Below are 55907 nucleotides of genomic sequence, written 5' to 3'. Positions count from 1 at the left end.
GGTACAAGGCGCCCTTGCCGTTCGCCGGGGCGCTCGACGAGAGCAGCCAGCGCCCGTAGGCGGGGACCGCGCCCTGGATGCTGCTCTGTCCCGAGTAGAACGCCTCCTTCGGCACGAGCTTCTTTCCGCCGGCCAGGCGTCCCGTCGCCGGGTCGAGCCCCCAGCGGTAGAGGCGTCCGGTGGGCTTGCCGGAGACGTACTCGCCCGAGACCAGGCTGGGCGGCGAGGTGGCCCGATCCAGGGCGGTGAACGAGAAGATCGGGCTGCAGGCCGAGACGTGCTGGTAGGTGCCGATCTGCGGGATGACGTATTTGTACTTGTGCGCGCGGTAAGCGCCCGCGCTCGAGCTGTAGCCGATGGTGTCGGCGTCCGTGGCAACCTGCAGGATGCGCGACATGTCGAAGACGCGGAAGCCCTGCGAGGTCTGCGCGACATACAGGTAGTTCCCGTACCAGGCGATCCCGCCGGCGTGGGACACCACGGCCTTGAAGTCCGCGCGTGTGCCGTTCATGTACGGATCGACCAGGAGCGCGAAGCGGTACTTCTTCGTCGCGACGTCCACGAAGGCGAGTCTCACGCCCTTGTCGGGCGACGCGCCGTCGTAATACCAGCTGGCCAACACCACGGACTTGCCGCCGATGGGAGCCGCGGCGGAGTCGCCGCTGCCGCTGATGCCCTGCGGGATCCAGTAGCTCACGTTCATGTCGCCGGAGTCCCAACGCATGCCGCGATGCACGCTCGAGAGCCCGGGCACCGACGACACCGCCGCGCCCTTTCGGTTCGCGTCGCCGAGGACGTAGGAGACGGAACGCTTCGGCAGCGCTGCTGCGAGCTTGGTGATGATCGCGTCCTTGGCCGCCCAGGTGTCGGCGTCGGTCATGGGGAACGCGCAGGTGTCGATGGGCGTCAGGCCACCGCCCACGGCCACGCCGGTCGGCGACGGGCAGGTCGTGACGACGCAGTCGGCGACGCAGGACGCGCAGCTCTCCCCCGCCTCGCAAGCGCCGTTGCCGCAGGTCGGCAGGCAGGCCCCGCAGTCGCCCGCGCAGCTCGAGCAGGTCTCGTCCCCGTTGCACGCGCCGTCGCCGCAGCTCGGCGGGCAGGCACCGCAGTCACCGGGGCAGCTCGAGCAGGCCTCGCTCCCGTTGCACGCGCCATCGCCGCAGCCGGGCGGACAGACGCCGCAATCCTGGGCGCAGCTCGAGCAGCTCTCGCCCGTCGAGCATACGGTGTCACCGCAGCCGGGGAGGTCCGAGTCGAACACGCCGGCGTCGCCGGCCGAACCGGCCGCGCCGCCGGACCCGGAGCCCGCGTCCCCGCCGGAGCCGAGAGAACCGGCCTCACCCGCCAAGCCTCCGGCGCCCGCTCCGGCGCCCGAGGCGTCTTGCCCCGTGGTCCCGCCCGAGGGCAGTGATGCCCGGGGATCGTAGCCGCCGTCATCCGAGCACGCGGGCAGCGCGAGCAGTCCGAGCAGGTACGCGGCGCCCGCGCCGCGAGGAAGCGAAAATCCCATCGTCGCGGAGTCTACACCGTCGCGGGCTCCAGAGCGTGGCGCTCAGTGACCGCCGGCGCTCAGGTGCAGTAACCGAACCCCGCGCCGTCCCCCAGCTGGCACGCGCCGGAACAGCAGTCCGTCGCCTTCAAGCAGAGCGAGTTGGTCTTCGCGCAGCACTTTCCGCCCTGACACGTCGGCGCTCCGAGCAGCGAAGGGCAGCACTCCTGGTCCGCGGCGCACGCCGTGCCCAGCGCCTTGCAGCAGATGCCGCCGGCGCCGCACGTCGCGCCGGCGTCGCAGCAGGGAGCCCCCGCGAACGGGCAGGTCTGGCCCGAGGCGATGCAGCACTTGCCACTGCCGCAGGAGCCGGAACAGCAATCGACGTTACCGGAGCAGGTCGCCCCCGGGGGGTCGCAGCACTTGCCGTTGACGCAGGACCCGGTGCAGCAATTGGCCCCGGAGCAGGCCGCCCCGGTCGGTTGGCAGCACTTCCCGTTCGTGCACGGCGCGCCACCGCAGCAGTCGGCCTGCGTCGTGCACGAGCCGAAGGTCGGCGCGCAGCACTTACCGTTGGTGCAGGACAGGCCCGAGCAGCAGCCCGAGCCGGGGCAGCTTGCGCCCACGGGCCGGCAGCAATTCCCGTTGGTGCAAGGCTCGCCGTTGCAGCAGTCGCCGGTGACGTTGCACGAGCCTTGGGTGGGAGAGCAGCACTTGCCACTCGAGCACGAGAGCGTCGAGCAGCAGCCGCCGGAGGGACACGCTTGGCCGAACGACCAGCAACACTTGCCGTTGTTGCAGGGCACGCCGTCGCAGCATTCGGACGCGCTCGAACAGCTGCCGGTCAGGTTCACGCAAGCGATGCAGGTGCCGCTCGAGCAGCGGCCCGAACAACAGTCGCTGGCGAGCAAGCAGCTCGCGCCGTCGTTCGCGCAGGTTCGGCACTGCCACTTGTAGCAGGTCAGAGCCGGCTTTTTGCAGCACCCGCTGCTGTTGGTACAGCTGCCCCACTCCGCAGCGCAGGTCCCACACGTTCCGTTCGAGCACGTCTCGCTGCAGCACTCGCTGTACGCCTTGCAGGCCTGTCCCCCCATCGCGCAGAGCGGCGACGCATCCAGCGCGTCGTCGACGACGTCAGCCGTCGCGTCGCTCGCGGCGGCGTCGCCGCCGGTTCCGCTCTCCGGCCCCGCGTCTGCGCCCGCGCCGCCGCTCGATGTGGCGCCGGCGCCGGACGCGCCACCCAAGGGGGCGTCCGCCCCTGCGTAGCCACCGGAGGAGGCGTCGTTGCCCGCGCTGCCGCCTTGGGAAGCGTCGTTGCCGGCAGCCCCGCTCGAGCCAGCTGCACCGCTGCCCGCGGTCCCGCCGCCGGCGCTGCCCCCGGTGGATGCTCCGCCGCTGCCTCCGCTCGTACCTCCGCCCGCGTCATCGTCGGGGCCGCACGCTCCGGCGAGTTGGAGCAACGTCACGCCGATCAACGCCGCGCACACCCTTCGAGCCCCACCCATGACCGCAGGCTATCACGCGGCCGTGGAACAGTGGGCTCGCGTCAGGTGTTCCCAATTGGATCACTCACCCGCTCGGGCGGCGGCCAGCTCGACTGGACGGTAGGAACCTGGGCTGCCGCTCAGCTGGCCTTCGCGCTCGGGCGCGCGTGCTCCGCGCGGAGCTTCGCCAGGCGGTCGCCGAGGGACCGGGTCACCTTCGGCCCGTGGCCGGAGCACAGGGCCTTCACCGGTGGCTCTTCGCCGAGGAAGCTCAGCGTCGCCCGATGGCAGGCCTCCACGTCCTCGCTGAACACGGCGACGGCGAGCATCAGGCGGGTGTGAAAGCGCTGCACCGGCAGCCCGCTCAGCAGCGCGTCTCCGGTGAACAGCGTGCCGCTCGGCTGGTGCAGGAGCAGCGACGAGCCGCGGGTGTGACCGCCGACGTGGATCACGCGGAAGCCCCAGCGCCAGTCGCCTTCGTCGTACACCTCGTCCACGGGCGTCTTGGCGGGGAAGGCGTCTTCGATCCGGCACAAGGTGTCGTGGAACGGGTCGTAGCCGCGCCCCGCGAGCCGCGGTCGCGCGTCCTCGCCCTGAAGAGTGACGGCGTCGGCGTGGTGGCAGATGACCGGCGCCCGGTACTCGTCGCGGAGCCAGGCGGCGTTGCCCGCGTGATCGGAGTGCCGGTGGGTGAGCAGCACGGCGGTCAGATCCCCGCGCCCCACGCCCGCTCGCTTCAGGCTCAGCGCGAGGGCCGGCCGCTCCAGCACGTAGCCCGTGTCGATCAGGAAGCGCCGCCCTTCGCCGTCCGTGAGCAGCCAGGCGTTGGCCACGCGTGGCAGGACGCAATCGACGCGCGTCAACGCAAGAGCTCGCCCGCCAGCGCGCGCTTCACGAAGCGCCCGCCGCCCCGCGTGCGCTGCTTGCCCTTCTCGACGATGACTCGGCCGCGGGAGAGCACCGTGTCCGGGTAGCCCTGCACCTCGAAGCCCTCGTAGGCGCTGTAGTCCACCTTCATGTGGTGTGTCTCGGGGTCGTTCGCGCTGATGGTGACCTTCCTGCCCGGGTCGAACACCACGATGTCCGCGTCGCTGCCCACGGCCACGGTGCCCTTCTTCGGGAACATGCCGAAGGTGCGCGCCGCCGCCGTCGAGCTGATCTCGACGAAGCGGTTCAGGTCGTAGTGGCCCTTCAAGACGCCCTGGTAGAGCAGCGTCATGCGGTTCTCGACGCCCGGCGCGCCATTCGGGATCTTGGTGAAGCTCTCGCGCCCGAGCTCCTTCTGCCCCTTGAAGCAGAACGGGCAGTGGTCGGTGGCGACCAGCGCCAGGTGTCCCATGCGCAGGCCCTGCCAGAGCACGTCCTGGTTCCACTTCTCGCGCAAGGCCGGCGTCATCACCCACTTGGCGCCTTCGAAGTTGGGCTTCTCGTAGTAGCTGTAGTCGAGGAACAGGTACTGCGGGCAGGTCTCGGCCTGCACGTCCACGCCGCGCATGCGCCCGAGCTTCACCTGCTCCAGCGCGTCGGCGCAGGAGAGGTGCACGATGTGGAGCGGCACGTTCGCGACCTCGGCGATGGCGATGGCGCGGTGTACGCCTTCTGCCTCCATGCGCGTGGGCCGAGTCAGAGAGTGGTACTTCGGCTCGAGCTTGCCGTCCTTGACCGCGGCCTTGATGATCTCGTCGATGACGATGCCGTTCTCGGCGTGCATACAGATGCGGGTCTTGTTCTCGCCGGCCTGACGGAACGTGCGGTAGAGCGTGCCATCGTCCACGTACAAGACGCCCGGGTAGGCCATGAACAGCTTGTACGAGGTGACGCCGGCGTCAGCGAGCCTCTGCATCTCCGGCAGCCGCTCGTCGGGCATGTCCGTCACGATCATGTGGAAGCCGTAGTCCACGGTCGCCTTGCCCTCGGCCTTGGCGTGCCAGGCGTCGAGGCCCTTCAACGTGCTCTCCCCCTTGCTCTGGATGGCAAAGTCCACCAGGCAGGTGGTGCCGCCGAAGGCCGCCGCGATGGTGCCGCTCTCGAAGTCGTCAGCGCTGGTGGTGCCGCCGAAGGGCATGTCCAGGTGGGTGTGCGGATCGATACCGCCGGGGATCACCAGCTTGCCCTTGGCGTCGATCACCTCGTCGGCTTTGACCGCTAGGTCCTTGCCGATGGTGTGCACCTTCTCGCCCTCGATGAAGACGTCCGCGACGTAGTCGTCGGCGGAGGTCACGACACGCCCACCCTTGATGAGAATGCTCATGGCTCTTGCTCCAAAGTCGAGATGTTAGATCGAATCAGTCTGCGCCGGCGTCGCTGGCGTCACTGCCGGCGTCCGTGGTGGAGCCGGCTGCGCCGCCGGTGCTGCCGCCGCTGCCGGCTGCGCCGCCGGTGCTGCCGCCGCTGCCCGCCATGCCGCCGCTGCCGGCCATGCCGCCGGTGCCGCCGCTACCGGTGGGCGCGCAGGCGCGGATCACGGGCGCGCTCGGCGCGTTGATCAGCGAGACCTGCGCGCACACGGCGCCGCCGCTGCACGTCCCGTCCTTGGCACAGAACGGCTCACAGCTCCCCGTGGGGCTGCCCTGCTGTCCGGGGAAGCACATCAGCCCCTCGTTGCACTGCGCCACGCCGACCGTGTTTTGGCAGGGCGAGCCCTGCGGCTTGTCGGTGGTCGCGGCGATGCAGTCGTAGCTGCCGCTCGTGCTGATGACCCAGCACGTCTTCCCGGCTCCGCAGCTGAGCGGATCGCTGGCGCACGACGAGGACGTGCCGCCACCGTCCGACTCGTCACTGCTGCACGCGGACAGCCCCGTTAGGACGGCGACGACCAGGAATGATGCTCGAATGCGCATGCCCGAAACGCTCGCACGAGCGGGTAGAGCCCGCAACCGTCACTCCACGTGGTAGGTGGTGCGAAGCCATGAGGAAGGGCTGGACGGCGACCGACGTATCAAAGCCGATGCGCGCCCTGGCGCTCGGACTCTTCGCTCTCGGGTGCAGCTCGGCGCCGCCGCCTGCCCGCGCGCCGAAGCCGACCACCGTGTCGGTCGCGCCGCCGGAGAAGTCGCCGGATCCCGAGCCTCCGCCCCCGACGGGCCCGGTGGTCCTGGACGTCGAGGGCGAGCGTGCGCGCTGGCTCGATCCACCGACGCCGGTCCAGGGTCGCAAGCAGTACGTCTACGACTCGCTCCTGGCCGCCGGGGACCGCGCCTCGGTCGCGAAGAGCTCGGTGGGCGAGCACTTCGGGTTCGACGAGGCGGGCGGCGTGGTGGGGCCTCTCGAGCTGCCGGCGGGGACGAAGCGCGTGCTGTTCGGCCCCGGCGACAGCCTGCTCGTGGTGACGAACGACGGCCGCTTGCTCGCGGCTCCGAGCGTCCACGCGGCGAAGAGCGCGCAGGCGTTCGAAGCGCGCACGGCGCCCGCGGGCGCAGTGGTGTGGGATTCGGCCGGCGACTACCTGGTCGCCAGCGACGGCAAGCAGGTTCACCTGTCGCGGGACGGGGGCAAGAGCTGGACCGTCACCAAGAGCGCGGCGTGGGGCACGCTCCGCACCGTGCTCGTGCGCTTCGACGGGGTGATGGCGGTCCAGGGCGGACCCGCGAAGACGCCGCTCACCTTCCTGTCACGCGACGACGGTAAGAGCTGGCAGCGCTCGGCGTTCCAGCCGGAGCGCATCAGCCGGAGCGGCGCCTTCATCTGGTCGGACGTCTGGAATTGCACGGCCGTGCTCAGCGAGAACGGCAGCACCTGGTCGAAGGGGGGCGACGAGCTCTGGCGCTTTCGAAGCGCACGGTCCTGGACCGCGAGCCTGTCCACCGGGACGACGCCAGAGGGCTTCGTCGTCGGGGCGCATCGCACGCTCTCCGATCCGCCGCCGCCCAAGGTGCCGGGAGCCAAGGACCGCCGCACCGGCCGCGGCTGCCCGAAGCCGGCTGCGCTCTCCAAGGTCAAGACGGCGGGGATCCTCGGCGTGCTCAGCTCGGGCGACTCGAGCATGTTCGCCAGGCTGGAGGAGGGGGGCACCGGGTTCGGCGCCATCGGAGGACTGAGCGGCGCCGGCCTGGGCGGCATCGGCTACTCGGGTCGCGGTCCGACCGATCCGACCCCGGGCTCGTGTCGCGGCGCGGGCTGCCTGCGCCCGCCGCTCTCGGAGCCCACCAAGACCCGCACGCGCTTCGAGCTCTACCGCGACGGGCGCTGCGCGGCGGGCAGCACCGGGAAGACTTGCAGCGGTGCGTTCGAGCGCTTGCCCCATGTGGCCATCCTGGACGACTCCACGGGCAAGCGGCGCGTGGCGGAGCTGCCCGCCGGCTGCCGGCCGATGAGCATCGTCAGCGCGGCCGGTCTCGGCATCCTGATCTGCTCGACCTCGGGGGGGGTGAAGCTCTACTCCGCCGACTCGAGCGGTAGCTTCAGAGATGAGGGGACTTTGTCCGATTCGACGATGACGACCTGGCCGTTCTCGGTGGGCACCGACGGTACGCTCTTGTTCCACGAGGCGTGCGCCGAGAAGAAGCCGTGCCGTGCGCTGGTGCGCCGCCCGGTGTCGCCCGGCGAGTCGGGCGCCTGGCGAGAGCTGAAGCTCGGCGGCGCCGCCGGCTATCGCGTGCTGTCGCGCGGGCGTGCGCTCGGGGTGCTGGCCAACGACAAAGCGCTGGACTTCGTGCTCAGCGAGCCCGGCAAGTCGGAGGCAGTGCTGGTGCGTGGCATCGCGCTGGAGGGGGACTTGATGGACGTCCGCCTGGACGACAAGGGGCGGATCATCGTGCGTGAGCGGCGTGACCAGGCCCAGTCCCAGACCTTCGTCGTGGGCGTGGACGGCAAGCGCCACGGGCTCTGACGCTCGGGGTGGCGGGGCCCCTTCCGCCCGCGCTACGCTCCCGCCCATGCCAAGTCGCTTCGTCTTCGACCGCGCCCCCGCGCGCATCTATTGGGAGACCACCCGAGCCTGCGACCTGGCCTGTCGCCATTGCCGCGCCGAGGCGGCGCCGATGGCGGACCCCCGCGAGCTCTCGACCGAGCAGGGCAAGAAGCTCCTCGGACAGCTCGCCAGCTTCGGGGAGCCGCTGCCCCACGTGGTGCTGACCGGTGGCGATCCGCTCAAGCGCGACGATCTGTTCGAGCTGATCGCCCACGCGAAGTCCCTGGGGCTCGACGTCTCGGTCTCGCCGAGCGGCACCCCGCTGCTCACCGCGGACGCCATCGCCCAGCTCAAACGAGCCGGAGTCGAGGCCATCTCGCTCAGCATCGACGGGGCCACCGCGCAGCACCACGACGACATCCGCCAGGTACCAGGCTGCTTCGAGCGCACGCTGGAGGCGGCGCGTGCCGCGTGCAGCGTGGACCTGATGTTCCAGGTCAACACGCTCGTGGCCAAGGAGACGCTCGGCGATCTCGAGGCCATCTACCCGCTGGCGAAGTCCATCGGCGCGGCGCGCTGGAGCCTGTTCTTCCTGGTCACAGTCGGCCGCGGCACGGTCCTGAACCCGATCTCGGCGGACGAGTGCGAGACCTTGTTCCAGTGGCTGGCGGAGCTACCGCGGGGCCCGGGGCTGCCCATCGTCACCACCACGGAGGCGCCGCACTACCGGCGCATCCTGCTCGAGAAGGTCAAGAGCCGGCCCGCCGGCGCGGGGGGCCACCCCGGCAAGCACCCCCACGGCGGGGAGGGACCGGTCCCCGGCCTGGGCATCCGCGACGGCAACGGCATCATGTTCATCTCGAACGTGGGCGACGTCTCGCCCTCCGGCTTCCTGCCGCTGGTCGCCGGCAACGTGAAGACCGAGAGCCCGGTGGAGATCTACCGGAGCTCGCAGATGTTCGTGGCGCTCCGGCGCACGGAGTCGTTCGAAGGACGCTGCGGCTACTGCGAGTTCCGCGGGCCCTGCGGCGGCTCGCGCTCCCGAGCCCTGGCGGCGACGGGCAACATGCTGGCCGAGGATCCGCTGTGCGCGTACCAGCCGCGGGTGGGCGCGGCCCTCTCCGCGGAGTGAGCGCTCGATCCCTCGTTGAACCCGCGCGTGGGGTGTGCTTCCGTCCGATCTAATGCGGACGTCAACTCTCCTGCGCCGTCGCTACATCTGGGTCTTCCTCGCCGTGGCCAGCAGCTTCAGCGGGTGCTCCTGCGAGGGCTGCAGCGACGACCGAGTCCGACTCCAGCAGCACCGGCGGCGGCTCCGGCTCAGGCGGCTCCTCCGGCTCAGGCGGCAGCGGCGGTACGTCTGCGGGCGGCAGCGGCGGCAGCGGCGGCGCGTCTGGCGGCGGCGGGACCTCCGGCAGCGCCGGTAGCGCGGGCGCGGCGGGCGCGGCGGGTGCTGCGGGCGCGGCGGGCGCCGCGGGTGCGGCCGGCGGTGACGCTGGTGGCGATGCCAGCGACTCCGGAACCGATGCGAGCGATGCGAGCGCCGACTCGGGCGCCTGCGGTCCGAACTTGATCGTCAACGCCGGCTTCGAGACGCTCGCGACCGCCGAGGTGGGACAGCTCGGAGAGGGCATCGTCCCGGCTCCGTGGATCCCGGTGGCGCTCACGCCCGACACCTACTCGACCGACGGTCAGTTCGGGCTCGACCCGACCGTGTTCGGAAACTTCACCGGAGTGACGCCGCACACCGGCGTGCGCTGGGCTGCCGCATGGGGTGCGGCGGACGAGCGCTTCGGGCAGGTCCTCGCTGCGCCGCTCACCGCCGGGAAGAAGTACGTCCTCTCGCTCTACCTCCACATGGCGGTTCGCGCGGACCTTGCCATCGACAGCACCTACGCCGTCGGGTTGGCGGTCCAGAGCGCGCCGACCAGCGACGTGGTCGAGGTGGGGACCTTCGCCAACGTCACCACCGGTGGCTCCTGGCAGGCGCGCTCGATCACGTTCACCGCGCCGACGGACGCGGCGAATCGCAAGCTGCTCGTGTTCCGATCGGTGACCGGCTACGCCGGCATGGACGACGTTTCGCTCACCGAGTGTCCGTGACCCCCAGAGCGCCGGGGTGCTAGATTCCCCGGCCGTGGGCCAGGCGAGCACGTCGAGCGGGCGGCGCTGGGGCGCGGCGCTCGCGGCCGTGTTCGCCTTTCACTTCGCGCTCCTGACCTGGTTCGCGCCGCCGCGCGTGCTCTTCTCGAAGGAGCCGGTGGTCGTCGTGGACTACGCGCTCCACGCCTACCAGGTGGACCGTGCGCTCAGCGCGTTCCGCGCTTCGGGGCAGCTCTGGGGGTGGGACCCGCTGGTCCTGGCCGGGCAGCCCGCGGGAGTGGCCGAGGATCTGACCAGCAAGGGCACCGAGCTGTTCGTGATCGCGCTGCGCGCGCTGGGTGTGCACGCCGGGCTCGGCTTCAACCTGTTCATCGCGCTGGTGATGTCGCTGGTGCCCTTCGCCGGCTACGCCTGCGCGCGGCTGTTCGGCCTCGACCGACCGGCGTCGGTGGTCAGCGTGCTCTTGTGGGTGCTGCTCTGGTACTTCGACTCGCTGCTGCACTGGACCTGGTGGATCGGCATGATCTCCTGGTCCTTCGCCGCGTACGGCGTGGTGCTGTTCGTGGCGCTGCTCCACCGCGCGCTGGAAGAGCGCAAGATCGGCTGGTTCGTGGGCTTGATCGCGCTGGCCCCGGTCCTGGCCATCGTCCACCCGTTCTCCGGCATCGCGCTCCTGGTGCCGGGCGCGGCGCTCTACCTTCGGGCGCGGACGTCGCTGGGCGCGAAGGAGCACGCGCTCATCTGGCTGGCGGTTCTGGCCGGAGCGGCGACCGCGCTGATCTGGATCTTCCCCGCGTACCGCTTCAAGCACTACGTGGACACCGCGGACTCGTACTTCAACGCGCGGCTCGAGTACCTGCTCTACGATCTCTTCGATCTGCTCAAGAACTCGGATCACACCGGGGCGCCGATCCGGACGGTGGTCCGCACGCTGTGCTTTGCCGCTGGAGGCTACGCGCTCTGGCGCTGGCGCAAGGAAGGGGACCGGCGCGCGCTGCCGCTCGGGGCGCTCGTCCTCTGGGGCGTGGGCTACGCGTACCTCGCCGCCTACACGAACGCGGGGCGGCAGACCCAGCCGTACCGCCAGATCGCGCCGGCCATGCTGGCCGCTGCCATCCCCGCCGCGGCGCTGCTCCGCGAGCTCTTGGCGCCGGAGGCGCTCCGACGCCTGGACCGATCGGCGAAGCTCTTGCTCGCGCTCGCGCTCGTGCTGATCGTGCCGCGCTTCGTGCGCACCGTGCTGTTCTTCCTGCCCGGGCTTCTGCCCATCCAGCCGAACGCGGAGGTGGTGTTGAGCGAGCCGAAGCCCTTCAGCGCGCGGCTCTCCCACGCCAGCCCGGAGTCCCAGGAGCTGCGCGCGTGGCTGATGGAACACGCCGAGGGCCGCGGCCGGATCGTGGTGCGCGGCGTCTACCCGACGCACTGGGTGCTGGCGGAGTACCTGGCGGCTTCGACCCGGCTGCCCATCGTGGGCGGGCTGGAGCACCGCAACGTGCACCACGCCGACGCCCACCTGTTCCGGCGCGCCCGCGCCGGGAATCCGCCGGGGGAGGAGCTCCAGCGCTACTTCGACGACTACGCCATCGGCTGGGTGGTGCTGGCCGGCGAGTACGGGGCGCTCGACTACCGGCAGGACTACCTGGAGCTGGTCGCCACGGTGGCCGAGCACCGCGTGTACCGCGTACGCAAGGAGCCGAGCTACTTCCTGCGCGGCAGCGGTCGGGTCACGGAGCAGGTCATGAACCGCGTGAACGTGGAGGGCGCGAGCGGCGACGAGGTGGTGCTGCGCTTCCACTGGTTCGAGCCGCTGGCTTGCCGCCCGGACTGCAGCATCGAGCGCTTCCCGATCCCCGGCGACCGGGTCGGCTTCATCCGCGTGCCGAAGCCCCCGCCGAGCTTCGAAATCTACACGAAGTACTGACTACTTCTTCAGCACCGAGTCCAGGACCTTCTTGGCGACGGCGGGCTTGCCTTCGATCACCACCCAGACCGCCACGTCGGCCTTCTCGTCCAGGTACACCGCGCCGAGCTTCTCGTGCATCGCGGCCTGGTCTTTGGGACCCATCATGCTGCCGGAGGAGCCGGAGGGATTGGCAGCGCGCCGCACCATCTCGAAGGTACCCTTGTCGTTGCCCTTGAGCAGGCCGAACTCGACGCTCTCGTACTTGCCCACCGTGCCGTGGTTGATCTCCACGTTCTCCGGAGCCCAGCCGGCCTTCTGCAACGCGGCGACGAGCGCCTTCGGATCGATCTCGCTGATGCTCACGCCGCCGATGGTGGCCTCGCTCTTGGGCAGCTCAGGGGCCGCCGGCGGAGGCGGAGTCTCCTCCTTCTTGGGCTCTTCGGCCTTGGGTTCCTCCTTGGGCTCGACGGCGGGCTTCGGCTCCTCCTTCGGCTCCGGCGGCGTCGGGTTCTCCGGCGGGGGCGTCGTGCCTCCGCAGGCGACGAGCAAGGAACACACGGAGAGGACGATGACTGCTTTCGAGCGTGCCATGCCGCTTCCCTAGCGCCGCTCGCTGCCCGGGGGAAGCGCACCCGTCGCCGGCGGGGTTTCTCGCGCCAGGCTCAGGCAGCAGCGGACAGGGCCAGCGCAGCCTCGAGCTTCTCCCGGTCGCGCGGCGCGAGGGCGGGTTCCACGCCGGCGAGGATGGCCGCAAAGACCTCGGGCGGCGCGCCGGCGCGGATACCGCTCAGCATGCGCGCCCGTTCCGCGGGGCTCATCGCCGGCAGCATCCAGCGCATGAAGCTCATCATCTTGTCGGGAGCGATGGAGCCGACCAGGGCATGCTCGATTTCCAGGATCTCCTGGTCCGTGTAGCAGGCCCAGAGCACGGCGTTGTGCTCGGTCTCCTCCCGCAGCATGTGCTCCAGGTTCTCCGCCACGAAGTAGCCCATCTCCGCGTAGAGCCGGTGACAGGCGCGAGCGCGGCTCGCCTCGTCGGCGCGCTCCACGGCGCGGGCCAAGCTCTCGAGTCGCTCGAGCGCGCGCTCGTGCGCGACGTGCTCCTCGTCGGCGCGCCCCGCCGAACCGGGGCGACGCGCCTCCATGGCTGCGTGGATGAACGCGTTCTCGTGGGTCAAGTGGGACAGGCACAGGCCGAGCAGCAGGCGCAGCTCGCCCAGGACCTCCGCGACGTCGCGCGGGTCGCCCGCATCCAGGCGCCCCAGCTCGAGGAGCACGTGGCTCATCAGGGAGCGCAGCCCCTTGTGGGCCAGGCGGTAGATGTCGTGGCGTTCGACGGGGTTCACAGCGGCGATACTCTCGGTGATCTGGCTCATCTCGACTCTCCTTCGGGCCATCGGCCTCGCGAGAATCACCGTAGCCAGCGCCAGAAACCGGCGTTCCTAAATGCTCCCTGGGAAGATCCTAAGAGCTTCCTATCGCCAGAGCGCCAGCCAGGCCGTTCCGACGGCGGTCGTTGCCAGAGCAATCGGCGCTCCGAGCCGGAGGTATGGCCAGAAGCCGAGACCGCCGATGGACCGCGAGCGCTCGGCGACGATGATGTTGGCGACGGAGCCCAGCAAGGTCAGGTTGCCGGCGAAGGTCGAGGCCATCGCGAGCAGCATCCAACCTCCTCGGGGGTCGGAGAGCGCCGCAACCTGCTCGCGCACCACCAGGATGAACGGGACGTTCGAGACCACGTTCGACCCGATCAGGAAGATCGCGGCTAGACGCGGGGTCCCACCGTCGCCGGAGAGCGGATAGCGGGCGAAGAGGGCGTCCGTCAGCCCGCTCTGGGTCAGGCCCTTCACCACGATGAAGAGCCCTGCGAAGAACAGCAGCACCGTCCACTCGATCTTGGGCCAGACCTCGTCGGCATCGCGGCGGTGCAAGAGCAAGAGCAGCGTGAACCCGGCGACCGCGCTCCAGGCCAGGTCGAAGCCCGCGAGGTACATCAGCGTCGTCAGCGCGATCACGACCAGCGTGGTGACGACGGAGCGACTCAGGAGCCTGGGGCCGGGTGAGCTCGGCTCCAGCTCGCCCTCGAGGTCGCGACGGTGGACCAGGGCCACGACTGCGTGGTTGATGGCGAGCCCCGCGAGCGCCACCGGCACCATCAGTGCGGCGTATTCGCGGTAGGCGAGGCCGCCCAGGCTGGCGCACAGCATGTTCTGCGGGTTGCCCACCAAGGTGGCGACGCTGCCCGTGTTGGCCGCCGTCGCGAGCCCGACCAGAAACGGAACTGGCGGCAGGCGGTGCGCCCGGATCAACGAGACCACGATGGGCGCGCCGAGCACGCAAACGGCGTCGTTGGTGAGGAACGCCGCCGCGACGCCAGAGCCCCAGATCACCAGCGCGAGCAAGCGCCGGCGCGTGCGCACGCGCGCTGCCACGAAGGCCTCCACGCGGCGCGGGAAGTCGTCGAGCTCGAGGAAGGCTCCCATCCCCATCATGCCGAACAGGAGCACGATGGTGTTGCCGTCGATGCTTGCCAGGGCCTCGCTCGGGCCGAGCACTCCGAGCACGACGCACGCAGTTGCCCCGAGCAGCGCCGCGCCGGGACGGCCCAAGGGGAGCACGCCGAGCCGGCGGAACGACACGAGCACGTAGGTGAGGGCGAAGATGACGGCGCCGAGCACCGCTCACTCCTGGCGGCGCAGGCTCGCGCGAGCCGACACGCCGCCGCCCGTGTAGCGCCACTCCAGCAGTCCCGACGCGTCGATCCGCATCTCGATGGCGCCACCGTCGATGCAGCGGTCGCGTCCCTCGGTCAGCTGCTCTCGGGCGCGGAGCACGTCTCCTGCGCCGTCCTCGCAGGTCCAGTCGGCGGCGCAGGCGATGGTCGGGTACTCCACCGTCGCGCAGGGCCCAGCGCGCGTCCCGCGGATGGTGACCCGCATCTGCCAGCTCGAGCCGTCGTCCTGCACACCGACGCCCTGCCAGCGACCGACGAAGGACTCGGGCTCCGGAGTCCGCGAGTCGCCGTCCGTGGCGATGGTCGCCGTCGGGGCCGGCACGACGACGGAAGTCGGGGGCTGCGGCCGGGGCGCGGGGGCCGGCGAGCAGCCGAGGGCAACGAGCGCCAGGCAGGCGAGGGTGCGGCTCATGCGGCTGCCGAGCATGATATCTCCAGAGGGGGCATGGGCGCTTCTTACCAGTCCGCTGTCTCGCTGGTGCGCCTGCTGGTGCGGGCGTTCTTCCGGCGCGTGGAGGTCAGCGGGCTCGAGAACGTGCCGGCCACGGGCGGCGGGCTGATCGTCGCCTGGCACCCGAACGGCCTGGTGGATCCGGGGCTGATCCTGGCGCACTGCCCGCGCCAGGTGGTGTTCGGCGCCCGCCACGGCCTGTTCCTAGTCCCCGTGCTGGGCTGGGTGATGCGCGGAGTGGGCGCCGTGCCGATCTACCGCGCGGCGGACGCGAAGCCTGGCGCCGGCGATCGCCGCGCCAAAAACGAGCAGAGCCTCGGCGCGCTGGCCGAGGCCATCGCGAGCGGGGCGTTCGCGGCGCTCTTCCCAGAGGGCGTGAGTCACGACGCGCCGCGCATGATGGAGCTCAAGACCGGCGCCGCCCGGCTCTACTACCAGGCGCGCGCCGCGGCGCCGGACGCCAGGCCCGTGATCATCCCGGTCGGTCTCCACTACGACGACAAGCGGGCGTTCCGCTCCTACGCGCTGCTCGAGTTCCACCCGCCGCTCGTTCTGCCCGCCGAGCTCGACGTGGTGCCCGACGCCGACGAGCCCGCCGAGCGGGCGCGCGAGCGCGCGGCCCGGCTCACCGACGAGCTCGAGGCGCGGCTCGAGGACATCGTGCACCCGACCGAGAGCTGGGAGCTCCACTTCCTGATGCACCGCGCGCGGAAGCTGGTTCGCGCGGAGCGCGCCCGCCGGGCGGACGCCGATCCTGGGAGGCCCGACATGCAGGAGAAGGTGCTCGGGTTCGGTCGAATCTGGGCTGGCTACACGGCGCGCCTCCGCTCGCATCCGGAGGAGGTCGAGCGGGTGCGCGCGCGCCTCGCGCGCTACGACGAGACGCTGCGCGCCCTGGCGCTCGAAGACCACGAGCTGGACCTGGATCCGCGCCTGATGTCGCCCTGGCTGGGGTTCCTGTTGTTCCTTCAGCTCGCGACGGTGTACCTGGTGCTGCCTCCCATCCTGATCGTGGGCTACCTGGTGAACCTGCCGGTGGCGTTGCTCCTGATCGCGGTCTCGAAGCTCGCGTCCCGCGCTTACAAGGACGAAGCCACCGTCAAGCTGCTGCTCGGCGCGGTGATGTTCCCGCTGACCTGGATCGCCGTCGGGATCCTCGCGGCGCGCGGCAACGTCTGGCTGCGCGCGGCCCTGCCCGGCGTGCCGGATGTGCCCGTCCTCGCCGGCGTGGTGATGGCGCTGCTCGCGGCGATCGGCGGCGCGGCGGGCATGCGCTACCTGCGCGTGGCGCGGGAGACCGCGCGCGCGGTGCGCGTGCGGCTGCTCCGCCGCTGGCGCCGGCGCGAGGTCGAGCGGCTGCGCGCCGAGCGCGGTGCGCTGTTCGAAGCCATCATGGTCTTCGCCGTCGGCCTCGAGCTGCCCGGCCGCGTCGCGGCGGACGGTCGCATCGTGCGCTGATTCAGCCGTTGACGATCGAGACGAAGCGGATCGCCGACGGTCCGTCGTCACTCTTCTTCTTGCTCATGGTCAAGGTCACGCGGTGGCCGTCCTTCCACTTCCAGGTGGCCTCCGCGCTCGCGCTGCCGTCGTCCAGGCACTTCACGAACGTCTCGTTCTTGCAGGTGTCGGGCACGGTGATCGCGTCCACGGTCGGCGCGCCGTGTTTGGCGACGAGCGCCGCCTTCATCTCCTCGAAGCGCGCGCTCCAAGCCGCGTGATCCGGGGTTTCGACGACGACGGCGACGCCCACGGCGCACAGCTTCTCGTCGCAGAAGCTCAGCACCGGCTTGCCGGGGATCGCTGCACCGTCCACGGGGCGGCTGCAGGTGTAGGTCGCGCCGCGTTTGCCCCAGGTGCCGCGTTTGGTGCACTTGAGCATGGTGGCGTTCTTGTCCTGGCCGAACTTGTAGCCGAGCCCTTCCTCGGGTGGCGGCGACGTCGGCTCCGGCGGCGGCGGCGGCGGCTCGGGCTTCGGCTCTTCCTTCGGCTCCGGTTCGACCCACTTCTCTTCCTGGCCCGGCGGCGCGGGAGCGGTGAAGTCGTCCACGCTGCTCTGTTTCTGCTGCGGGGCTTTGCGATAGCAGGCGGGCAGGACCATCAGGATCGCGGAAATTGCGAGGATCGCGCGGCGCATTCTGGAGCCCTGTTTATCACATCGGGCTGCCGGGTCGGCCGACGCTTGCTAGGCTCCGAGCCCGATGTCGTCATTCCGGAGCGCGTGGAGCGGCGTGGCGCTGCTCGCCCTCGCTTGCAGCGCCCGCGATCTGTCGCAGTACGACAGTGAGCCCGCCGGCGGAGGCGGGTTCGTCGCGGCCGGCGGTTCCGCCGGAGCGGGAGCCGACGGGGGCGCCGGCGGCAGCGGGGCGACCGGAGGCAGCGCGGGGAGTGGCGCGACGGGCGGTGGCGGCGGGGCGACCGGCGGCAGCGGAGGCGCGACCGGCGGCAGCGGAGGCGCGACCGGCGGCAGCGGAGGCGCGACGGGCGGTGGCGGCGGGGCGACCGGCGGCGGAGGAGGCGCGACCGGCGGCAGCGGAGGCGCAACCGGAGGCAGCGGCGGGGCGACCGGCGGCAGCGGAGGCGCAACCGGCGGCAGCGGAGGCGCGACCGGCGGCGGAGGAGGCGCGACCGGGGGGGCCGGTGGGGCGACCGGCGGCAGCGGCGGGGCAACCGGCGGGACCGGCGGATGCACGTCCGACGGTCAGTGCACCACCACCTCCGCACCCAAGTGCAAGCTCTCCACCCATCAGTGCGTGCAGTGCCTCGGCGACGGCGACTGCCCTTCGACCAAGCCGAAGTGCGAGGACAACAACACCTGCGGGTGATCAGCCGCGTCGCTGCATCCGGAAGCTGAAGTCGCGGCCGTGGCCTCCGACCGTGGCCAGGTGGATCCAGAGCATGGCGACGTTCTCGAGCATCCCGGCGTTGCGCAGCGGACCGGCGTCCACGGGGTGGAAGCCCGCGCGCGTCGCGATCTCGCTCAGCGTCTTCTTCGCCTCGAGGTCGTCGCTGGCGAAGAACACATCCGCGGGCGCGCCGCCGAGGTTCGGGTCGGCGTGGAACTCCGCGCCGAAGGTGTTGAAGCCCTTGACCACCCGCGCGCCCGGCGCGGCGGCGGCGATGGCGGCGGCGAGCGAGCCCTCGGGCGGCGGCGCCCACACCGGGCCTTCGGTCCAGGTCAGCGGGTTGTTGCAGTCCACGACGATCTTGCCTGCGAGCTCCTTGGCCAACGAGCGCGCGACCTCCACGCTGACCTTGCCTGGGACGGCGAGGAACACCACGTCGCCGCTGGCAGCAGCCTGCTCGATGCTGGCGGTCGAAGCGTCCTTGGCGGAGCGCGCGAGCACGTCCTGCGCCTTCTTCGGATCCCGCACCCCGAACCGCACGGGGTACCCCGCGTTCGACAGGCGCGCCCCCAGGTTACCTCCCACGTTACCGACGCCGATGACGCTGATCTGCATGAGGCAGTGCTACCCGCGCTCGAGCCAGCTGCCAAGCCGCGACGTCGCGGGAAGGTGCTCAGGGCACAGCCCGCTGGCTGAGACCAAGAGGTTCGGGCCTCCGGAGTCCAAGCTCCATGTTCCGTTGGTGCCTCGGCTCACTGGCGCTCCTCCTGGTGTGGCTGACGCCGCGGGTCGGCAGCGCCTGCTCCTGCGGTGACCGCGGGTCGCCGACCGAGGCACGCGACGGGGCGGCGCAGGTGTTTCGTGGCAAGGTCGTCGCCGTGCGCGAGGCGTGGGGCAACGCGCTGCCGTACTCGTTCCGGCGCCGGCTCCCGCTCGGGCTTCGGCCCAATGACGGTCTGCTCGTGGACTTCGAGGTGGCGCGCGTCTGGAAGGGCCCCCTCGACGCCCGGCGTCGCATCCTCACCGGCTACGGCGGTGGTGACTGTGGCCTCGGCGCCAGCGTGGGAGACGACTGGCTGATCTACGCCCACGGAGACGGCGGCGTGGCGTACGCCAACATCTGCTCGCGCAGCACCCGAACCCCGCACGCTTCGCGCGATCTCGCCGAGCTCGGCGCCGGCGCCGAGCCGGAGCCGCGGCGTGCTCCGCTCGCGCTGCTCCTGCCGCTCGGGGTGCTCGCGCTCGGGCTGGGCCTGGCTGGTTACGCGTTCGTGCGGCGCAGGGACGAGCCGTCAGTGGTCTGCTAGGCTGGCCTGGTGGTGGAAACTCAGTGGCTCTCGCCAGAGACGGAGCGTGCGCTCGCGCAAGCCGCTGAGATGTGGCCGGGAGTCGAGCTGCTCATGCTGTTCGGCTCAGCGGCCAAGGGCCGGCTCGGCCCGGAGTCCGATGTGGACGTCTACGTCCGGCTGACGCCTGGACACTCGGCTGAACGAGTGCACGAGCAGCGCTTCAGAGAGAGCGCGGAGCGCGCCTGCCGCCGCGAGATCGATCTCGTCATCGAAACTCCATCGACGTCGGTGATTCTCAGGAGAGAGGTCGCCTCGCGCGGACGCCCGTTGTTCGAGCGGTCGCCTTCCGCAGCGATCACCTTTCGCGTGGAAGCCGTTCGCGCCTACGCGGATCTCGAACCTCAGCTGAGGAAGATTGGCGCGGCGATCCGTGCCAGGGCACTTCGAGACGGCGCGCTCGCCATCGAGCGCGTTCGGACCCGAGGAGCGAGTCGTGGTCGATGAGCACCTGATCGAGCAGCGCCTCGCGGCCATCGCCGATCGGCTCGAGCGCATCCGGCAGGCACTGCCGCCCGACCGGGCGGGCTTCCTCGCTGACCGAACGGCGCAGGAGGTCGTCGCTTTCAACTTGTTCTTGGCATTTCAAGAAGCGTTGGACCTTGCTGCACACATCATCGCCGACCGCGCCCTCGAGCTTCCGACGACCGCGCGGGAGCACTTCGAAGTCCTGTCGCGCGCTGGACTCCTCTCGCCGGAGGTGGCGGCGTCCATGGGCGCGTGCGCCGGTCTTCGGAACCTCATTGCTCACGCCTACGGCTCCCTCGATCTTGGTCGCCTGTACGATGAGCTGCCCTTCGGTCGAGACGCGCTGATGGCGTTCTCTGCGGAGCTCACCGCACCAGGGTTGGAGCCATGAGAACCTGGCTCTGCGCGGGCCTCATGGGTCTGCAGATTGCCTGCGGGCGCGAGCAGGTCGCGCCCGTCGAGCCGGCGACGCCGCCGGCGACGCCGGCGCCCGAGCCCACTCCCGTTCCCACCGTCGCCGCGACGGTCCCGAGCGCTGCGCCGGCAGACCCGTGCCAGGAGATCCGCGATCGATTCAACGCCGAGCTCGCCAAGCGCACCGACCAATGCAAGACCGCCTCGGACTGCGCGTGCCACGGCGCCGAAGGCGGCGGCTGCGGCGGAGTGACGGACAGCGCCACCGCCAAGCGTCTGGCGCCGATTTCCAAGGAGTTCCACGACTCGAAGTGCCGCTACACCGTGCAGTGCGCGGCCTGGGCCTGCGAGCCCAAGTGTCAGAACGGGCGCTGCACGCGCTGAAGCTCAGTCGGCGCCAGCGTCCGCGCCGTCCGGTACGCAGCACCACATGCTGCACGCGCCGCAGCCTGCGCAGGGCTGCGGGCAGTCGGCCTCGCCGGCGGAGTGGAAGCCCAGGTCGCACCCGCCGGCGCACTGGCAGTCCCCGCCGAGCTGAGCGCAGGACACCACGCTGCCGCCGGACCCGCCGCCGGCGCCGGAGCTTGCCCCGCTGCCGCTCGAGCCGCCGCTCCCGGCTGCGGCCCCCGTGCCGGAGCTCCCGCCGCCGCCGCCGGAGCCGGTCTCGTCGTCGGAGCTCGAGCAGGCGAAGGTCAACGTCGCGCCGGCCAGCGCGAGGGCGAGCAGGGTCACGCTACGAAGGTGTCGCATTCCGACAGTGTACCTAGAACGGGCTCTTGCAGCTCGACATGGCCGCGTCGCACTGGCTCGCCGCGAACTTGTAGGCCTCGAGCGGCGTACCGTTCGGAGGCTGGGTGACGTTGGCCTCCAGGATCGCGCCCTTCGCGTAGCCCGACGCGGCCTTCAAGCTCTCGAAGGTGAGGTCTGCGGCGATCATACTGCTGCAACCGGCGGGCAGCGTCAGGTGCACGTTCCAGAGCATCGCGGAGAAGAGCCAGCTGCCCTTGCCGGAGCACGGCCAGAGGGGGCCGTTCGCCGGCAGGTCCGCGCCGTCGAGCACGTCGGCGCTGAAGTCGGCGTTGAAGCGCACCCAGGAGTAGTGGTTCATCCCCCCGGACCAGCCGACGAGCCAGATCCCCTCCAGGGCTCCGGGCTGCATGATGTCCTTGGGACCGCAGCCCAAGTACTTGCCGCCACCGCAGGCGCAGTCGCAGTCCGGTGTGCAGGGCTCGACTCCGCAGGGACAGAAGCACGCCTCGGAGAACACCTGGCAGCTCGCGTTCGCGCTCTTGCAGTCGCAGTAGGCGAGACCGAGGCACTCTGCGCTGCCGCCGCTGCCGCCACCGCTGCCACCGACCACGCCGCCGCCGCTGCCGCCCGGGGCGCCGCCGCTGCCTCCGACCGTCCCGCCTCCGCCACCGGAACCGCCGCTGGCGCCGGTGCCCGCGTCCGCGCCTCCGCCGCCCGATGACGGGGTCGGGTCGCTGTCCGTGGACCCGCCGCACGCCGTCAGTGCCAGAAGCACGCCGATTTTGAAGAGAGCTCTCATGCCGCCACCTGGTGAGTGCCTATCCCTCGAAGCACGGCCTGTCCAATCAGGGCAACCGCTCGAGCAGCTTCAGCACCCCGAGCTTCACCGGCGAGCGGTGGTGCGAGGCGCCCTCGCGGGTCAGCACCTCCTCGCGGTGCGCGACGTACCAGTCGTAGCTGTCGGCGATCATCTCGGCGTTGCTGAACTTCGGCTTCCAGCCCAGCGCGTCCTGGGTGCTCTGGATGTCGAAGTACATCTCGCGGCCGTACATCAGCGAGTGGTAGTCGCCGAGCGGCGAGACGCCCAGCTTGCTGGTGACCTTCATCGCCACCACCGTCGGCCGGAAAGGCAGCGAGCGCACCGGGCTCCGGCTGCCGGCGTGGGCGACCAGGCCCTCGAGCAGCTCGCGCATGGTGCCGAAGCGATCCGTGCCGCAGAGGAGCACGTCGCTCTGCTTGCGCTGGTCGGCGAGCAAGCAGGCGGCGGCGAGGTCGTCTGCGTGTACGAACTGGTAGCGGTTGTGACCCTGGCCGAGCAGGTAGACGGGGCGGCTCCTCCGCACCCACTCGAACAGGATCTGGAAGATGCCGAGGCGCCCGTGGCCCAGGATGGTGCGCGGGCGCACGATGCTGACGGAGAGCCCCTTGTCGATCACGGTCTTGGCGTAGGTCTCGCCCTCGAGCTTGGCCGCGCCGTAGGCCTCCCGGGGGCGGGGCGGCGTCGCGAGGGTGACGGGGTTTTGGTCGGGCACGCCGTAGACCGCGCTGGACGAGACCAAGACGACCTTGCGCACGCCGGCGCGCAGCGCCTCGTCCAGGACCAGGCGCGTGCCGTCCACGTTCACCGACCAGAACTCGTGGCGGTTCTTGGCCAGGGGCACCTGCGCCACGTTGTGGTGCACGACCTCCACGCCCTCGAGCGCGCGGCGCACGGCGTCGCGATCGCGCACGTCGCCGCGCACGAGCTCGACGTGCGCCGGGCGGTCCTCGTTGTCCACCAGGTCGAACACGCGCACCGAGTCGCCGCGCTCGAGCAAGCGCTGCACGACCACCTCGCCGAAATAACCCGAGCCTCCCGTGACCAGTGTTCTCATAGCTTTTGCCCGTTCTCGATCATCCAGTGAATCGAGCGCCGCATGCCCTCCGGGAGGTCGACCTTCGGGTCGTAGCCCAGCTCTTCTTCCGCCTTCTTCACCGAGCAAGCGATGGTCTTGTTCATCTCGGAGAGCACGTGGATCTTCTGGTGGTAGAGCCCGAGCCCTTGCAGGAGCTTGTCCACCAGCCACGCCACCTGGCTCATGATGCCGGGCAGGCGCATGCGTTTGTGCGCGACCTTCACGCCGAAGTCCTGCTCCATGACGCGCTCCACCGTGTCCATGATCTCGTTCATGGTGTAGGGGCGCCGATCGGCGATCCAGTAGGTGCCGCCCGCGGCGCGCTCGACGCGCTCGCACAGGTGCAGGCCCTGGCAGATGTTGTCGATGTAGGCCATGGAGCGGCGGTTCTCGCCGCCGCCCACGATGGGACCCTTGCCGTCGCGGATCATCTCGAAGAACAGGCTCTGCCGCGGCGGCTGGCCCGGGCCGTAGAACCACGGCGGTCGGATGATCACCGTCTCGAGCTTCTTGTTCTTGCCGGCCGCGTTGACCAGCTGCTCGGCCAGCATCTTGCTCTTGCCGTAGCCCATGTAGGGTGCGTACGGGCTCTGCTCGTCGAACACGTGATCGGGGCGCGGGTTCACGCCGATGGGCGAGTTCGACGAGACGTGGACCAACCGGCGCGCACCGGCCGCCTCTGCTTCTTCGACCATGCGGCGCGTGCCCTCGACGTTCACGGCGGTGAACTGCTTCACGCCCGCGGTCGGGTGAATGATGCCGGCGGAGTGGAAGACGGTCGCGCCCTTCGCGTCCTCGAACAGCTTCTTCACGGAGGCAGGGTCGGTCAGGTCGCCCTCGACGATCTGGACGCGATCCGAGAGCTTCGCCAGGGACTTCGTGTCGCTGCCGGGCAGGCACAAGCAGCGCACCCGGCGCTCGCCCAGGGGCTGTTCCAGGCCTGGAACTTCGGACATTCCGGTGACCAGGGTTTCGACCAGGCGGGTGCCGAGCCAGCCCGGTGCACCGGTGACGATGGCGAGAGGAGCAGAAGCGGTCATTGGAGGCGTTCGATGAGGTGGAGGGCGTTGCGGCGAGCGAAGGCCATGACGCTACCTTGCGGGTTCACGCCTGGCGAGTCCGGCAAGATGCTGGCGTCGTTGACGTACAGGTTCTCGTAGCGGCGGACCTTGCCGAAGGAGTCGGCGGCGCAGCGATCCGTGCGTTCGCCCACGGGGCACGACGAGAAGGCGTGGACCGTGGTCAAGCTCAGGTTGGCCTTGGGCAGGGGCTCGTCGAGCCAGCGGATGGCCTCGCCCTCGTCGCGGAGGGAGGGCATACCGCGCACCGACGGCAGCACCTCTTCCGCCCCGGCGGCGAGCAAGAGCGTGCAGAGGCGCGCGAAGCCGCGGGAGAGGTTGCGCAGATCTTCGGGACCGACGTCGTAGTGGATGAGCGTGGCGCCGTCCCCCAGCACCGACGGCCGGACCCAGCCGCGGCCTGCGCCGCGCACCGCCACGTAGTACGACGCCATGCTGCGGTAGCGCGCCATGCGATCGTTGGTCTCGGGCCAGTTGTCGCTGAGCCCCATCGCCAGGTGCCCCGGGGTGAAGAAGGCCCCGCCCAGCGAGACGTCCGGCCAGAACTCCTTGACCTGGAGCAGCGGAAGGACGCTCTCGTGGGCGTTCACCGTCTCCGGGAAGCGCGCGGCGACCTTGAGCATGGGGTGAACGCGCAGCGTCTCGCCGACGTGGAACTTCACGCCGCTTCGGCGCAGGAGCGCGGGCGTCTCCGTGGGGCCGGCGCAGACGACGACGTGGTCGGCGTCGATGCGCGCGAGCACGCGGCGGCCCGGCTCGACCTCGACCTCCGCCAACACGCCGATGCAGCGATGGCGCTCGAACAAGAGCTGGTGCACGCGGCAGCGGGTGACCAGGCGCGCGCCGTGCTCCTTGGCCGCGGGCCAGAGCGCGCGGCTCATGCCCTGTTTGGCGCCGGTGGGGCAGCCGGAGGCGCAGGCGTTGGTGCTCTTGCAGCCCGGCGCGGCGCGCGGCACCTCCTGGAAGGCCCAGCCCATGGCCTCGATGCCCTTGGCGAACAGGCTCGTGCTCTTCGGCCACTCGCGGCCATACGGGCCGATGCCCAGGCGCTCTTCCGCCCACTCGAAATGCGGCGCCATCTCCTCGGCGCTCGCGTGCTGAAGATCGAACTGCGCGTGCCAGCGCAGCAGTACCTCGCGCGGCGTGCGGTGCCAGAATCCGCTGTTGATCTCGGTGCTGCCGCCGAGGCACGCGCCCTCGACGTAGCCCAGAGGCACCTGACCCAGGATGGGCGTCATGCCGCGGCGCCGGTAGAGCGTGCGCATCGCCTCCGTGGAGCCCTTGCCGTAGTCGGCGTCCGGGTGCTCGCCGCCCTCCTCGAGCACGGCGACGTCGCGGCCCGCCCGGGCGAGCTCCAGCGCCGTCACCGCGCCGCCGGCGCCGGAGCCGATCACCAGGATCTCGGTGCGCTCGCGCACGGCCTCAGCCATGGGCCTCCTCCGGGGTCGCCGTCGCGACCGGCAGGTGACGCCGCTCCTCCGGGCTCAGCGTGGCCAGGCCCGCGGGGTGCTCGTAGAAGGCCAGGAGCACGGTGCTGCGCGGTGCGCGGAAGAGCTGGCGCAAGGGGGCGATGCTGCCGAACGCCCAGCCCGCGACGGCGGCGCGTCGCTTCTCCAGGCCGAGCCCGCAGAACGAGCGCAGGTAGCGCACCCGGACCCAGAAGCGGAACACGCTCATGCCGATGGCGTAGAGCGTGCGCACGCGGGTCGGCAGCGCCGCGATCTGCCCCGCCAGGAAGCGCGCCGAGTCGCGCACGACCTCCGCAGAGCCGGGGACCGGCAAGATCGCTTCGGTGAGCGCAATGTCGAACTCGGAGGGCTCGGCATCCTCGGCGCGCCGCTCGAGCTGCGCGATCACGCGCATGGGGACGCCGCCGATGGGCTCGATCTTGGCCGAGCCGCGCGCGGCTCGGGCCAGGGCCGCAGTCGCCCCGACCTCGACGCCGTACCAGAGCATGGCGCCGGCGCCCCACAGCGTGGCCGGTGCGTAGAACGCGATGTGCACCAGCACCGCGTACGCGAGCGCCACCTCGGCGCCGACGCCCTGGGCCATCAGCGCCTGCGAGCAGAAGAAATGGAACGGGCCGACGAAGCCCGGGGTCGAGGGCACCAGGATGCCGAGGTTCGTCACGCTCATGGCGATGACGGCGGTACCGAAGTCGAGCCTGAGCCCGAGCGCCGGCAATATGGCTACGAACATCGCCGACTCGCAGATCCAGACGACGACGCTGAGCACGCCGATGATCAGCGCATCCAGCGGGTGGCGCAGGCTGGCGGCACCGTTCACCACGCTCGTGGTCGAGCTCACGGCCAGGTCATGGGCCCGCCGGCCCAGAGGCTGCGAGAAGCGCGACGCCAGTGAGCCGAGCGCGGTCGGAAACAGCACCGCCAGCATCAGGCCCGCGAGGGCGAGGCCGAAGACCAGCGCGCCGACCTGCGCGAGCTCGGCGATCCACCCGGCGGTGTGGGTGGCCCAGGTGCCGCCGATGAGCAGGAACAGGATGGCCACGCCGTCCACCAGGCGCTCGATGAACGTCACCGTCAGCGCTTGCGTCAGCGGGATGCCCGTGCGCTCCGCCAGCATGCCCGCGCGCACCAGCTCGCCGAGCCGGGCCGGCAAGACGTTGTTGCTGGCGTAGCCCACCACCACCACGTTGGTGGCCGTCGTGACCTGGAGCTTCGCCTCGCGCCGCACCAGGTACTTGAGCCTCGCGCCGCGCACGAAGTGCCCGACCAGATACGCGAGCATCGCCAGCGGCACCCAGGGCAAGGGCTTCGCGGTGCGCCAGGTCTCGCGCACGCTGCCGAGGTCCAAGTGACGCACGGCCACCCACAGGAACAGCGCGCTGACTGCCGCCCCCACAATGGTGACCCAGCGCCGGGGCGACTGAGAGGACATCGGGCGCCCGCTCCCTTCGCATGGATGCCCGCGGCAGTCCAAAGGCGACCGCGGTTCTGCGGGAGATCGCCGAGTCCACGCTGGCTTTTGGACCCAACGTGGACCCCGCCCGTGCCTACCAGCTGGACTGCCGCCGGCGCATGAGTCCCGGCGAGAAGCCCGCCGACGCAGCCTCCCTGTGCTGGTCCGCTCGGCGCCTGAAGGCGACCTTCCTGCGCCAGCAATACGCTGAGTGGTCCGAGGAGCAGGTCGAGCACGAAGTGCGCCGAGTGTTCACGCATGCCCGAGACTCAGGTCTTCCAGCTCTTCGGGCGCAAGCTGAACGCGCTGGGTACATGGTCACCGGCAGCGGAGCTGGCCTGCTCCACGGCGAGCCTCGCGTCACACACGACATCGACATCGTGTTGCCGCTCCGTCTCGCTCGGATTCAGGCGTTCGCCAGCGAGTTCCCACTCGAAGATTTCTACCGGATTCCGCGCCGACATCTACCTGGTGAGCCGCGATCCGTCCCGCGCCCGGGCGCTGCCCGAGCGTCGACCCAGGGCATCATCTCGGTGTCCGGCGACCTCGTGAGGGTGGAGGTCATCGCCGAGTGGGTCGAGCTCCTGGGCCCCTGCGCGCAATGGGACCGCGCGCCGGCCGAAGACGAAGGCTGGGCCGGTGTCGACTCGCGGGCGTCAGCTGCTGGCCGCGACCCCGGGGACTGCTCCAACCGGAAAAGCTGGTAGTTTCTCGGCCGCCCTCTGTGTCAGGGTGCGCCGCGACCGGCGGCGCGAAGCTTGCGAAAGCCCGCCGGAACCTGCGACATGAACCCGGAAGTGCAAGACCCTCCCGACGCGAAACCCGATACGGTCTCCGCAATTCGCCAGGGCGTGGCTGGAGCTACGCTGATCGTCGGGGCCCTCACGTCTCTGACGCTGGCAATCATCCAGTGGAGCCTGCAAAGCGAGCTCAAGGAGTTCGTCACCGGCAACGTGCTCCCACAACCGAAGCGCCAGCTCGCAATGATGGTGACTTTCGGTGTCGCCGGCGCCGCCGTGCTCGGCGTCCTGGCATTCGCCATCGTGAAGCGAGCCGCCGCGGCACCGCGCATCCTGCGCTGGGGCATGCTCTCGAGCCCGCTCATCGTCAGCGTGTTCGTGCCGTCGCTCTATTATCGCGGCGCGTGGAAGGGGCCCGCGGAGCTCCCGTACTTGGTGATACTGGCGGTGGCCGGTCTGGTCTTGGAGCAACTCCTCGCGGTGTCGCTACGGTCGCTCGGCACGTTTCGCTTCGACTCGCCTCGCTTCGAGCGTGTTCGGCGCGTGCTGCGCTGGCTACCGGCGGCGCTCGTCACCGTGGGGATCGTCTACTACGCGGTGCTGATCGGTCGCTACACGCTCGTCACCCACATCGGAATGTGGACGAGCACCACGGATCTCGGGGAGTACGACAACCAGTTCTTCAACGCGCTGCACGGGCACCCGTTCCGACTGCCAGCCTCCGAGGGCAACCTGCGGGATTGGAGCGCGCTGAAATTCCACGCGGACTTCATCATCTACGTGCTCCTGCCTTTCTATGCCATCAAGCCCGGGCCCGAGTCGCTGTTGATTATCCAGACGGTGCTGGTGGCGCTGACTGCGCTGCCCATCTACCTGTTCGGGGCGAGGCGTCTCCCCAGCTGGATCGCTGCCGTCGTGGCGCTGTGCTTTCTGCTCCTGCCGGTGATCCAGCGGCCCAACTTCTACGATTTCCATGCTGTTCCCATCGGCATGTTCTTCATCGCCTGGGCGGTGCTGTTTCTCGATCGCGTCTTGCACGCGGAATGCCCGCTCCGACGAGACTACGTGCTCTTCTGGATCTCCTTCGCGCTGGCGCTGGCCTCTCGCGAGGACATCGCGTTCGGCATGGTCGTGATCAGCACTTTCTTGTTGTTCTACGGCAAGCGCCTGCGCCTGGTGGCGACGATGCTGGTGCTCTCGGCCAGCTACTTCGTGGTGATCAAGTTCGTGATCATGCCGCGCATCGGCGTGGTCTGGTACCACGAGATCTACGAAGATCTGAAAGCTGCCGGTTTCAAGAACTACGGCGCAGTCGTGGCGACCATCTTGACGAACCCGATCTTCGTCCTGCGCAGCATGGTCAAGGAACCGAAGTTGCTTTACCTGCTGCACATGACGGTGCCCCTGCTTTGTCTGTGGGTCCGCCGACCGTATTTGCTGGTGGCAGCCGTGCCAAGCGTCTTCTTCACCCTGATGGTGACCAACCGCCCGCCGATGTACCAGACCTCGTTTCAGTACGCGTTTGGCTGGTTCCCGTACGTCGTGACGGCCAGCATCCTGGCCCTGGAAGGCATCGGCAAGGTTGCGGGAGCGCGCCGTCAGGCGGCGGCGGCGCTGGCGCTGATCCTCGTCGCCACCGGCGCCAGCTTCCAATACGGGCTCTTGCTCGGTGGCAAGGTCATCGTCGGCGGCTTCGGTGAGAAACGCGTCACCGTCACCCCGGAAGAGGTCCACCGTTACCGGGAGCTCAAACGCTTGGTCGCGCAGATTCCGCCGGACGCTTCGGTGACCGCCACGGCTGTGGAAGGCGCTCACGTGTCGACGCGGTTGATCCTCTACAACCTCGGCTACGGCCTCGGGGACAAGCCCGACTACATCCTGTTCCACAAGTCGCTCTCGAAGGGCGAAGCCCAGCGCGTGCTCCCGGTGGTCGAGTCGGGCGAATACGGCTTGGTCGAGGAGCGCGACGTATTCATGCTCTTGCGGCGCGGCCACGACATCGCGAAGAATCCGCGGGCGGTCGAGGTCTTGCGCCAGCGTTGAGCGAGCGGTCAGAGCTTGAAGTCCGTCACCAGTGGCGGATTGTCCTTCGCGTCCGCGCCTTTCTTCAGCAGCACGAAGTCGCCGGCCCGCTTGACGACACCATAGCGGTTGGACTTCACCGCCTCCGTGAAGAGCTTGCGCGTTTCCTCGAAGTCGAGCTCGTTCTTCGCCGCCAGGATGTAGTCCGCGTCGTAGATGCCACGCCGCATCGCATACATGTGCGTGCGAGACGAGACGTGGGGCCCCACGTTTTCCGTGGCGACGACGGAGGCGTCCTTCGGCAGCTCGGCGATTACGCTCTGCAAGTCTGCGTAGCGCTTGCGCTCGGCGTCGCTGAACGTGAACTCGATGTGGAAGTAGCCGCCGCGCACGCTGTCCGGTCGGCGCGCGAAGGCCCCGAAATTGTAGCTGAGCGCCGCGCTCGCGAGCCCCATGGCCACGAGCGCAGCGCGCGCGCGAATTGGCCCGTCGCTCCCAGTCTTGGCGATGGCGGCTAGCGCCAGCGGGACGGCCAGAAACAGGTAGGGGATCCAGTGAGCGGTGTACTGGAACGAAAAGCCGAAGATCGGCTTGTAGTCGGTGACGAACAGGGTGAGCACCGTGCCCGGAATGAACGCGGCCCACAGGTACCAGCGCCGCGCCGGCAGGAGCACGATGGGCACGAGCAGGTGAAGGAGGTACTGGAGCTTCTCCTTCTCCAGCACTTCGTTCAACACGAAGAGCGGGTTCGAGAGGACGGTCTTGAGCACGCTGCCGTAGCCCTGCTCGCCGGGGGACCAGAGGCCTTTGTACATGCCCGGGAACCACCAGCTTCCGGCCCGGTCCATGATCGCGCGCAGGGTCAGGAACCACGAGACGGAGACCACCGCCATGATCGCGCCGGCGATGGGTCGGTGCCCGGTCAAGAGCAGCATCACGCCGCCCGTGGCCAACCCGATGGGGATGTCTTCGCGCATCAACGTGGCCGCGACGAAGGCCAGCGCGAACAGCACCCACTTCTTGCGCTCGGCAGCCCAGAACGTGGCGAGCACGAAGAAGATCGACAGCGACAGGTACTTCGACTCGACGAAGTTCGCGCAGTGGAGCGGGTAGTATGCCAGGTAGGAGAGGGCGATGAGCGACGCGGCCCAGTCCGAGACGTGCCGGCGTGCGAAGCCAAACAGCGGCAGCGCCCCCGCACCGAGCAGGAAACCCTGGATGACGATCAGCGTCTCGGGCTTCGGAAAGAGCGCATAGACCGGCAAGATGACGTATTGCCCGAGCTTGGCGTGAGCCGCCAGGTATTGCCCGGGGGCGTTGCCGTGGGTGACGGTGCTCTCCATGTGAGCGCCGTGCATCGCTCTGAAGATCAGGTTGTTGTCGATGGCCAGATCGAAGTTGTGCGTCCTGAGCTTGTAGTGCCAGCGCAGGTTGAAGAAGGCCATGAACGCGACGTATCCAGCCACGCCGACCAGCACGACCACCAGGGGCCCATGCTTGTGCCAGAAGGCCGGCGCCTTGTCCCGGATGCGCGCCCAGAGTCGCGTGAACGCCTCGGGGACGTGAGCGAGCGAGCGGGTCGTGAGCACTTCCGTGGCGAGTGCCAGGCTGAGGACGAGCGCCAGCAGAACGTCGTGCCGGTTCACCCAAGGCTTGGCGCGGAACACCTGCGGGATGAAGCCGAGCAGGATCAGTGGGGACAGGAGCCAGAGCGCCTTCTCGACGGCCTCGGCCGGCCAGCGCTTCACCCGCGCCACCACCAGCGCAGCCACGCCGAGCAGCGCGGCTGCGACGCCTGACCCGAGCGTCCACTTGATCAGGCTCATGCGCCGCGGCATTTCGAGCTCGTTGCCGGACAGGAAGGGCGAGACCCAGCCACCGCCGAAGGTGAAAATGACCCAGGTCGCGAGCGCGACACCAAGCAGTAGCGAGAGCGCGAGCACGCGGCTCGCACGCGTGAGCCCGGCAGCCAAGCGGACGCTCCTGGTCGGCTCTTCTTCTGGCGCGGCGCCCTCGGACGCGGGCCGATCAGTCGAGAGTTCCGGTTGACTCATTTCCCGGCGCTGTCATCGCGGTGAGCGTCCCGTTTGTCACGATTTCTACCCGCCGTAAACGGGCTGGCTCCGAAGGTACTCCGTCAGCCGCCGTCGGTGCAGGGGGTGAGGTCGCGACGCACCCAAACGTCGGACTGTCGGCCGTTTCGGCTCTTCACCGGAGCGATCGGGCAGTAGTCTCGCTTCAACCAATCGGTGAGCTCGGGAACGGTATGGATGCCGACGTTGCGCATCGAACCCGGAGAGTTGAGAACCACCGCAGGCCTGCTGACTTCGAGATCGTGCATCAGATCGCGGCGCGCGTTCCTGGCTTGACGCTCCGGCCGGATGTCGTTCCAAGCCGGTGGAACCGTCCCGGCAACGAGCGTGAGATAGGTGAACCGCGTGGCCGGGTGGCGCTTGCAAGTGACGTAGAAGTCCGCGTCGAAGCCCCAGACGAACAGGAAATCGTCCTTGCTGCCGTATTTGTCCAACAGATCGCAGATCGGCTCGGGCAACGCGGGCTTGCGCCTCTCGGACTTGAAGTCGTTCGCCACCTCCTTGACCCGCAATCGCGCCGCGTAGCCAATCCAGCTGGAAAGCGCCCCGCCGAGCAGGAGCGCGCCCGCGAAGCGCGCCCAGGGATGCCCCTGCGCACGGCCCATCGCCAGCGCCAGCTGCACACCGGCAGCCATGGCCATGAACGGGAAGACCATGATGAAGTAGGTTGGCCAGAAGCGCTGCGGGCTGGCCACGGCAGCGAACACCACCAGAACCAGTGCGGAGGTCGTGACCTCGAGTCCGGCTCTGGAGTATCCGCCGAGCAGATCGCGGAGCGAGCGCACCTCCGCCAGCGGTCGAGCCAGACCCCAGCTCGCGGCCAGTGCGATCGCGAAGAACGCCCAGTGCTGGCCACGCGCCCAGTTGTCGAAGTCGCTGCTGAACGGCACCTCGCGCATCGGCGCCATGTAGACTTCCCTGTTGTACGTATAGAACCAGTACCAGAACGTGCGCATGTGCCCGCCGATGACGTAGCGGCTGAGCACGATCACCACGACTCCGAGGATGCCGCCGACGAACGCGCCGAGCAGCCCGAGCCGTTGGCGGCGTGTGAACCCCTCCAACGACAGCGCCGCGCAGAACAACCACGCGAACAGGGGAACTGCGGCAGGAAACGCGGTCTGTTTGGTGAAACCGGCCATCGCCGCCGCGATGCCGGAGAGGGCTACCAGAAGCACGCGATTGCGGAAGCGTGTCGCGCGGATCAGGCCCCACGCCAGGAAGAACAACGCCAGCATGCCGAGTGCCGCCGCGATGGACTCGCCCGTCACGCCGAAGGCGCTGTCGGTGTCGTGGGCGATGAGCCCCAGGTACACCCAAAGCAGGGCTCCGACGGCGCCGGCGAGCGGCAGCCGGGCCACGAAGCCCGTTCCGAGCATCGCGATCAGTGTGACCAGAGAAGCCGCGAACATCAGGCTGCGCGGGCCGATCCAGTTGAAGCGTCCGGTGAGCTTCTGCGCTACGGCGACGAGCCAGTAGAGCACCGGCCCGCGGTGACTGCAGCCGTCGACATAGGGCAGCCAGTTGCCGTCGATGATGCGCTCGGCCAGCGCCACGGTGTAGCCGTCGTCGAAGCCGACGTAGCTCGCGTTCTGAAGGAAGAACCAGTGCAGGTTGACGACGATGAACAGCGCCGGGCTCGCGACCAGCACGGCGGCGATGACAGGGAGCCAGGCGTGCAACTTCACGGGCGACGGAGTATCGGCAAACTGTGGAGGTCAGTCCATGTGATTCCACAGACCACTTACGGGTACGCCGGCCCACGGCGCGCGCCGCCGCTGCTGAATTGATTGGCACAAACCGCACGCCGAATGCGAACATCCGCGGCGCGGCACGGAAGATCGGCACCTGGCAGGAGCATGCGAAAGCCCACCCGCGCACTACTAGTCCCGCTTGTTGCGCTCGGCATGACAGTCGTGGCCGTGGTGGTGGTTGCCAGCGTGCACTGGTTCTACGTTCGCAAGCCCAACATCGTCGCGGTCGATGACGGTTACACCGTGGCGCTGGCGGAGCGATTGATCGACCGACGTTGGTTGCCTTATGTCGACGGCTGCAGTCACCGTGGGCCGGTGCTGTACTGGACGGCGGCGCTCGGCCAGGCTCTCTTCGGCCGCTACAGCTGGGCGAGCGCACGCTGGCTCATGATGCTCATTTCTCTGGTCACGGTGGGCGGGCTCACCGGCGCCGGCTTCGCGGCGCGCCTGCCGCTCGCGGGTGGGATCGCGAGCCTGATGTTCGCGTTCCTGGCGCTGGTCGGTCATCCGACGGCGGATGGAGCGGCGGTGCTCGGCGAGAACGTCGCGTCCGCGTTTGGTGCCGTCGCTCTCTGCTTCTGTGCCTGGGCGGTGAATTCTCGAGCATCCCTGCGGGTTCGGCTGGCGCTCTTCGGGCTGTCCGGAGCGTCGATCGCGCTCGCCGGCCTCACCAAGCAGACGGCGTTGCCGCTCGCGTTGCCTCTCTTCGTCTGGAGCGTTGCGCATGCGCTTTCGATGGGAGGCGCAGCCCGACGTGAGCGCTGGCTGGTGTCTGCGGCGTTCCTGGCGGGCTGCGTGCTGCCGTGCCTGGTCGTATTGGCGCGCTACGCCATCGCGCGCGAGCTCGGCACGTTCTGGTACTGGTTCTACACTTACAACGCCGAAGTCTACGCGAAGGTGAGCCCCGACACGCCGTACAGGAAGGGTTTCGACATTTGGATGCGCGAGCATACGTGGATGGTGGCGCTCACCATGCTGATCGCAGCTTGGGGGATCGTGCGTCCCCTCACATCCAGCGCGTCGCTTCGGGATTTCCCGCGAGCTCACGCGGCGGCTGGCCTGGAGGCGTCGGTCGCATGGATGGCGCTTTTTTCCATCGTGCCGATGGTGTTGGCCAAACGCTTCTGGCCGTCCTACGAGCTCTTGCCCTTTCCGTACGTAGCGATGGGCGCCGGGGTCTTGCTCGCGCGTTCGGTGAGCCTGAGCGCGGAGGGCTCCGACTTCTGGCCTCGATTCAGCGGTGTCGTGTTGCTCGGCAGCCTGCTCTCGGGGTGGGTCGGGTACTCCGCCAGCTCGAAGCTGAAGGACTTGGTCGAGCGCCGCAAAGCGGGCGGCTACCAACCGGCGCTTCCAGAACCGCTCTGCGATCTGATGGACAAGCACAGCAAGCCGGGAGAACCGCTGTTCGTCTGGGGATTCGACGGAGACATCTACGTCACGTGCCATCGGGCCCCTGCCACCCGCTTCACGTACCTCACGCTGGTGGCCGGTACGGTGCCGCCAGCCTGGAGCGATCCGAGGCCTGAATGGGTAGCGCGTGATTCCCGTCGTCAGTTGCTGGAAGACCTGCGACTGACGACGCCCCCGGTCGTGCTCGACATGCCCGGGAAGATGGGCAACGTATCACTGTCGGTGGTTCCAGAGCTCACGGCCTACTTGAAGGCGAACTACTGTGAGCAGCCGAGTACGGCCGCGAAGGACGGTCGCAAAGCCGCGGTCTGGGTGCGCAGAGATCGATGTCCAGCAAAGTAGGCATGCGGCCAGCGAGATCGAACATGCGCGGAGCGGCCCAATCATCGGGTAACGTCAGCCCCAACGTTCCTCGCCTGCCGCGAGGGCGTGCTCCGCGTCGTCGCGATGGCGACACCCGGTAGGCCGGTTTCCTCCGGGTCGAGCGCTACACTTCACGACTGGCCCGCGCCCGAATCGCGAAGCCGCGCCTGCTCGCGCTGTGCTTGAGTGTCCGCACGGCGCAAGCTACCGTGGCGCCCGCGATGGGCGGCGGGTCAGGCGAGTACCTCGCGCGGCGGCTGTTCTTCACGCTGGAGACAAGCGGGGCCGGTGTCGCGCTCGCGGACCAGATTCGTACACTCGAGGACACGCCTCCCGGCGGGGTTCGAGTCTCGTTCGCGGCCAGCGACCCGGGCCCAGGCGTGGACGCCGACGGCGTGATTCTGGTGGACGGAGCGGACGGGACGTGGGCCGTGGAGCGCGCTCGCGGGTTGCACGAGGCGGGGTTCCATGGGCTGGTCGTCGCGGTGTCGCCTGTGGTCAAACGGGACGTTCTTGTCGCGGGATTTGCGGCAGGGGTCCACCTTTGGGAGTCGCCGCCGATCGACGCGGAGGTCTTCGCCGCCAACCTGCATCGCTAGTCCGGCGCATTTTGGGGGACGACGCAGAGCTCGAGCTCCCGGTAGTCTTGAATCGGCCGAAGAGAGACTTGGTGCTCGACCATCGAAGCGTCAAGCTCGGCCCGCGAGGCTTCGCCTGCTTCTCCCACCTGCTCGAAAGGCGAGGTCGCTGGGTGAAGGCCGAGGAGATCATGCGGGCTGTCTTCCACACGCACCATGCGGTGAACTCCGCGGTCGTGCGGGTCCTCATTGCGCGGATGCGAGAGACTCTCGGCGACCTGGCCTGGGTCCTCGAGGGCAGGGAGGGATTCGGCTATCGCGTCGTCCTTCGCCGCGACTCGACGCCAGGTCGGCTGCGCTTGCCGCATGCTCGCTACCACGCGCGGAAGAGGAGCTTGGAGTGAGGTGGGCGTAACGCAGACGCAAGTCGCGTGCCCCCGACTGGCGGGCTAGCGTGCCCTCCCGCGCAGCGTCGTAGAATTGGTTGTACTGATGCGGCGTCAGCGACCTGTCGCAGAGCTTCGCGGCCCTCTGGCACTCCGTCCACGGTGTCTGCAGGGTCACACCGATCGGCGTCTGACTGCAGGACCCCCGTCTGCCGATGGCCTTGGAGAGCCCCGCCTCGAACACGGCGTCGGTGACCTTTCGCGAGCGACATCCCGGCTGAGCATGTTGTTCGCGGGCGGTGTCGCCGGAATCAGCTCCCAAGTCCGACCTTGATCGCGGGTCCATTGAGATGAGCCATGGGCTTGTCCTTCTTGGTTCGTAAGTACTCTCCGCGCCCCGTCTTGACCTGAGCGCCGAGCTCAGCGGGGCATCTGCCAGGGCAGGAGCACTTCGCCGCGGTCGGCGGCCCTGATCGCCTCGAGCAGGTACGCGGCTGGATTGATGCCGTGGAGCTTCGCCGTCTCGATCAGCGAGTAGAAGGTCGCGGCGACCTGGGTGCCGCGTTCGGACTTCGACCCGAAGTGGTTGCGACGTCCGACGACGGGGCCACGGATCCCGCGCTCCGTCGCGTTGTTGTCGAGGGGGATCCGGGCGTCGTCAACGAAGCGCGTCAGGCGCTCCCAGTTCGCGATCACGTACGCTGCCGCCTTGCCGATGCTCAGCGTCTTGAGCACGGCCTGGCTCCAGAGCCACGTCTTCATCTGGTCGAGCACCGCTCGGGATTCCGTGCGACGCAGCTCGGCTTTCGCGCCGAGATCGTCGCCGGCACGATCGTCAACTTCGTAGAGCTGGCCGATCCACTTCATCGCCAGATGCGCTTCAGGATGATCGGGGGCCGCCTCCTCGAATTTTCGGTAGGCATGCGCCCAGCATCCCGCGAGGTGGATGTGCTCGCTCTCACGTGCGCCTGCCTCGTGGGTCTGCGCTGCGTCGCAGACGATGACTCCGCGGTAGGCACCGACGAGCTCGGTGAACGTGTCCTTGCCCTTGTCCTTGCGAATGCGATGGACGACCGCTCTCGGAGTCGTCACGCACCACATCTGCCAGGGCTTCTTGGTCTTGTCGTCGAGTCGCTTCCAGCTCGTCTGGTCGAGTCCGATCACGGATTCGACGAGCGCGTCTTGGAACAGCGCGGCGTCTGCCGCCCGGAGCGGGCGTGTCAGATTTTCTGTGTAACTTGACGGACCATCAGCAGCCGGTTTCGGGTTGACGGTTCAGGCGGACGGCAGGCGTCCTTCGAAGAAGATGGCGAATTGACCGAGGGCCTTGTTCCACTCGCGAGCGGAGCGGTTCCAGCGCTTCTCGAGGTTGCGCAGGCCCAGGAACAGGAGCTTGATCGCGGCCTCGTCCGAGGGGAAGTGGCCGCGGTGGAAGACCAGCTTCCGCAGGCTCGAGTTGAGGGACTCGATGGCGTTGGTCGTGTAGATGATGCGACGGATTTCCGGCGGGAAGTCCAGGAACGGCACGACGCCGCGACGTCCTCCATCACCGCATCGGTGACCCGGCTGATCAGGTCCGGAGAGACCTCGACGCCGTACATCTCCTGGAGGTGCCCCTTGATGTCCCGGACGCTCATGCCGCGGGCGTAGAGGGCCAGGATGCGGTCGTCGAAGCCGGTCAGCCGGCGCTCCCGCGTGCGGACCAGCTGGGGCTCGAAGCTCCCCTCGCGGTCCCGGGGAACGTCCACCGTGACCTCCCCCTGGTCGGTGAACAGCGTCTTGCTCGTGTAGCCGTTCCGGCCGTTGCTGGCCCCCTCCGGCCGAGCCTGACCGGCGTCGTACCCGAGGTGGGAGGTGAGCTCGGCCTGAAGCGCTTTCTCCACCAGCCGGGCCGTGAGCTGCCGGAGAAGACCCCCTTCGCCGAGCAGGTCGTCCGGGTTCTTTACCGACTTCATCAGCTCGTCGAGAATCTCGTTCTTGATCGCAGGTCCGTTGAGATGAGCCATGGGCTTGTCCTTCTTGGTTCGGAAGGGCTACCTCAGGCCGTCAAGAAACACAGATTTTCGGACGCTCCCCCCAGCGGCCGCCATTAGACGACTCGCCGGCGTTGGCGTCAACATCGAGCGCGACCAACTTTCAGGAACCGCCGAACATCATCGAAGAGCGCGTACCGAGCGTACGTGCTCCCCGCGCCGACCGTCGTGACAGGCGCCGGCGCTGGTGCTCGCGTCGTCGGCGAAAGGACGGTGCGAGATGGCAGGCGATTTCCGGGGTCCAAAGCGCGAGCTTTCGCGGCGTGAGCGCGGGCGCGGTCTTACCCCTTCGCGAACGCCGTGCCGCAGCGCCGAGAAATCGGCCGTCGCCTCCTGCTTTGTGGGCTCGAAGAGGTGCTGGTCGAGCTGGGTCAGTGTTCCAAGCTATCATCGCCCGCATGACGCGCCGTGCGATCGCGGGCTGGTTGGTATTCGGTTCCTTGGCTCTGACCTCCCCGGCCTCCGCCACCGGCGGCGACGGCTGGCCCGCCATGGCCCACGACGCGAAGCGCACTGCGCGCTCCGCCGGGGTCGGGGCCATCAGCGCCTCGCCGGCCGTGGCCTGGAAGCGGCCCGTGGGTGGCGCGCTCGCCGAAAGCCAGGTCGCTACGCACGACATCGACGGCGACGGCGCCAAAGACGTGGTGATGGTGTCCGCGGGCTCCATCGTGGCGCGGCGCGCGAACGACAGCCAGATCTGGAAGAGCGAGAACATCGGCGCGCGCAAGGTGATCGCCGTGGCGAACCTGGACGGCCAGGGGCCGCCGGAGGTGGTCGCGACGGGCGCGAGCCCGCTGGGTCTGTACGTGCTGAACGCGCAGACCGGCGCGACGCTCTGGTACAAGGCCACGGGCACCATCGCCATCGACGCGCTCGTGGTGCCGAACGGCACGGGCGGGCAACGCGTATTCCTGGCCGAGCAGCTCGGCACGCTCATCGGCTACTCGTTCACGACGCCGGTCGGCACGCAGATCTGGCAGAGCGTGACCTCGCCCTGGTCCGTGGACATGGCGGCCGGTGATCTGGACGGCGACGGCAAGCCCGAGCTCATCCGCGGTCACGACCGCGGCTTCGTCGCCTACGACGCCGCCACCGGCGCGGTGCGCTGCGAGCAGTCGAACCTGGTGACCGGCACGATCGCCCCGACGTATTTCCCCGCGTTCTCCAGCCTGGACGTGGACGGTGACAATCGGGCGGAGGTGGTGCTGTACGACTACAGCTACTACTACAGCGAAGACGCCGGCGTATTCGTGGTGTCGTGCAACGGCGCGGGCAGCGTGCTGACGCCCGCGCTGCGCTGGAAGGACCAGTACGTCACGGACGTGACGAGCGGCCCCGGCAACGACGTGGAGGTGAAGCAGGTCCGCTACCTGGGGGACGCGGTGGCGAACCTGGACGGCGCGGGCGCGCTCGAGATCGTCTACTCGGTTTGGGACGCGGTGAGCGGCACCTGGACCACGCACGTGAGGAACGCCGCCACCGGCGCTCTGCTGGCCAGCAAGGCGGGCGAGGTGCTCGAGGGCGTGGCCGACGTGGACGGGGACGGGAAGCCGGACGTGCTGATGCGGGAGGCCAACGGCGTCGGCAGCTTCCCGAAGCCGTTCTTCAGCAAGCTCAAGGGCTACACGTTCACGGGCTCGGCGCTCGCGGACAAGGGCTGGTTCTTGGACGGCGCCCGGGCGGCGACGGTCAGCGCGCGGCGCTACGCCCTGGTGACCGGCGGGGCGGGCCAGGTACTGGCGCGGCAGAACGTGAACGGCGCGGGCGACGCGGCGGCGGAGGCCTACGTGTTCCAGAAGGCCGCGGCGGCGTCCATCACCGACGCGCGCCCGGGTGCGCTCCTGGCGGTGCACGGCTCCGACGGGCTCATCCTGTACAAGTACGCCTTCCCGGACGGGATCACCGGCGCGGTGCACCTGCTCGATCAGAACATCAGCGCGAGTGCGGCTCCGGCCCAGTCGCTGGTGATGCTCACCGACGGTGGCCTGCGCGTGCTCGACAACCAGCTCTTGCAGAAGAACGAGCTCCGGCCCGGCAACCATTCGAAGCTCGTCAGCGTGGCGAGCCTGGACGGCACGAACAACCGCATCTTCGCCGTGGAATCCAGTGACGCGCTGGTGGCGATCGACGGCACGCTGCTCGACACCAAGGGCGTGCCCGTCACCTCCTGGAAGATGGCGGACGCGGCGCAGCCGGAGGGGCGCGGCTACGTGAACGCGCCCGGCCTGGTCCAGCCCAAGGCGGCGGGCGGCGCGCGCCTGATCGTGCGCGGCCACTCGACCGCGAGCTACGAAGAGACTGCGCTCGTGGCGCTGGAGGCGAACGGCACGGAGGCCTGGAAGAAGGACATCGGCGCCGGGCGCTCGGTGGCGGGCTTCGACAACTTCGAGCTGCTCGACGATCTCGACGGCGACGGCACGCTCGACTTCTTCCTGACCGAGCTCGACCCGAAGAGCGAGCAGCAGCTCGTGATCAAGAAGGGCGCCGACGGCAGCAACCTGGTCACGCGCCCGGTGGGCGACCTGTTCCCGCCGAGCGGCGTGTACCTGCAAGGCCACGCCGCGGCCGACATCAACGGCGACGGCAAGCTCGACGTCGTCTCGGCGCTGCACGGCCAGTGGTTCGTCGGCATCGACGTGTCGAAGGCCGGCACCGGCGTGCCGGCGCAGGGCTTCGTGCAGCTCTTCCGCACCGCCAACGGCCCGAACGGGCAGGCGATGGTCGGGCAGCTGGACGCCGACACCGAGATCGACCTGGTGCGCACCGCGTCGCAGAACGCCTTCGGTGCCCTGGAGCGGCGCTCGCTCGCGGGCGCGGTGGAGGCGAGCTACACGCCGCCCACCGGCTCGGTCGCGGGCTCGGACGCGAACACCTCCGCGCTGATGCGCCGCCCGGGCGTGGCGGGCGCCGAAGACCTGGTCTGGTCCGGCATGGCGGGCAACGCCCTGGGCGGCGTCGCGCGCATCAACGGCGCGAGCATGACCGAGGTCTGGTTCGTGTACCTGGCGGCGGGTGCCGTGCACCCGAAGGCCTCGCCGCCGGCCAAGCGTGCGGCCGTGTATTCGCCCATCGCGGTCGATCTGGACGGCGACGGCGACGACGAGGTCGTGCTCGGCTCCGACGACGGCTACCTGTACGCCCTCAATGGTGCGGACGGTACGCTGGTCTGGTCGCTGCCCTTGGGCGCGCCCGTGGTGCACACCATCGCGGCGGATCTCGACAAGGACGACAAGATCGAGCTGCTCTGTGCGCTCGACGACGGCACCCTGGTCGCGCTCGACGCGACCGGCGCCTACGTAAACGACGTGCAGCCCGATCCTCCGGACGCGGGCACCGGCGGCGCGGGCGGCAGCGGTGGTGCAGGCGCGAGCGGTGGCAGCGCGGGCAGCGACGCCGGGGTGGGCGCGAGCGGCGGCGCGTCGAGCGGTGGCAGCGGTGGCGCCGGCACGGGTGGTAGCGCCAGCGGCGGCAAGGCGGGCAGCTCGGGCTCGGGCGACGACGGCGGTTGCGGCTGCCGCGCGGCGGGCTCGGGGAGCTCGGGCCTCTCGCTGATCGCCCTCGGGCTCTTGATCGGTCTCTTGCGGCGACGTCAGGGCAAAGCCCAGATCTCGTAGAACCCGCCGGGGCAGTAGCCGTCGCAGTTGGGCACGTCCACGACGTGCTGCCAGGGCGCGGACAGAGGCGGCGCACAGCCGAACAGCGCCTGGTGCCCCGCCTTCACGCACATGTTCTGGTACGAGGTGCCGCAGGCGGCGCCGGGCTGGCAGACGTCGTTCTTGGGCGCGTCGATCAGCCCGTTCATCAGCAGGTAGCCGAGCGGGCAGGCGCCGCACACCACCTGGATTACCGGGTCGCTGCCCGCGCCGCCGCTGCCGCCGCCGGTCGTGCCGCCGCTGCTGGGCGCGCCGCCGCTGCTGGTCGCGCCGCCGCTGCTGGTCGCGCCGCCGCTGCTGGTCGCGCCGCCACTGGTCGCGCCGCTGCTGCTGGTCGCGCCGCCGCTGCCGGTGTCGGCCCCGCCCTTCCCGCCCGTCGCAGCCGTCGGGCCCCCCGCCCCGGCGCCCCCGACTCCTGGCATCTCGTCCGGCCCCGCGTCGAGCTGGCTGACCGCACAACCCCCGAGGACAACTGGCAGGAGCACGCCCCAACCGGCGCGCAAAGCCCCGAAGACCGTCGCTGTTTCCATCGCTTCCTCCGTGCGGGCGAGCTCCTGCCCGCGTCCGGTATCGCTCCTCATGACGTCACGCATCAAATGACTCGTCCTGACTTCGCCTGACCCGATCCGGGCCGTGGGGCGTGGCCAACCCAGAAGAATGGGTGCAAACTCTGCGCATGCTCGACTTGCGGCGGGTCGCGTTGGCGGCCGTGGTGTTCGCGTTCGGTTGCTCCGCGGCGAGCAACGACGGCGGGGGCGAGGGCGGTAGCGGCGCAGGCAGCGCGGCCAGCGGCGGCGGCGGCAGCGGCGGCTTCGGCAACGGCGGTGGCAGCGGCGGGCTCATCAACACGGGCGCCACCGGTCAGGGCGGCGGCGGTGGCGTGGGCAACACCTGCGCCGGCGTGTCTCAGAAGGCCTCGGGCACGCTGCCAGTGGACGTGATCTGGGCCATCGACACCTCGTGCAGCATGTCCGAGGAGACCGCGGCCGTGAAGGCCAACATGAACAAGTTCTCTCAGCTCATCTCGAGCGTCGGCGTGGACGTACGCATCGTCGTGATCGCCGAGCAGTGGGCGCCCTCGCCGTTCCCGGGGATCATCCCCGAAGAGGGCATCTGCATCGACAAGCCACTCGGCTCCGGGCAGTGCCCGGCAGACACGAACTTCCCGCTCTACGCCCACGTGTACGAGACGGTGAACAGCACGGACGCGCTGATCAAATACATCGAGCAGTACCCGAACTACAAGAACATGCTGCGCCAGGAGTCGATCAAGATCTTCACGGTCGTGACCGACGACAACTCCTCGAAGCCAGCGGCGCAGTTCACCACCGAGCTGAACGCGCTCGACCCGGCGATGATCAAGCCGTCGCAGTGGAAGATGTACGGCATCTACTGCTACACGGACTGCCCCAGCGCTGCGACGCCGGGAACCGTGTACAAGGAGCTGGTGCAGCAGACCGGCGGCGTGTCCAGCGACATGTGCCTCCAGAACTTCGATCCGGTCTTCAACCAGCTGGCGCAGGGTGTGGTGGGCGCCGCCAAGCTCGACTGCGCGTGGGGCATTCCGACGCCGCAGTCCGGCGAGACCCTGAACCCGGCCAAGGTCAACGTGCTCTTCAACGGCGCGCCCATCGGCAAGGTCGGCTCCGCGGCGGAGTGCGGCCCGAACGGCGGCTGGTACTACGACAACGACCAGAACCCGAGCAAGGTCGAGGTCTGCCCGGGCACCTGCCAGAGCATCCAGTCGGATCCCAACGGCTCCATCGAGATCCAGTTCGGCTGCGACACCATCTACGTGCCGAAGTGAGGCGGGCGCGCGCCGAGCGTCTCAGTGCTGCGAGACGCAGCCCAGGCAAGGCGGGTCCTTGCCGGCGGGGCAGGCGACGTCGTTGCAGACGCCGAGCACACCGTCGGCCAGCTTGCACTGCTCGCCGCGCTTGGTGCAGGTCGCGGGCGGGCCGGCCTTGCTGCCGGACGTCGAATCCGGGCAGCCGGCCGTAGCGAGCGCGACGAGCGCGATCAGGAAGCGACGCACGACGGGCACTCGGGAGGAAGATACCAGACGCGAGGTGAGCCGACCACGTGCGCGCCGGGCACGGGTGTTAGGCTCGGGCCTCCGTGAAGCCTGATCCCCGCCTCGAGCACGCCGAGCCGCCGCGCCAGGCGGTGATCGAGGCGGCGCCGTTCGCGCGGCGAAAGCAGCGCGGCAAGCCTCACCACGAGCCCGTGGCCGACGAGCTGCTCGACGACCTGCACCTCGCCATCGGTCAGGGGCTCGCGCTGATCGGCCTGGACGAGGACGCGCCGCCGGCGGCGATCGTCGATGCGCTGGCCACTCACACCGACACGGCGAAGGAGCCGAGCGCGCAGGAGGTGCTGGCGCTGGCGTGCCTCTACGGTCAGACCCTCGCGCGCGCTTTTGGCTGGGGCTGGGCACACGTCCGCTGCACGCGACGCCCGGGCATTCTGTTGGTCTCGCCCGGGGAGCGCTACGCGACCGGGCCGCGCTCGGTGATCGAGCTCGGGCTCGCGCGCGGTGGCGACGAGATCCGGCAGCACTTCGCGCGCATCGGAGACGCTGGAGCTCTGCCTGCGTCCCAGCCGGGCCGCTACCTCTTGGTGCGCTGACTCCTGTTAGACTGGCCGCCGGTGTCTGGGCCCCAGCAGATCCAGAAGCGCTCGCTCTTGGTGCGGCAGCTCCGCGAGGAGCGCCGGACCCGCGATCGCGCCGGCCTGCACATCAACCTGTGGCTGAGCTTGGTCGCGGCGATTGCGCTGCAGCTCACCGTGGACAAGGACGCCAAGCACTGGCTCTTGACTCTCACGGTCGTGGTCAACGCCGTCGTCACGGCGATCGTCCTGGCGGCGACCCCGCGGGAAAAGCAGCTCGATCCTTGGTGGATCGTCGTCCTGGCGTTGCTCGCCACGGCTGCGACGTTGGCCGCGACCGTGCAGCTCGGGTTGCTCTCACCGGTGACGGCGTTGTTCCCGGTGATCATCTTCTACCACTCGCTCGACGACTCGCCCTTCATCGCGCGGGTCGCCTACGTGAGCGCTTCGCTCGGATACCTGGTTCTCGCCATCTTGAGCCTCGCCGGCGCACTGCCTCTCACCGAGTCGGTGATCGCCATCAGCAAGGAGAACCCACGCGCCATCGTCGGCTTCACGGTCATGCTGGAGGCCGTCTTCTTCGGAACCTACGTGATGGCGCGCCGCAACCGGCGGGCCACCCGCGCCGTGATGGATCGCCTCGAGCAGGCCAGTCGCCAGGTGCTGCAGGGTGACGCTTTGCTCACCGAGGCCCGCGCCGAGCTGCGTCGAGCGCTGACGGGCGCGAGGCTCGGGCGCTGGAGCGGCGAGCAGCTGTCGGGCTACGTGCTCGAGGAAGTCATCGGTCGTGGTGGCATGGCGGACGTGTACGCCGCGCGCCACCTGGAGGGTGGGCCCAGCGCGGCGGTGAAGGTGCTCCACTCGCACCACGTGGGTGATGCCGATCAGGTGGCGCGGTTCCTGCGCGAAGCGGCGGCGGCCGCGTCGCTGGTGTCCCCCCACGTGGTGCGCGTGCTGCACGCGGACAGGGCGCCCGACGGCACGCCCTATCTCGTCACCGAGCTGCTCCGGGGTCGCGATCTCGCGGCGATCCTCCGCGAGGAGAGCCGGCTCGACGTGCCCGCCACGGCCGACCTGCTCAGCCACGTCGGGCGCGGGCTCGAGGTGGCTCGCCAGGCGGGGATCGTGCACCGCGATCTCAAGCCCAACAACGTCTTCCGTGCCGAAGGCGAGGCCGGGCCGCCGCTGTGGAAGATCCTCGATTTCGGCGTGGCGTCGATCCTGAGCGAAGGCAGCGAGCTGACCCGGGGGCAGGCCGTCGGAACTCCCAGCTACATGTCGCCCGAGCAGGCGCGTGGAGAGGCCGTCGATCATCGGGCCGACGTCTTCGCCTTGGGCGCCATCGCGTATCGCGCGCTGACCGGACAGCCGGCGTTCACCGGCGGCGACCCGACCTCGACCCTCTACCGGGTGGTCCACGTGCAGCCCGTCCAGCCGTCGCTGCTCGCGGACGTATCGCCGGACCTGGACCGCGTGCTCGCGCTGGGCCTGGCGAAGGATCGCGAGCGACGCTTCGACTCGGCGGCGACGCTGGCTCGAGCGTTCCGCGACGCGCTGAATGGCGAGCTCTCGACGCCGCTGCGCCAGGCAGCGGATGCGCTGCTCGCGGCGGAGCCTTGGACGATTCCGAGCGCCGAGGTGGCCTCGGGGCTCACCCCTCGAAGACCTCGTCCGTGATCTCGAGCCCCTTGTCCACGATGGCGAAGCCCTCCATCAACTGCTCCTCCGTGATGGTGAGCGGCGGGTTGCAGGTGAAGCTCGACCAGCGCACGAAGGTGAAGAGGCCCTCCTGCTCGAAGAACTTGGCGAGCTTGCCCATGGCCGGGTGGCTGCCGTTGTAGGGCGCGATCAAGTCGCCACGGCTGTTCTTCTGCACGTCCATCATGCCGAACAGGCCGATCACGCGGCCTTCCTTCAGGCTCGGGTGCTTGGCGGTCAGCCGATCCATCTCGCGGCGCACGACCTTCTCCATGCGCGCGGCGTTCTCGACCAGGCCCTCGCCGACCATCACGTCGAGCACCGCTTCCGCCACGGCCAGGCAATACGGGTGCGAGTTGTAGGTGAGGCCGCCCCAGAACACGTTCTTGTGGAAGTAGTCCCGGATCTCGTCGGACACGCCCATGGCGCCGAGCGGCACGTAGCTGCTGGTCAGGCCCTTCGCCATGGTGACCATGTCCGGGACGATGTCGAAGTGCTCGAAGGCGTAGAGCTTGCCGGTGCGCCCCATGCCCGCCATCACCTCGTCGCAGATCATCAGGATGCCGTGCTTCTTCAGGAGCGCGCGCAGGCCCTGCATGTAGCCCTTGGGCGGGACGAGCACGCCGTTCGTGCCGGTGACCGTCTCCAGGATCATGGCCGCGATGGTGTGCGGCCCCTCGTACATGAGCACCTCCTCCACGTACTGGAGGTTGTTCGCGGTGATCTCCTCCTCCGTCTTGCCGAAGCTGTAGTAGTACGGCGTCGGGTCCATCACGCGCACCACGCCGGGCATGCCGGGCTCGTTGGCCCAGCGCCGCGGGTCGCCGGTGAGCTGCATCGTGGCATTGGTGCCGCCGTGGTACGCGCGGTAGCGCGTCAGGATCTTCTGCCGGCCGGTGAACTGCTTGGCGGCGCGGATGGCGTTCTCGTTCGCTTCGGCTCCGCCCAGCGTGTAGTAGAAGGTGTTGATGTTGCCGGGGGTGAGCTCCGCCAGGCGCTTGCTGTAGCGCGCGCGCACCTCGGTGGCGGTCTGCGGGTAGACGTAGATCAAGCCGTCGGCGGCCTTCTTCATCGCCGCGACCACCTTGGGGTGGCTGTGACCGATGAGCACGCTCATCAGCTGGCTGTTGAAGTCGAGGATGCGCTTGCCCTCGGGGGTGTACAGGTACACGCCCTCCGCTCGGGCGATGGGCAACGGGTTCACGGCGTCGGTGGCAGTCCAGGTGTAGAGCGTGTGGCGCTTGCAGAGGTCGATCATCTCCTGGGTGTCCATCGTCGCTACCTTTCGCTGAGCGGGGTCCGGATGATGCTACTATTGCCGGGAGCCGCAAATGGCGAACCCGGCGCGCCCCGTCCCGACTTACGCGGACCTCCTGGCCCTGCCGGAGGGCGTGCGCGCGGAGATCCTCGACGGGGTGATCCAGACCGCGCCCGCTCCGCGGCCTCGCCACAGCAAGCCGCAGGGCGCTCTCCGCCGTTTCGTCGGCGGTCCCTACGACGACGACGACGGTTTCGGGGGTCCCGGCGGCTGGTGGATCTTCGTCGAGGTGGACGTGCTGCTCGGAGCCCATGTGGTGCGGCCGGACCTCTCCGGCTGGCGGCGCGAGCGGCTGCCGGAGCCAGACGTGCGCCCCATCGGCGTCGTTCCGGATTGGGTGTGCGAGATCGTGAGCGCGTCGGACCAGGCTCGGGATCGCGTGACCAAGCGCCGCATCTACGCCGAGCACGGCGTGAAGCACTACTGGATCGTCGATCCGGACGCGCGCACGCTCGAGGCGCTGGCCCTGGTGGACGGCCGCTGGGTGGACGCCGGCTCCTTCGACGACACGGAGACGGCCCGCATCGCCCCCTTCGAGGCGGTCGAGGTGCCGATTGGCCGCCTGTTCTTGCCGCGCACGCAGGCCCCGGAGTGAGTCAGCTGTGACCAAAACCTGACGGCCGCGGTCGCCGCCCGGGGTTAGGTTGCTCCAGGATGACGGTCGCCGTTCTGGTCAATCTCCGGGCGCGCCACGGCTCGGAGGCCGTGGGACGGCGCATCCGGGAGATCTTGCCGAGGGCTCGCGTGGCCGTGACGCGCAGCCTGGAGGACGCGCGCGCCTGGGTCCGCGACGAGCTCACGCCGGCGCGACCCGAGGTGCTGCTCTCCGGTGGCGGCGACGGCACGGCAGTGGCGCTCCTGAACGAGCTCCGCGATCACGGCGTCACGGTACCCGCCTTCGGCCTGCTCCCCCTGGGCACGGGCAACGGTTGGGCACGCGCCACCGGAGAGGTCGGCAAGCGCGCCGCGTTTCGCGGCCTCTCCCGGCTGGCCGAGCACGGGACCCCGCCGCTCCGGCAGTTCGGTCTGGTCGAGACCGAAGGTCGCATCACGCCCTTCGCCGGCACCGGCTGGGACGCGGAAGTCCTGGCGGACTACAAGGCCATCCAGGCGAGCGTGCCCGGCGCGGTGCGGGGACTGAGCGCGCGGGGCGGCTACATGCAGAGCCTGTTCACGCGCACCATTCCGCGCCACCTGTTCGGGTATTCGCCGCCGCGCGTGCGCTTGGTGAACCTGGGCGAGCCCGCGTTCGGCGTGACGCCGGAAGGGCGCGCCGTGCCCATCCCCGGTGCGGGCCCGGGAGCCGTGCTGTACGAGGGCCCGATCAGCGTCGGCGGCGCGGCCACCACCGAAGAGCTGGGCCTCGGCTTCCGCGCCTTTCCGTTCGCGCACCTGGTGCCCGGGCGCATGAACGTGCGCATCTACGCCGCGTCCGCGCTGCACGCGACGGTGCGCATGCCCTGGCTCTGGCGCGGCGCCCATCCGCTCCCGGACGACCACCACTTCTTCGTCACGCGCTGCCGCTTCGAGTTCGATCGCCCGGTCCCCTTCGAGATCGGAGGCGACCTCGCGGGCGAGCGGACGGAGGTCGAGATGTCCTACCTGCCCGACGCCGTCCCCATGATCGACTGGCGGCGACTCAAGGGCACTGGCAGCTCTTGATCCAGGGGATGACCGAGGTCTTGCAGCGCGGGCGGCTGCCGTCGTTGCACTTGTAGTTGCACTCGCCGTCGAGCTTGCACACCGTCTGCTGCGAGTCTCGATCCTGGATGATGCTCAGGCAGGCGCTGCCGTAGCCCGACACCGTGCAGCGCTGCCCGGCCAGGCAGTCCGCGTGGCGCGCGCAGCGCACCTGATGCCAGGACTCGCACTTCGACGCGCAGCTCTGCGTGCTGCCGCAGCAGTACGGTGTGGAGCCGCTGCACGGCGAGTCGCCGCAGGGCAGATTGGGCACGGGCTTCTTGCAGTAGCCCTCGATGCACTGACTGCCAGGTAGGCGGCAGGTCGAGCTCTCGATGCAGCGCTCGCCGTAGTCGCAGGGCGTCGAGCCCCCGGCGGGCAGCTTCACGCACTCCCCGATGGTGCCGCCGGAGAACAGGAAGTTGTCGCAGCAGAGCTCGCCCTTCTTGCAGTCGATGCTCTCGTCGCAGCGATCGATGTGCGACATGCTGTAGCCGGTCTTCTCGAGGGCCGCCTTGTCGCAGATTTCCCACTGGGTCTTCAGGTAGCCGACCTTGCCTTGGGGCGCGTCGTCCGGAGAGCTCGGCAAGCACACACCGCGGTTGCTCGCGCCGCAGCAGGTCTCGCTCCCGGACCTGCACTTGCCATCGCCGCAGCGGAAATACTCCGCGGTCGAGCCGACGAGAGGCTCGGCCGGCGCGGCGTCGGGGGTTCTGTCGGCCGCGGCGTCGGCGGGGCCTGCATCGGGCAGGGTCTCCAGTAGCGGCGAAGCATCGACCGGCTCGGAGGGGGCGACGGGCTCGGGCTCGCGGCTCGGCGGCGTGGGGGTGGGGCAGGCCACCGCGAGCAGCGGGGTCAGGAGCAGCAGGGCTCGCTTCGACATCGCCTACGCGAACGGGTTCTCCACCCGCACGCCCTCGATCACCTGGCCGTCGTTCAGGTCTTCGCTGAGCAGCACGGAGCAACCCGAGTCGGCCGCCGCGCGAACGATCAGCGCGTCCCAGAACGAGATGCGACTCTGCCGGCTCGTGGCGATGGCCGCGAACACGGCTGTCGAGTCCACCTGCGCGACCGTGTACGTGCTGACCTCGCGGACCGCGCGCTCGGCGACCTCCGGGCTCGCGATCGGGGATTTGCCCCTGGTGAGGGCCACGTACAGCTCTTGGAGCACCTGTGTGCTCACCACGAGCTCTCGCTCGCGCTGTTCTTGCTCCAGGCGTTTGCCGGCGCTGGCCTGCTTCTTCGGCTCCGAATCGTCGAACAGATAGGCGAAGACGTTGGTGTCCACGAACGTGCGGTCAGCGCTCATGCAGCTCGTCCCGGGTCCAGCGCCGCCCACCGCGGGCCTTGCCGCGAGCGCGCCCCGACGCCTTCGAGTTCTCTTTCGCGAGCGCGAGCAAGGCGCGCGTGGCTCGCGCCTGGGTGTGCACCTCGCCCGCGAAGGTCCGGAGGTACTCGGCCAGCACGGCGTTCACGCTGGTCCCGCGCTCCAGGGCACGGATGCGGGCCTTCTTCAGCAGCTCGTCGTCGACGGTGATGGTCAGATTGGCCACGGGATCCGTGTAGCACGGATCCCGTGTTGTCGCCACTCACCCCATCCAGGTCGTGTCCGGCTGGATCTCCCACTTCATGGTGACCTTGCGCGGCCGCGTCCAGAAGTGGAAGCCGTCGATGCCCGTGATGTTGCCGTGGCCGAACTTGCTCTGGTTCCAGCCGCCGAAGCCGAAGGGCTCGCGCGGCACCGGAACGCCGACGTTCACGCCGACCATGCCGGCCTCGACGCGGTGGGTGACGTATTCGGCGACTGCGCCGCTGGTGGTGTAGACCGCCGCCGCGTTGCCGTAGGGGTGCTTGTTCTCGAGGGCGATGGCCTCGTCCAGGGTCTTCACCCGCACGATGGACAGGACGGGTCCGAAGATCTCGTCCTGCCAGGCGCCCATCTCCGGAGTCACGCCGTCGATGACGGTGGCGCCGGTCCAGTAGCCTTCCTTGCCACCCTTCTGGCCACGGCCGTCCACCACGACCTTGGCGCCGGCCTTTTCGGCCTCCGTGATGTAGCGCTCGATGCGCTCGACGGCGGCGCTGCTGATCACCGGGCCGAGCTGCTTGCCCGCCTGGAGCTGCTTCGACTTCTCCAGGATCGGGCCGAGCACGTGATCGACGTTGCCGACGGCCACCATCACGCTGGCCGCCATGCAGCGCTGACCGGTGCAGCCGGTGAAGGAGGCGACGATGTTGTCCGCAGCGACCTTCGGATCCGCATCCGGCACCACGATCAGGTGGTTCTTGGCGCCACCCAGGCAGAGCATCGCCTTGCCCGAGGCCGCGCCCCGCGCGTAGACGAGCTTCGCCACCTTGGTCGAGCCGACGAAGCCGATGGCGCGGATGGTGGGGTGATCGCAGAGCGCGTTCCCGACGTCCACCGAGCCGTTGACCACGTTGAAGACGCCGTCCGGCAGCCCAGCCTCCTTCAAGAGCTGCGCGAGCTTCATGCTGCCCATCGGCACCTGCTCGCTCGGCTTCAGCACGAAGGCGTTCCCGCCCACGATGGCCTGCGGCAGCATCCAGAGCGGGACCATGATCGGGAAGTTGAAGGGCGTGACGCCCGCCACGACGCCGAGCGGCTCGTAGATCTCCTTGCAGAGCACGCCGCGGCTCACCTCGAGCTGCTCGCCCGCGCCGCCGCCGTTGGGCAGCGCTGCGCCGAACTCGGCGCACTCGATGCCCTTCTCGACGCTGGCGCGCGCCTCCTCGATGGGCTTGCCGTTCTCGTGGGTGACGAGCCATGCGAGCTCGTCGATGTCGCGCTCCATCAGCGCCTTCAGCCGGTAGAAGACCTGCGCGCGCTCGCGCATCGGCACGTCGCGCCAGCTCTTCTGCGCCTTCTCGGCGGCTTTGACCGCCAGGTCCACGTCCTCCGCGCCGCTGATCGGCACGCTGGAGATGGCCTTGCCGAAGCGCGGGTTCTCCACCGGGATGGTCTTGCCGGTGGTCGGCTCTCGCCACTCGCCGCCGATCCAGTTCTTGACCGGGACGTATTCGACGAAGTCGTAGCTTCGGGCGGGGAAAGCAGGCAGCTTGCTCATGACGCGGGTCTCCTGATCGAGGCGCGAAGCATGACGCGCCGAAGGGGCTTCTTCAAGCTGTGAGACCGCTCAGTGCCGGCGCACGTGCGTCAATCCACGCAGGACGCGCGGGCAGCGGCCGTAGCCGCGTCCTTCACCGTCGAGGCGTGCGGCTCGGACGTGGTCAGGGTCAGGCGCGTCCAGTGCGTGCCTTCGACCAGGCCCATGGCGTCGAAATTGGCCTTGGCCTTGAGGAACCCCGGATCCTGCTCGTGAATGACGGCGCGGCGCTTCTCGAGCCCCGTGGCCCAGGCGCCGCTCACCCAGGGCACCGCCGTCCCGACGCCGCCGGTGTCGGTGCCGTCCATGGGCGAGCTGAACATACAAAGCCGCGCCACCGCGAAGTCTTTGGCGAACAGCGCGGCGTGCCCCCCACCCTGGGAGTGGCCGCCCACGCGCAGCTTGGCGACGTCCACCTTGCCGTCGGCCAACGCCTCCGGTGGAGTCGCGCCGAGCAGTCCCGCGTCGGTCACCGACTTCACCAGCGCTCCGAGGCGCGACACGATGTCGTTGGGCTTCTGCACGTCCTTCAACGCAGCGTAGGGTGCCGGGGCGTCCACTCCGAAGAGCACCTCGCGGCGCACGGGCTCGTAGCAGGCCAGATCGAGCTTGCACAACATCCCGACCGCCGGCTCGTTGTCGTAAGCGGGCATCAGCACCAGGACGCCAAGGGCCGTCAGCTCTTCCATCAAGAGCTGGTTGGGGAACGCCTGGGTCGCCGGCTTGGCGGGGTCGCCGCCGGAGCCGACCAGGTGAACGTAGACCGGAGTGCTCGCGCCGATCGTCGCCGGCAGCCCGACCGCGTGATAGCCGAAGGTGTTGCTGATCCCCGGGGAGGACGCTGGCTCGACCGCGCACAGCGTTCGCCCGTCCTTCGAGAGCTGGAAGGCGCAGCCAGCGCTGCCAGCGCTGCCGCCCGTCGAGCCGCCGGCACCCGACGCGCCGCCGCTCCCGGCAGCGCCACCGCTGGCGCTGCCACCCGACCCTGGCGCGTCGTTCGACCCAGACTCGTCCCCGCAGGCAGGGACGCCGAGCGCGCAGAGCAGCGCCATGGAAAACAGGATCCGCATGACGCTGATGATACGCGCTATCCTGCTGCAAATGGCAGGGCGTGCTTGGCTCTTGGTGTCGCTCACCCTCGCAGCCTGCGGCTCGTCGTCGGAGGACGGCGGCAGTGGCGGCACTTCGGCCGGTGGCACGAGCAGCGGCGGCTCGAGCAGTGGCGGTGCCAGCAGTGGCGGTGCCAGCAGTGGCGGTGCCAGCAGTGGCGGTGCCAGCAGCGGTGGTGCCAGCAGCGGCGGCTCGAGCAGCGGCGGTGCCAGCAGCGGCGGTGCCAGCAGCGGCGGTGCCAGCAGCGGCGGAGTGAGCGGCAGCGCGGCGGGTGGGGCTTCGAGCGGTGGCGCGAGCGGCAGCTCTAGCGGTGGGTCTCCGAGCGGTGGCAGCGGGGGCTCGTCGGCCGAGTGCAAGGGCTCCGCGGACTGCGGCGGCGCGACCTGCTGCAAGACGGGCTCGGGGCCGGCGCAGTGCGTGAGCTCATGCACGGGCCTCGTGATGTGCACGAAGCCCGCGGACTGCGGCCAGAACGGGCCCTGCTGTCCCCAGGGGTTCTGCGGCGGGTGTGACTGACTACGGCCGGACCAGCTCGTCGTAGGCGTCCGGGCGCCGATCGCGGAAGAACTGCCAGGTCTGCCGCACCTCGTCGATCAGGTTGAGGTCGAGGTCGGCGACCACGAGCTCGTCTTTGTCCTCGCTGGCTTCTGCCACGAACTGGCCGCGAGGGTTCACGAAATAGCTGGTGCCGTAGAACTTGCCGATGTTCCAGGGTGCCTCGGTGCCGACGCGGTTCGAAGCGGCGACGAAGTAGCCGTTGGCCACCGCGTGCGCGGGCTGCTCGATCTTCCACAAGTACTGCGAGAGCCCGGCGACCGTGGCGCTCGGGTTGAAGACGATCTCGGCGCCGTTGAGCCCGAGGCAGCGCGCCCCCTCCGGGAAGTGGCGGTCGTAGCAGATGTACACGCCGACCTTGGCAAACGCCGTCTGGAACACCGGGTAGCCGCCGTTGCCAGGGCGGAAGAAGTACTTCTCCCAGAAGCCGGCGACCTGCGGGATGTGCTGCTTTCGGTACTTGCCCAGGTACTTGCCGTCGGCGTCGATGACGGCGGCGGTGTTGTAGAATACGCCGCGCATCTCCTGCTCGTAGAGCGGCAGCACGATTGCCATGCCGTGCTTCTTGGCGATGGCCTGGAAGAGCTCGGTGGTGGGCCCCGGGATCGACTCCGCCGCCTCGTACCAGCGCTTGTCCTGGCTCGGGCAGAAGTAGGGGCCGTTGAAGATCTCCTGGAGCCCCAGGATCTGTACGCCCTTCTTGGCCGCCTCCTCGATGAAGGGCATGTGCTTCGCGAGCATCGCCTCCTGGATCTTCTTCACCGGTGCGCTCTCGTCGTTGAGCGCGTTCGCACACTGGATCAACCCGCAACGGACAATCTGCGCCATGCGCCGTAGGATACAGAGGCCGCTCGGCGGCACCAGCGCCTTTCCGCCGAGAGTCCAATGTTCAGTGGGAGCGCGCGGCGGAGTCGGTGTAGCCTCCCAGACTTCGAGCTGGAGGAGGATTGATGATCGCAACCCTGCGACCCTGCCCGTCGTGTGAGCGCCATGTGCGCTACAGCGAGACCGCCTGCCCGTTCTGCGCCGCTGCGCTGTCGCGCGAGACGCCGCGCGAGCTGCCAGACGTGTCCAGGCTTTCGCGTACCGCTCGCCTGGCGCTGGGCGCCGCCCTCGCCGCGGGGTGCGCCGCGGCGCCTGCTCCGGTCTACGGCGGTCCGCCCGTGGCTCCGGCGTACGGCGCTCCGGCGCCCGTCGAGCCGGGTCCGGACGCGGGCATGGGCACGTCGCCCGGTGATCCCGGCGCGCCCGCACCCATGTACGGGATGCCCGCCGATCCGCCGCCCGAAGCCACGCCGCCCCAAGGGCCGCAGGATCCCGGCGAGGTGAAGGCCATGTACGGCGCACCGCCGCCGAAGTGAGCATGCTGGTCGTCCGCCGCGCCACTCCAGATGACCTGCCGAGAGCCGCGGCCCTCGCCGCGGAGCTCGTGCGCCAGCACCACGCAGTGGACCCCGGGCGCTTCATGCTCGTGGACGGCGTCGAAGCTGGCTACGAGCGGTGGTTCCGCCACGAGCTCGGCCGCGAGCAGGCGCGCATTCTCGTCGCCGAGCTGCACGGCGAGATCGTTGGCTACGCCTATGGCACGCTCGAGGCCCGCGACTGGAACCTGCTCTTGGACGAGCACGGCGCCATCCACGACGTCCTGGTCGCCGAGCCTGCGCGCCGCGGCGGCACGGGCCGGCGCCTGGTCGAAGCGTTGATCGCCGAGCTCGAGGCGCTGGGCGCGCCGCGCATCGTGCTCTCGACCATGGTGGGAAACCACTCGGCGCAGCGCCTGTTCGCGGCCTGCGGCTTCCGGCCGACGTTGCTCGAGATGACACGGAACCGCGCTACAGACCCGAGATGACCGCCAGATCCTTGCCGTCCGCCAGCGCGAACGTCCACGCCTTGGAGAACCCGCGCACGACGACGTAGCGATCCGTGATGCCGAACGAGGTGAAGAAGTCGCGCTCCGGCAGCGCGGCCTCCCAGGCGCGCCGGCCGGAGTGGAAGTCGAAGCACACGATGCGGAGCTCCTGGCGATCGCTGCGCTCGTAGGCGGCGAGC

Annotated in this window: 53 protein-coding genes and 3 pseudogenes (2 of these 56 only partly in view); 24 read left to right on the top strand and 32 right to left on the bottom strand. The window is 69.6% G+C overall.

Going from position 1 to position 55907, the window contains the following annotated elements:
• The 5 genes from HS104_19080 to HS104_19060 all read right to left on the bottom strand — a co-directional run.
• On the bottom strand, positions 1-1513 hold the 5' portion of the coding sequence (locus tag HS104_19080; GenBank protein ID MBE7482068.1) for a hypothetical protein. Its footprint begins 149 nt before the window's first position; the window shows 1513 of its 1662 coding nt (coding positions 1-1513); its start codon is at positions 1511-1513; its stop codon lies off the left edge, out of view.
• A 59-nt stretch (positions 1514-1572) separates the two neighbouring features.
• Positions 1573-2997 (bottom strand): hypothetical protein, encoded by a 1425-nt coding sequence (locus HS104_19075; GenBank protein MBE7482067.1) that lies wholly within the window; start codon positions 2995-2997, stop codon positions 1573-1575.
• A gap of 119 nt (positions 2998-3116) precedes the next feature.
• Complete coding sequence (locus HS104_19070) at positions 3117-3839, bottom strand: MBL fold metallo-hydrolase (protein MBE7482066.1); 723 nt, start codon at positions 3837-3839, stop codon at positions 3117-3119.
• Positions 3836-5227, bottom strand: coding sequence for a dihydropyrimidinase (gene hydA, locus HS104_19065; protein MBE7482065.1), 1392 nt, complete (start codon positions 5225-5227; stop codon positions 3836-3838). The genes HS104_19070 and hydA overlap by 4 nt, the downstream gene beginning before the upstream one ends.
• Before the next feature lie 34 nt (positions 5228-5261).
• Positions 5262-5816 carry a hypothetical protein gene (locus HS104_19060; protein ID MBE7482064.1) on the bottom strand — a complete coding sequence of 185 codons (555 nt, stop codon included), beginning with the start codon at positions 5814-5816 and terminating at the stop codon, positions 5262-5264.
• Between the two features lie 68 nt (positions 5817-5884).
• On the opposite strand from HS104_19060, the gene HS104_19055 reads away from it, so the two are divergent.
• Both HS104_19055 and HS104_19050 read left to right on the top strand, forming a co-directional pair.
• A complete protein-coding gene (locus HS104_19055) occupies positions 5885-7804 on the top strand; it encodes a hypothetical protein (protein MBE7482063.1) in 1920 nt (639 codons plus the stop codon).
• Between the two features lie 46 nt (positions 7805-7850).
• Positions 7851-8957: a TIGR04053 family radical SAM/SPASM domain-containing protein gene (locus HS104_19050; GenBank protein MBE7482062.1), complete on the top strand. Its 1107-nt coding sequence runs from the start codon at positions 7851-7853 to the stop codon at positions 8955-8957.
• A gap of 61 nt (positions 8958-9018) precedes the next feature.
• On the opposite strand, the gene HS104_19045 is transcribed toward HS104_19050, so the two are convergent.
• Entirely contained in the window at positions 9019-9405 is a 387-nt protein-coding gene (locus tag HS104_19045) for a hypothetical protein (protein MBE7482061.1), read from the bottom strand.
• Between HS104_19045 and HS104_19040 the strand changes: the two genes are divergently transcribed.
• On the top strand, positions 9395-9928 hold the full coding sequence (locus HS104_19040) for a hypothetical protein (GenBank protein ID MBE7482060.1): 534 nt from the start codon (positions 9395-9397) through the stop codon (positions 9926-9928). The genes HS104_19045 and HS104_19040 overlap by 11 nt on opposite strands.
• Positions 9929-9962: 34 nt before the next feature.
• On the top strand, positions 9963-11849 hold the full coding sequence (locus HS104_19035; GenBank protein ID MBE7482059.1) for a hypothetical protein: 1887 nt from the start codon (positions 9963-9965) through the stop codon (positions 11847-11849).
• Here the strand turns inward: HS104_19035 and HS104_19030 are convergent, their stop codons facing one another.
• The 4 genes from HS104_19030 to HS104_19015 form a co-directional block, all read right to left on the bottom strand.
• Positions 11850-12422: a hypothetical protein gene (locus HS104_19030; GenBank protein ID MBE7482058.1), complete on the bottom strand. Its 573-nt coding sequence runs from the start codon at positions 12420-12422 to the stop codon at positions 11850-11852.
• A gap of 71 nt (positions 12423-12493) precedes the next feature.
• On the bottom strand, positions 12494-13207 hold the full coding sequence (locus HS104_19025; GenBank protein MBE7482057.1) for a hypothetical protein: 714 nt from the start codon (positions 13205-13207) through the stop codon (positions 12494-12496).
• 99 nt (positions 13208-13306) lie between these two features.
• The gene (locus HS104_19020; GenBank protein ID MBE7482056.1) at positions 13307-14509 is read right to left on the bottom strand and encodes a hypothetical protein; all 1203 of its coding nucleotides are present in this window, start codon (positions 14507-14509) and stop codon (positions 13307-13309) included.
• 3 nt (positions 14510-14512) lie between these two features.
• A complete protein-coding gene (locus HS104_19015; protein ID MBE7482055.1) occupies positions 14513-14977 on the bottom strand; it encodes a hypothetical protein in 465 nt (154 codons plus the stop codon).
• 33 nt (positions 14978-15010) lie between these two features.
• On the opposite strand from HS104_19015, the pseudogene HS104_19010 reads away from it, so the two are divergent.
• Positions 15011-15139 (top strand): annotated as a pseudogene (locus HS104_19010) (hypothetical protein).
• A 1336-nt stretch (positions 15140-16475) separates the two neighbouring features.
• On the opposite strand, the gene HS104_19005 reads toward HS104_19010, so the two are convergent.
• Positions 16476-17150 carry a hypothetical protein gene (locus tag HS104_19005; protein ID MBE7482054.1) on the bottom strand — a complete coding sequence of 225 codons (675 nt, stop codon included), beginning with the start codon at positions 17148-17150 and terminating at the stop codon, positions 16476-16478.
• A gap of 64 nt (positions 17151-17214) precedes the next feature.
• On the opposite strand from HS104_19005, the gene HS104_19000 reads away from it, so the two are divergent.
• Positions 17215-17838 carry a hypothetical protein gene (locus HS104_19000; GenBank protein MBE7482053.1) on the top strand — a complete coding sequence of 208 codons (624 nt, stop codon included), beginning with the start codon at positions 17215-17217 and terminating at the stop codon, positions 17836-17838.
• Here HS104_19000 and HS104_18995 read toward each other — a convergent pair whose 3' ends face one another.
• The gene (locus HS104_18995; GenBank protein ID MBE7482052.1) at positions 17839-18474 is read right to left on the bottom strand and encodes an NAD(P)-binding domain-containing protein; all 636 of its coding nucleotides are present in this window, start codon (positions 18472-18474) and stop codon (positions 17839-17841) included.
• Between the two features lie 116 nt (positions 18475-18590).
• Here HS104_18995 and HS104_18990 point away from each other — a divergent pair, with 116 nt between their 5' ends.
• From HS104_18990 to HS104_18975, 4 genes are read left to right on the top strand one after another with little or no spacing between them, the layout of a single operon-like run.
• Positions 18591-19166, top strand: coding sequence for a hypothetical protein (locus tag HS104_18990; protein MBE7482051.1), 576 nt, complete (start codon positions 18591-18593; stop codon positions 19164-19166).
• Positions 19167-19175: 9 nt separating this feature from the next.
• Complete coding sequence (locus HS104_18985) at positions 19176-19652, top strand: nucleotidyltransferase domain-containing protein (GenBank protein MBE7482050.1); 477 nt, start codon at positions 19176-19178, stop codon at positions 19650-19652.
• On the top strand, positions 19642-20064 hold the full coding sequence (locus HS104_18980) for a DUF86 domain-containing protein (protein MBE7482049.1): 423 nt from the start codon (positions 19642-19644) through the stop codon (positions 20062-20064). Before HS104_18985 ends, HS104_18980 begins: the two co-directional genes overlap by 11 nt.
• Positions 20061-20471, top strand: a complete 411-nt coding sequence (locus HS104_18975) for a hypothetical protein (GenBank protein MBE7482048.1) — start codon at positions 20061-20063, stop codon at positions 20469-20471. Before HS104_18980 ends, HS104_18975 begins: the two co-directional genes overlap by 4 nt.
• A gap of 3 nt (positions 20472-20474) precedes the next feature.
• On the opposite strand, the gene HS104_18970 is transcribed toward HS104_18975, so the two are convergent.
• Genes HS104_18970 through HS104_18945 form a run of 6 tightly spaced genes read right to left on the bottom strand, consistent with a single transcriptional unit; the run spans position 20475 to position 26709 of the window.
• Positions 20475-20837 (bottom strand): hypothetical protein, encoded by a 363-nt coding sequence (locus HS104_18970; protein ID MBE7482047.1) that lies wholly within the window; start codon positions 20835-20837, stop codon positions 20475-20477.
• A 13-nt stretch (positions 20838-20850) separates the two neighbouring features.
• Entirely contained in the window at positions 20851-21636 is a 786-nt protein-coding gene (locus tag HS104_18965; GenBank protein MBE7482046.1) for a hypothetical protein, read from the bottom strand.
• A gap of 46 nt (positions 21637-21682) precedes the next feature.
• Positions 21683-22711 (bottom strand): NAD-dependent epimerase/dehydratase family protein, encoded by a 1029-nt coding sequence (locus tag HS104_18960; GenBank protein MBE7482045.1) that lies wholly within the window; start codon positions 22709-22711, stop codon positions 21683-21685.
• Complete coding sequence (locus HS104_18955; protein ID MBE7482044.1) at positions 22708-23772, bottom strand: NAD(P)-dependent oxidoreductase; 1065 nt, start codon at positions 23770-23772, stop codon at positions 22708-22710. Before HS104_18955 ends, HS104_18960 begins: the two co-directional genes overlap by 4 nt.
• Positions 23769-25241 carry a GMC family oxidoreductase gene (locus HS104_18950; protein ID MBE7482043.1) on the bottom strand — a complete coding sequence of 491 codons (1473 nt, stop codon included), beginning with the start codon at positions 25239-25241 and terminating at the stop codon, positions 23769-23771. Before HS104_18950 ends, HS104_18955 begins: the two co-directional genes overlap by 4 nt.
• Positions 25234-26709: a flippase-like domain-containing protein gene (locus tag HS104_18945; protein MBE7482042.1), complete on the bottom strand. Its 1476-nt coding sequence runs from the start codon at positions 26707-26709 to the stop codon at positions 25234-25236. Before HS104_18945 ends, HS104_18950 begins: the two co-directional genes overlap by 8 nt.
• A 98-nt stretch (positions 26710-26807) precedes the next feature.
• Between HS104_18945 and HS104_18940 the strand changes: the two genes are divergently transcribed.
• Positions 26808-27437 (top strand): hypothetical protein, encoded by a 630-nt coding sequence (locus HS104_18940; GenBank protein ID MBE7482041.1) that lies wholly within the window; start codon positions 26808-26810, stop codon positions 27435-27437.
• 144 nt (positions 27438-27581) lie between these two features.
• Positions 27582-29513: a DUF2079 domain-containing protein gene (locus HS104_18935; protein ID MBE7482040.1), complete on the top strand. Its 1932-nt coding sequence runs from the start codon at positions 27582-27584 to the stop codon at positions 29511-29513.
• Between the two features lie 8 nt (positions 29514-29521).
• Here the strand turns inward: HS104_18935 and HS104_18930 are convergent, their stop codons facing one another.
• Both HS104_18930 and HS104_18925 read right to left on the bottom strand, forming a co-directional pair.
• Positions 29522-31465 carry a DUF2079 domain-containing protein gene (locus tag HS104_18930; GenBank protein ID MBE7482039.1) on the bottom strand — a complete coding sequence of 648 codons (1944 nt, stop codon included), beginning with the start codon at positions 31463-31465 and terminating at the stop codon, positions 29522-29524.
• Positions 31466-31629: 164 nt separating this feature from the next.
• Positions 31630-33141, bottom strand: a complete 1512-nt coding sequence (locus HS104_18925) for a hypothetical protein (GenBank protein MBE7482038.1) — start codon at positions 33139-33141, stop codon at positions 31630-31632.
• A gap of 351 nt (positions 33142-33492) precedes the next feature.
• Here HS104_18925 and HS104_18920 point away from each other — a divergent pair, with 351 nt between their 5' ends.
• The 3 genes from HS104_18920 to HS104_18910 all read left to right on the top strand — a co-directional run bounded on the left by HS104_18920 (position 33493) and on the right by HS104_18910 (position 36094).
• Positions 33493-35091 carry a hypothetical protein gene (locus HS104_18920; protein ID MBE7482037.1) on the top strand — a complete coding sequence of 533 codons (1599 nt, stop codon included), beginning with the start codon at positions 33493-33495 and terminating at the stop codon, positions 35089-35091.
• A 242-nt stretch (positions 35092-35333) separates the two neighbouring features.
• The gene (locus HS104_18915) at positions 35334-35711 is read left to right on the top strand and encodes a hypothetical protein (protein ID MBE7482036.1); all 378 of its coding nucleotides are present in this window, start codon (positions 35334-35336) and stop codon (positions 35709-35711) included.
• Positions 35712-35782: 71 nt separating this feature from the next.
• Positions 35783-36094, top strand: coding sequence for a helix-turn-helix domain-containing protein (locus HS104_18910; protein MBE7482035.1), 312 nt, complete (start codon positions 35783-35785; stop codon positions 36092-36094).
• Between the two features lie 402 nt (positions 36095-36496).
• Here the strand turns inward: HS104_18910 and HS104_18905 are convergent, their stop codons facing one another.
• Positions 36497-37300 (bottom strand): IS66 family transposase, encoded by an 804-nt coding sequence (locus HS104_18905; protein MBE7482034.1) that lies wholly within the window; start codon positions 37298-37300, stop codon positions 36497-36499.
• 51 nt (positions 37301-37351) lie between these two features.
• A pseudogene (locus tag HS104_18900) lies at positions 37352-38082 on the bottom strand (transposase).
• A gap of 425 nt (positions 38083-38507) precedes the next feature.
• Here HS104_18900 and HS104_18895 point away from each other — a divergent pair.
• Positions 38508-41723 carry a VCBS repeat-containing protein gene (locus HS104_18895; protein MBE7482033.1) on the top strand — a complete coding sequence of 1072 codons (3216 nt, stop codon included), beginning with the start codon at positions 38508-38510 and terminating at the stop codon, positions 41721-41723.
• On the opposite strand, the gene HS104_18890 is transcribed toward HS104_18895, so the two are convergent.
• A complete protein-coding gene (locus HS104_18890; GenBank protein MBE7482032.1) occupies positions 41699-42343 on the bottom strand; it encodes a hypothetical protein in 645 nt (214 codons plus the stop codon). The two genes, HS104_18895 and HS104_18890, sit on opposite strands and share 25 nt — an antisense overlap.
• Before the next feature lie 95 nt (positions 42344-42438).
• Between HS104_18890 and HS104_18885 the strand changes: the two genes are divergently transcribed.
• Positions 42439-43569, top strand: a complete 1131-nt coding sequence (locus HS104_18885) for a hypothetical protein (protein ID MBE7482031.1) — start codon at positions 42439-42441, stop codon at positions 43567-43569.
• Between the two features lie 21 nt (positions 43570-43590).
• Here the strand turns inward: HS104_18885 and HS104_18880 are convergent, their stop codons facing one another.
• Complete coding sequence (locus HS104_18880) at positions 43591-43806, bottom strand: hypothetical protein (GenBank protein MBE7482030.1); 216 nt, start codon at positions 43804-43806, stop codon at positions 43591-43593.
• A gap of 74 nt (positions 43807-43880) precedes the next feature.
• On the opposite strand from HS104_18880, the gene HS104_18875 reads away from it, so the two are divergent.
• Both HS104_18875 and HS104_18870 read left to right on the top strand, forming a co-directional pair.
• Positions 43881-44390 (top strand): hypothetical protein, encoded by a 510-nt coding sequence (locus HS104_18875; protein ID MBE7482029.1) that lies wholly within the window; start codon positions 43881-43883, stop codon positions 44388-44390.
• Positions 44391-44411: 21 nt separating this feature from the next.
• Entirely contained in the window at positions 44412-46049 is a 1638-nt protein-coding gene (locus tag HS104_18870) for a serine/threonine protein kinase (protein MBE7482028.1), read from the top strand.
• Here the strand turns inward: HS104_18870 and HS104_18865 are convergent.
• The gene (locus tag HS104_18865) at positions 46024-47343 is read right to left on the bottom strand and encodes an aminotransferase class III-fold pyridoxal phosphate-dependent enzyme (GenBank protein ID MBE7482027.1); all 1320 of its coding nucleotides are present in this window, start codon (positions 47341-47343) and stop codon (positions 46024-46026) included. The two genes, HS104_18870 and HS104_18865, sit on opposite strands and share 26 nt — an antisense overlap.
• Before the next feature lie 58 nt (positions 47344-47401).
• On the opposite strand from HS104_18865, the gene HS104_18860 reads away from it, so the two are divergent.
• Both HS104_18860 and HS104_18855 read left to right on the top strand, forming a co-directional pair.
• Positions 47402-47983: a Uma2 family endonuclease gene (locus HS104_18860; protein ID MBE7482026.1), complete on the top strand. Its 582-nt coding sequence runs from the start codon at positions 47402-47404 to the stop codon at positions 47981-47983.
• Positions 47984-48042: 59 nt separating this feature from the next.
• A complete protein-coding gene (locus tag HS104_18855) occupies positions 48043-49050 on the top strand; it encodes a diacylglycerol kinase (GenBank protein ID MBE7482025.1) in 1008 nt (335 codons plus the stop codon).
• On the opposite strand, the gene HS104_18850 is transcribed toward HS104_18855, so the two are convergent.
• From HS104_18850 to HS104_18830, 5 genes are all read right to left on the bottom strand, one after another.
• Complete coding sequence (locus tag HS104_18850) at positions 49028-49951, bottom strand: hypothetical protein (GenBank protein MBE7482024.1); 924 nt, start codon at positions 49949-49951, stop codon at positions 49028-49030. The genes HS104_18855 and HS104_18850 overlap by 23 nt on opposite strands.
• A gap of 3 nt (positions 49952-49954) precedes the next feature.
• Positions 49955-50377, bottom strand: coding sequence for a PIN domain-containing protein (locus HS104_18845; GenBank protein ID MBE7482023.1), 423 nt, complete (start codon positions 50375-50377; stop codon positions 49955-49957).
• Positions 50367-50621, bottom strand: a complete 255-nt coding sequence (locus tag HS104_18840; protein MBE7482022.1) for a hypothetical protein — start codon at positions 50619-50621, stop codon at positions 50367-50369. The genes HS104_18845 and HS104_18840 overlap by 11 nt, the downstream gene beginning before the upstream one ends.
• Positions 50622-50657: 36 nt before the next feature.
• Positions 50658-52154 (bottom strand): CoA-acylating methylmalonate-semialdehyde dehydrogenase, encoded by a 1497-nt coding sequence (locus tag HS104_18835; GenBank protein MBE7482021.1) that lies wholly within the window; start codon positions 52152-52154, stop codon positions 50658-50660.
• A gap of 89 nt (positions 52155-52243) precedes the next feature.
• Positions 52244-53263: a hypothetical protein gene (locus HS104_18830; protein ID MBE7482020.1), complete on the bottom strand. Its 1020-nt coding sequence runs from the start codon at positions 53261-53263 to the stop codon at positions 52244-52246.
• A 100-nt stretch (positions 53264-53363) separates the two neighbouring features.
• On the opposite strand from HS104_18830, the pseudogene HS104_18825 reads away from it, so the two are divergent.
• Positions 53364-53642: pseudogene (locus HS104_18825) on the top strand (NlpC/P60 family protein).
• Between the two features lie 177 nt (positions 53643-53819).
• On the opposite strand, the gene HS104_18820 reads toward HS104_18825, so the two are convergent.
• A complete protein-coding gene (locus HS104_18820; GenBank protein ID MBE7482019.1) occupies positions 53820-54686 on the bottom strand; it encodes an acyltransferase in 867 nt (288 codons plus the stop codon).
• Positions 54687-54808: 122 nt separating this feature from the next.
• On the opposite strand from HS104_18820, the gene HS104_18815 reads away from it, so the two are divergent.
• Both HS104_18815 and HS104_18810 read left to right on the top strand, forming a co-directional pair.
• Entirely contained in the window at positions 54809-55219 is a 411-nt protein-coding gene (locus HS104_18815) for a hypothetical protein (protein ID MBE7482018.1), read from the top strand.
• 2 nt (positions 55220-55221) lie between these two features.
• Positions 55222-55707: a GNAT family N-acetyltransferase gene (locus HS104_18810; protein MBE7482017.1), complete on the top strand. Its 486-nt coding sequence runs from the start codon at positions 55222-55224 to the stop codon at positions 55705-55707.
• Here HS104_18810 and HS104_18805 read toward each other — a convergent pair.
• Positions 55691-55907: the 3' portion of a PQQ-binding-like beta-propeller repeat protein gene (locus tag HS104_18805; GenBank protein MBE7482016.1), read on the bottom strand. It continues 1004 nt past the right edge of the window; the window shows 217 of its 1221 coding nt (coding positions 1005-1221); its start codon lies off the right edge, out of view; the stop codon is at positions 55691-55693. The genes HS104_18810 and HS104_18805 overlap by 17 nt on opposite strands.

This window comes from Polyangiaceae bacterium (genome assembly GCA_015075635.1).
Taxonomy (GTDB): domain Bacteria; phylum Myxococcota_A; class Polyangia; order Polyangiales; family Polyangiaceae; genus JADJKB01.
The sequence above is the reverse complement of the archived record's forward strand: the minus strand, read 5'-3'. Positions and strand labels throughout refer to the sequence as shown.

Coding starts and splice junctions, on each gene's coding strand:
- HS104_18815 (MBE7482018.1), top strand. CDS start 54,809: ATGATCGCAACCCTGCGACCCTGCCCGTCGTGTGAGCGCCATGTGCGC.
- HS104_19015 (MBE7482055.1), bottom strand. CDS start 14,977: ATGAGCCGCACCCTCGCCTGCCTGGCGCTCGTTGCCCTCGGCTGCTCG.
- HS104_18950 (MBE7482043.1), bottom strand. CDS start 25,241: ATGGCTGAGGCCGTGCGCGAGCGCACCGAGATCCTGGTGATCGGCTCC.
- HS104_19075 (MBE7482067.1), bottom strand. CDS start 2,997: ATGGGTGGGGCTCGAAGGGTGTGCGCGGCGTTGATCGGCGTGACGTTG.
- HS104_19025 (MBE7482057.1), bottom strand. CDS start 13,207: ATGAGCCAGATCACCGAGAGTATCGCCGCTGTGAACCCCGTCGAACGC.
- HS104_18855 (MBE7482025.1), top strand. CDS start 48,043: ATGACGGTCGCCGTTCTGGTCAATCTCCGGGCGCGCCACGGCTCGGAG.
- HS104_18890 (MBE7482032.1), bottom strand. CDS start 42,343: ATGAGGAGCGATACCGGACGCGGGCAGGAGCTCGCCCGCACGGAGGAA.
- HS104_18865 (MBE7482027.1), bottom strand. CDS start 47,343: ATGGACACCCAGGAGATGATCGACCTCTGCAAGCGCCACACGCTCTAC.
- HS104_19030 (MBE7482058.1), bottom strand. CDS start 12,422: ATGGCACGCTCGAAAGCAGTCATCGTCCTCTCCGTGTGTTCCTTGCTC.
- HS104_19060 (MBE7482064.1), bottom strand. CDS start 5,816: ATGCGCATTCGAGCATCATTCCTGGTCGTCGCCGTCCTAACGGGGCTG.
- HS104_19050 (MBE7482062.1), top strand. CDS start 7,851: ATGCCAAGTCGCTTCGTCTTCGACCGCGCCCCCGCGCGCATCTATTGG.
- HS104_18990 (MBE7482051.1), top strand. CDS start 18,591: ATGTTCCGTTGGTGCCTCGGCTCACTGGCGCTCCTCCTGGTGTGGCTG.
- HS104_18970 (MBE7482047.1), bottom strand. CDS start 20,837: ATGCGACACCTTCGTAGCGTGACCCTGCTCGCCCTCGCGCTGGCCGGC.
- HS104_18830 (MBE7482020.1), bottom strand. CDS start 53,263: ATGCGGATCCTGTTTTCCATGGCGCTGCTCTGCGCGCTCGGCGTCCCT.
- hydA (MBE7482065.1), bottom strand. CDS start 5,227: ATGAGCATTCTCATCAAGGGTGGGCGTGTCGTGACCTCCGCCGACGAC.
- HS104_19000 (MBE7482053.1), top strand. CDS start 17,215: ATGTCGTCATTCCGGAGCGCGTGGAGCGGCGTGGCGCTGCTCGCCCTC.
- HS104_18845 (MBE7482023.1), bottom strand. CDS start 50,377: ATGAGCGCTGACCGCACGTTCGTGGACACCAACGTCTTCGCCTATCTG.
- HS104_18995 (MBE7482052.1), bottom strand. CDS start 18,474: ATGCAGATCAGCGTCATCGGCGTCGGTAACGTGGGAGGTAACCTGGGG.
- HS104_18820 (MBE7482019.1), bottom strand. CDS start 54,686: ATGGCGCAGATTGTCCGTTGCGGGTTGATCCAGTGTGCGAACGCGCTC.
- HS104_18945 (MBE7482042.1), bottom strand. CDS start 26,709: ATGTCCTCTCAGTCGCCCCGGCGCTGGGTCACCATTGTGGGGGCGGCA.
- HS104_18885 (MBE7482031.1), top strand. CDS start 42,439: ATGCTCGACTTGCGGCGGGTCGCGTTGGCGGCCGTGGTGTTCGCGTTC.
- HS104_19055 (MBE7482063.1), top strand. CDS start 5,885: ATGAGGAAGGGCTGGACGGCGACCGACGTATCAAAGCCGATGCGCGCC.
- HS104_19005 (MBE7482054.1), bottom strand. CDS start 17,150: ATGCGCCGCGCGATCCTCGCAATTTCCGCGATCCTGATGGTCCTGCCC.
- HS104_18955 (MBE7482044.1), bottom strand. CDS start 23,772: ATGACCGCTTCTGCTCCTCTCGCCATCGTCACCGGTGCACCGGGCTGG.
- HS104_18850 (MBE7482024.1), bottom strand. CDS start 49,951: ATGTCGAAGCGAGCCCTGCTGCTCCTGACCCCGCTGCTCGCGGTGGCC.
- HS104_18835 (MBE7482021.1), bottom strand. CDS start 52,154: ATGAGCAAGCTGCCTGCTTTCCCCGCCCGAAGCTACGACTTCGTCGAA.
- HS104_18915 (MBE7482036.1), top strand. CDS start 35,334: ATGGGCGGCGGGTCAGGCGAGTACCTCGCGCGGCGGCTGTTCTTCACG.
- HS104_18960 (MBE7482045.1), bottom strand. CDS start 22,711: ATGAGAACACTGGTCACGGGAGGCTCGGGTTATTTCGGCGAGGTGGTC.
- HS104_18965 (MBE7482046.1), bottom strand. CDS start 21,636: ATGAGAGCTCTCTTCAAAATCGGCGTGCTTCTGGCACTGACGGCGTGC.
- HS104_18975 (MBE7482048.1), top strand. CDS start 20,061: ATGAGAACCTGGCTCTGCGCGGGCCTCATGGGTCTGCAGATTGCCTGC.
- HS104_18895 (MBE7482033.1), top strand. CDS start 38,508: ATGACGCGCCGTGCGATCGCGGGCTGGTTGGTATTCGGTTCCTTGGCT.
- HS104_18860 (MBE7482026.1), top strand. CDS start 47,402: ATGGCGAACCCGGCGCGCCCCGTCCCGACTTACGCGGACCTCCTGGCC.
- HS104_18920 (MBE7482037.1), top strand. CDS start 33,493: ATGACAGTCGTGGCCGTGGTGGTGGTTGCCAGCGTGCACTGGTTCTAC.
- HS104_18810 (MBE7482017.1), top strand. CDS start 55,222: ATGCTGGTCGTCCGCCGCGCCACTCCAGATGACCTGCCGAGAGCCGCG.